The organism is Novosphingobium chloroacetimidivorans (assembly GCF_014204535.1).
In the GTDB taxonomy this organism is placed as follows: Bacteria; Pseudomonadota; Alphaproteobacteria; order Sphingomonadales; family Sphingomonadaceae; genus Novosphingobium; species Novosphingobium chloroacetimidivorans.
In genome coordinates this window covers 1-53,616 of the sequence record NZ_JACHLR010000019.1, presented here as the reverse complement: position 1 = coordinate 53,616, position 53,616 = coordinate 1, and the positions used below count along the sequence as shown (strand labels likewise).

At 61.8% G+C, this 53,616-nt stretch carries 44 protein-coding genes and 1 pseudogene; 25 read left to right on the top strand and 20 right to left on the bottom strand.

Translation table 11 applies throughout. The annotated features are described in order from the left end of the window. Window positions 1-191 precede the first annotated feature (191 nt). The 6 genes from mdlC to HNO88_RS17945 form a co-directional block, all read right to left on the bottom strand. Window positions 192-1,751: a benzoylformate decarboxylase gene (mdlC, locus tag HNO88_RS17970; protein WP_184248899.1), complete on the bottom strand. Its 1,560-nt coding sequence runs from the start codon at window positions 1,749-1,751 to the stop codon at window positions 192-194. Window positions 1,752-1,954: 203 nt separating this feature from the next. Further along, a complete protein-coding gene (locus HNO88_RS22885; RefSeq protein WP_184248896.1) occupies window positions 1,955-3,034 on the bottom strand; it encodes a Rieske 2Fe-2S domain-containing protein in 1,080 nt (359 codons plus the stop codon). Window positions 3,035-3,074: 40 nt separating this feature from the next. Further along, complete coding sequence (locus HNO88_RS17960) at window positions 3,075-4,169, bottom strand: NAD(P)-dependent alcohol dehydrogenase (protein WP_184248893.1); 1,095 nt, start codon at window positions 4,167-4,169, stop codon at window positions 3,075-3,077. A 45-nt stretch (window positions 4,170-4,214) separates the two neighbouring features. Continuing rightward, the gene (locus tag HNO88_RS17955) at window positions 4,215-5,051 is read right to left on the bottom strand and encodes a fumarylacetoacetate hydrolase family protein (protein ID WP_184248890.1); all 837 of its coding nucleotides are present in this window, start codon (window positions 5,049-5,051) and stop codon (window positions 4,215-4,217) included. Window positions 5,052-5,103: 52 nt separating this feature from the next. Then, the gene (locus HNO88_RS17950; protein WP_184248887.1) at window positions 5,104-5,994 is read right to left on the bottom strand and encodes a VOC family protein; all 891 of its coding nucleotides are present in this window, start codon (window positions 5,992-5,994) and stop codon (window positions 5,104-5,106) included. Beyond that, window positions 5,991-6,419 carry a GlcG/HbpS family heme-binding protein gene (locus HNO88_RS17945; protein WP_184248883.1) on the bottom strand — a complete coding sequence of 143 codons (429 nt, stop codon included), beginning with the start codon at window positions 6,417-6,419 and terminating at the stop codon, window positions 5,991-5,993. The genes HNO88_RS17950 and HNO88_RS17945 overlap by 4 nt, the downstream gene beginning before the upstream one ends. 194 nt (window positions 6,420-6,613) lie before the next feature. Here HNO88_RS17945 and HNO88_RS17940 point away from each other — a divergent pair, with 194 nt between their 5' ends. After that, the gene (locus tag HNO88_RS17940; RefSeq protein WP_184248880.1) at window positions 6,614-7,552 is read left to right on the top strand and encodes a LysR family transcriptional regulator; all 939 of its coding nucleotides are present in this window, start codon (window positions 6,614-6,616) and stop codon (window positions 7,550-7,552) included. Here the strand turns inward: HNO88_RS17940 and HNO88_RS17935 are convergent. Next, window positions 7,527-8,300 (bottom strand): TetR/AcrR family transcriptional regulator, encoded by a 774-nt coding sequence (locus tag HNO88_RS17935; protein WP_184248877.1) that lies wholly within the window; start codon window positions 8,298-8,300, stop codon window positions 7,527-7,529. The two genes, HNO88_RS17940 and HNO88_RS17935, sit on opposite strands and share 26 nt — an antisense overlap. Window positions 8,301-8,523: 223 nt before the next feature. Between HNO88_RS17935 and HNO88_RS17930 the strand changes: the two genes are divergently transcribed. From HNO88_RS17930 to HNO88_RS17895, 8 genes are all read left to right on the top strand, one after another. Continuing rightward, a complete protein-coding gene (locus HNO88_RS17930) occupies window positions 8,524-9,207 on the top strand; it encodes a dienelactone hydrolase family protein (protein WP_184248874.1) in 684 nt (227 codons plus the stop codon). A gap of 147 nt (window positions 9,208-9,354) precedes the next feature. Then, window positions 9,355-10,674 carry an aromatic ring-hydroxylating oxygenase subunit alpha gene (locus tag HNO88_RS17925; RefSeq protein ID WP_184248871.1) on the top strand — a complete coding sequence of 440 codons (1,320 nt, stop codon included), beginning with the start codon at window positions 9,355-9,357 and terminating at the stop codon, window positions 10,672-10,674. Then, window positions 10,671-11,210 carry an aromatic-ring-hydroxylating dioxygenase subunit beta gene (locus HNO88_RS17920; protein WP_184248868.1) on the top strand — a complete coding sequence of 180 codons (540 nt, stop codon included), beginning with the start codon at window positions 10,671-10,673 and terminating at the stop codon, window positions 11,208-11,210. The genes HNO88_RS17925 and HNO88_RS17920 overlap by 4 nt, the downstream gene beginning before the upstream one ends. Window positions 11,211-11,361: 151 nt before the next feature. Then, window positions 11,362-12,792 carry an MFS transporter gene (locus HNO88_RS17915; protein WP_184248865.1) on the top strand — a complete coding sequence of 477 codons (1,431 nt, stop codon included), beginning with the start codon at window positions 11,362-11,364 and terminating at the stop codon, window positions 12,790-12,792. A 14-nt stretch (window positions 12,793-12,806) separates the two neighbouring features. Next, entirely contained in the window at window positions 12,807-13,688 is an 882-nt protein-coding gene (locus tag HNO88_RS17910; RefSeq protein WP_184248862.1) for an alpha/beta hydrolase, read from the top strand. 65 nt (window positions 13,689-13,753) lie between these two features. Then, entirely contained in the window at window positions 13,754-14,512 is a 759-nt protein-coding gene (locus tag HNO88_RS17905) for an SDR family oxidoreductase (protein WP_184248859.1), read from the top strand. 281 nt (window positions 14,513-14,793) lie between these two features. Next, window positions 14,794-16,371: a bifunctional 3-(3-hydroxy-phenyl)propionate/3-hydroxycinnamic acid hydroxylase gene (locus tag HNO88_RS17900; RefSeq protein WP_184248856.1), complete on the top strand. Its 1,578-nt coding sequence runs from the start codon at window positions 14,794-14,796 to the stop codon at window positions 16,369-16,371. Between the two features lie 185 nt (window positions 16,372-16,556). Further along, window positions 16,557-17,654 (top strand): Rieske 2Fe-2S domain-containing protein, encoded by a 1,098-nt coding sequence (locus HNO88_RS17895; RefSeq protein WP_184248853.1) that lies wholly within the window; start codon window positions 16,557-16,559, stop codon window positions 17,652-17,654. 241 nt (window positions 17,655-17,895) lie between these two features. On the opposite strand, the gene HNO88_RS17890 is transcribed toward HNO88_RS17895, so the two are convergent. The 5 genes from HNO88_RS17890 to HNO88_RS17870 form a co-directional block, all read right to left on the bottom strand. Further along, window positions 17,896-18,120 (bottom strand): hypothetical protein, encoded by a 225-nt coding sequence (locus HNO88_RS17890; RefSeq protein ID WP_184248850.1) that lies wholly within the window; start codon window positions 18,118-18,120, stop codon window positions 17,896-17,898. Next, window positions 18,117-19,676, bottom strand: a complete 1,560-nt coding sequence (locus HNO88_RS17885) for a phytoene desaturase family protein (RefSeq protein ID WP_184248847.1) — start codon at window positions 19,674-19,676, stop codon at window positions 18,117-18,119. The genes HNO88_RS17890 and HNO88_RS17885 overlap by 4 nt, the downstream gene beginning before the upstream one ends. A gap of 146 nt (window positions 19,677-19,822) precedes the next feature. Beyond that, on the bottom strand, window positions 19,823-21,562 hold the full coding sequence (locus HNO88_RS17880) for an FAD-dependent oxidoreductase (RefSeq protein ID WP_184248844.1): 1,740 nt from the start codon (window positions 21,560-21,562) through the stop codon (window positions 19,823-19,825). Between the two features lie 256 nt (window positions 21,563-21,818). Beyond that, on the bottom strand, window positions 21,819-22,259 hold the full coding sequence (locus tag HNO88_RS17875; RefSeq protein WP_221420088.1) for a MarR family winged helix-turn-helix transcriptional regulator: 441 nt from the start codon (window positions 22,257-22,259) through the stop codon (window positions 21,819-21,821). Between the two features lie 237 nt (window positions 22,260-22,496). Then, entirely contained in the window at window positions 22,497-23,933 is a 1,437-nt protein-coding gene (locus HNO88_RS17870) for an aldehyde dehydrogenase (RefSeq protein ID WP_376768785.1), read from the bottom strand. Between the two features lie 1,006 nt (window positions 23,934-24,939). On the opposite strand from HNO88_RS17870, the gene HNO88_RS17865 reads away from it, so the two are divergent. The 8 genes from HNO88_RS17865 to HNO88_RS17830 all read left to right on the top strand — a co-directional run bounded on the left by HNO88_RS17865 (window position 24,940) and on the right by HNO88_RS17830 (window position 36,953). Next, complete coding sequence (locus HNO88_RS17865) at window positions 24,940-27,309, top strand: TonB-dependent receptor (RefSeq protein WP_184248836.1); 2,370 nt, start codon at window positions 24,940-24,942, stop codon at window positions 27,307-27,309. Between the two features lie 192 nt (window positions 27,310-27,501). Next, a complete protein-coding gene (locus HNO88_RS17860) occupies window positions 27,502-28,443 on the top strand; it encodes a LysR family transcriptional regulator (RefSeq protein WP_184248833.1) in 942 nt (313 codons plus the stop codon). A gap of 120 nt (window positions 28,444-28,563) precedes the next feature. Beyond that, window positions 28,564-29,661 carry an alpha/beta hydrolase gene (locus HNO88_RS17855; protein WP_184248830.1) on the top strand — a complete coding sequence of 366 codons (1,098 nt, stop codon included), beginning with the start codon at window positions 28,564-28,566 and terminating at the stop codon, window positions 29,659-29,661. A gap of 1 nt (window position 29,662) precedes the next feature. Beyond that, the gene (gene mhpA / locus HNO88_RS17850) at window positions 29,663-31,231 is read left to right on the top strand and encodes a bifunctional 3-(3-hydroxy-phenyl)propionate/3-hydroxycinnamic acid hydroxylase MhpA (RefSeq protein WP_184248827.1); all 1,569 of its coding nucleotides are present in this window, start codon (window positions 29,663-29,665) and stop codon (window positions 31,229-31,231) included. 94 nt (window positions 31,232-31,325) lie between these two features. Next, the gene (locus HNO88_RS17845) at window positions 31,326-32,153 is read left to right on the top strand and encodes an SDR family NAD(P)-dependent oxidoreductase (protein WP_184248824.1); all 828 of its coding nucleotides are present in this window, start codon (window positions 31,326-31,328) and stop codon (window positions 32,151-32,153) included. A gap of 8 nt (window positions 32,154-32,161) precedes the next feature. Then, window positions 32,162-33,310, top strand: coding sequence for an L-lactate dehydrogenase (locus HNO88_RS17840; protein ID WP_184248821.1), 1,149 nt, complete (start codon window positions 32,162-32,164; stop codon window positions 33,308-33,310). Between the two features lie 67 nt (window positions 33,311-33,377). Continuing rightward, window positions 33,378-35,672: a TonB-dependent receptor gene (locus HNO88_RS17835; protein WP_184248818.1), complete on the top strand. Its 2,295-nt coding sequence runs from the start codon at window positions 33,378-33,380 to the stop codon at window positions 35,670-35,672. 105 nt (window positions 35,673-35,777) lie between these two features. Further along, window positions 35,778-36,953, top strand: a complete 1,176-nt coding sequence (locus HNO88_RS17830; RefSeq protein ID WP_184248815.1) for an MFS transporter — start codon at window positions 35,778-35,780, stop codon at window positions 36,951-36,953. Between the two features lie 66 nt (window positions 36,954-37,019). On the opposite strand, the gene HNO88_RS17825 is transcribed toward HNO88_RS17830, so the two are convergent. The 4 genes from HNO88_RS17825 to HNO88_RS17810 are packed head-to-tail and all read right to left on the bottom strand — an operon-like array spanning window position 37,020 to window position 40,447. Beyond that, window positions 37,020-37,952: an intradiol ring-cleavage dioxygenase gene (locus HNO88_RS17825; protein WP_184248812.1), complete on the bottom strand. Its 933-nt coding sequence runs from the start codon at window positions 37,950-37,952 to the stop codon at window positions 37,020-37,022. A 38-nt stretch (window positions 37,953-37,990) separates the two neighbouring features. Then, on the bottom strand, window positions 37,991-39,055 hold the full coding sequence (locus tag HNO88_RS17820) for a maleylacetate reductase (protein WP_184248809.1): 1,065 nt from the start codon (window positions 39,053-39,055) through the stop codon (window positions 37,991-37,993). Between the two features lie 34 nt (window positions 39,056-39,089). Continuing rightward, entirely contained in the window at window positions 39,090-39,728 is a 639-nt protein-coding gene (locus HNO88_RS17815; RefSeq protein ID WP_184248807.1) for a 3-oxoacid CoA-transferase subunit B, read from the bottom strand. Beyond that, window positions 39,728-40,447, bottom strand: a complete 720-nt coding sequence (locus tag HNO88_RS17810; RefSeq protein ID WP_184248804.1) for a CoA transferase subunit A — start codon at window positions 40,445-40,447, stop codon at window positions 39,728-39,730. The genes HNO88_RS17815 and HNO88_RS17810 overlap by 1 nt, the downstream gene beginning before the upstream one ends. A 72-nt stretch (window positions 40,448-40,519) precedes the next feature. On the opposite strand from HNO88_RS17810, the gene HNO88_RS17805 reads away from it, so the two are divergent. Then, on the top strand, window positions 40,520-41,296 hold the full coding sequence (locus HNO88_RS17805; protein WP_184248801.1) for an IclR family transcriptional regulator domain-containing protein: 777 nt from the start codon (window positions 40,520-40,522) through the stop codon (window positions 41,294-41,296). A gap of 32 nt (window positions 41,297-41,328) precedes the next feature. Next, window positions 41,329-42,549, top strand: a complete 1,221-nt coding sequence (locus HNO88_RS17800; RefSeq protein WP_184248798.1) for an acetyl-CoA C-acetyltransferase — start codon at window positions 41,329-41,331, stop codon at window positions 42,547-42,549. 108 nt (window positions 42,550-42,657) lie between these two features. On the opposite strand, the gene HNO88_RS17795 is transcribed toward HNO88_RS17800, so the two are convergent. Further along, window positions 42,658-43,146 (bottom strand): MarR family winged helix-turn-helix transcriptional regulator, encoded by a 489-nt coding sequence (locus HNO88_RS17795; RefSeq protein ID WP_184248795.1) that lies wholly within the window; start codon window positions 43,144-43,146, stop codon window positions 42,658-42,660. Between the two features lie 324 nt (window positions 43,147-43,470). Between HNO88_RS17795 and HNO88_RS17790 the strand changes: the two genes are divergently transcribed. The 5 genes from HNO88_RS17790 to HNO88_RS17770 all read left to right on the top strand — a co-directional run bounded on the left by HNO88_RS17790 (window position 43,471) and on the right by HNO88_RS17770 (window position 50,285). Then, window positions 43,471-45,735, top strand: coding sequence for a TonB-dependent receptor (locus tag HNO88_RS17790; RefSeq protein WP_184248792.1), 2,265 nt, complete (start codon window positions 43,471-43,473; stop codon window positions 45,733-45,735). 9 nt (window positions 45,736-45,744) lie between these two features. Further along, the gene (locus HNO88_RS17785; RefSeq protein ID WP_184248789.1) at window positions 45,745-46,749 is read left to right on the top strand and encodes an aromatic ring-hydroxylating oxygenase subunit alpha; all 1,005 of its coding nucleotides are present in this window, start codon (window positions 45,745-45,747) and stop codon (window positions 46,747-46,749) included. A gap of 265 nt (window positions 46,750-47,014) precedes the next feature. Beyond that, the gene (locus tag HNO88_RS17780) at window positions 47,015-48,055 is read left to right on the top strand and encodes a Rieske 2Fe-2S domain-containing protein (RefSeq protein ID WP_184248786.1); all 1,041 of its coding nucleotides are present in this window, start codon (window positions 47,015-47,017) and stop codon (window positions 48,053-48,055) included. Then, complete coding sequence (locus HNO88_RS17775) at window positions 48,052-48,897, top strand: SDR family NAD(P)-dependent oxidoreductase (RefSeq protein WP_184248783.1); 846 nt, start codon at window positions 48,052-48,054, stop codon at window positions 48,895-48,897. Before HNO88_RS17780 ends, HNO88_RS17775 begins: the two co-directional genes overlap by 4 nt. A gap of 5 nt (window positions 48,898-48,902) precedes the next feature. Beyond that, window positions 48,903-50,285 (top strand): FAD-binding oxidoreductase, encoded by a 1,383-nt coding sequence (locus tag HNO88_RS17770; RefSeq protein WP_184248780.1) that lies wholly within the window; start codon window positions 48,903-48,905, stop codon window positions 50,283-50,285. Between the two features lie 236 nt (window positions 50,286-50,521). Here HNO88_RS17770 and HNO88_RS17765 read toward each other — a convergent pair. The 3 genes and pseudogenes from HNO88_RS17765 to HNO88_RS17755 form a co-directional block, all read right to left on the bottom strand. Then, window positions 50,522-50,749, bottom strand: a pseudogene (locus tag HNO88_RS17765) (IS66 family transposase); the annotation flags it as partial. Next, a complete protein-coding gene (locus HNO88_RS23050; protein WP_246381993.1) occupies window positions 50,746-50,985 on the bottom strand; it encodes a transposase in 240 nt (79 codons plus the stop codon). The gene HNO88_RS23050 and the pseudogene HNO88_RS17765, both read right to left, overlap by 4 nt. A gap of 213 nt (window positions 50,986-51,198) precedes the next feature. Then, on the bottom strand, window positions 51,199-52,506 hold the full coding sequence (locus HNO88_RS17755; RefSeq protein WP_184248902.1) for a family 1 glycosylhydrolase: 1,308 nt from the start codon (window positions 52,504-52,506) through the stop codon (window positions 51,199-51,201). A gap of 134 nt (window positions 52,507-52,640) precedes the next feature. On the opposite strand from HNO88_RS17755, the gene HNO88_RS17750 reads away from it, so the two are divergent. Then, complete coding sequence (locus HNO88_RS17750; RefSeq protein WP_184248774.1) at window positions 52,641-53,219, top strand: TetR/AcrR family transcriptional regulator; 579 nt, start codon at window positions 52,641-52,643, stop codon at window positions 53,217-53,219. Window positions 53,220-53,616 lie beyond the last annotated feature (397 nt).

Sequence of the window (53,616 nt, the reverse complement as noted above, 5' to 3'; positions counted from 1 at the left end):
TGGCGCGATACGGCCATCCTCCCGCCTTTCGCGACAAACCGCACCCTCATCTACAGCCGTCACGCCAGCGCCTGATCCATTCTCAAACGGACTCTAAGGAGATGCCCTGTTCGCGTCAGTTGGGTTCAATCATCGCCGCCTAACAATCGCTTCAAAGTTCCGGGTTAGTAACGATGGCGCGAGGCAATCTGTCAGGCGGCCTGCGTTCGCACCTCCAGTAGATATGGGCCGGCGAACGCGAACGCACGATGGAGTGCCGCGTCGAGCGCGGACGCCTCCGTTATGGCCTCACCCTTCATGGACATGCCTTCGGCGAGCTTCACGAAATCGAGGCCGTCGATAACGGTGCCGACCGGCACGCCCATCCCCAGCAGTCTGCCGAAGCCGACGAGCGCTTGATAGGCCTGGTTGTTGACGATCACGAAGACCACGGGCGTGCCCAGCTTCACGGCCGTCCACAGGGCCTGTATCGCATACATACTGGAACCATCGCCGATCAGAGCGATCACTCTGCGTCGTGGCTCTGCCATGGCGATGCCGATCGCACTCGCCAGGCCATAGCCGAGCCCGCCGCTGGCATGGGCGTAATAGCTTGCCGGTTCTTTCATCGGTAGATGCGCGCGCATCACATCGAGGCTGCTCGGCGCTTCGCACACGATGACCCGATCATCGGGACAGATCGCTTCGATGCGGCTCATCAGATAGGCGTCCGTCAACCTGTCCGGCGCCGGGGCAGGAAGGCGAACGCGCGGCGGCGGCGGTGTCCGCGAGGTGAGCGGGGCACTGTCCAGCAGATCGTTGATGGCCAGCTTCATGTTGCCGACGATCGCGTTGCCGACTGGACTCCAGGAGGCGATCGAGGGATCGTCGATGACCTGCCACAGGGTCGCGCCTTCCGGGATGAAGGGGCCGGTTCCCTCGACGTGATAGATGAATGCGGGCGCGCCCAGTACTACGATAAGATCATGCCCGGTCAGCGTCTTCACGAGCGGAGCGCGATCCCACAAAAGGTGTCCGGCGAACAACGGATGCGTTTCCGGGAAGCTGTTGCGCGCGGCGTGAGGTCCAGCATAGACCGGCGCCTGGTGTAGTTCCGCCAGGGCGATCGTCTCATCCCAGGCCCCGGCATTGGCATTGGCTTGCCCCACGACGAACACCGGATTGCTCGCTTCGGCGAGAGCGGTGCGTAGCTCCGCGATCATGGCGGGGTCGGGACGGACGAGGCGGCTGACTTGTCGCGGGGCAACAGGCTCGCCCGGCCGATCCCAATCGTCGGCGGGGACCGACACGAACGTCGGGCCGCGAGGCTCCTGCATTGCGATGTAATAGGCCCGCGCGATGGCGGCTGGCACATCTTCGGCGCGGGCCGGCTCGATGCTCCACTTGACGTAAGGGCGCGGAAGTTCGGTTGCCCGCTCCGAATAGAGGAACGGCTCGACCGGCAGGAGCGCACGGGATTGCTGGCCCGCGATGATGATGATCGGAGCCTGGTTCCTGAATGCAGTGAACACGCTGCCCATCGCATTGCCCACGCCAGCCGCAGAATGTAGGTTGACGACCGTCGCATTGTCGGATGCCACCGCATAGCCATCGGCCATGGCGACGACAGCGCCTTCGTGCAGGCCCAGAACGTACTCAAAGTCATCGGGAAAATCGCGGAACATCGCCAGTTCGGTCGAGCCCGGATTGCCGAATATCTTGTTGATTCCAACTGAGCGGAGGAAGGCATAAGTAGCTTCCCGCACGCTCATGCCGCTTGCAAGCGGCGCAGGATCCGGCGCTGGCGAATGTTCGGGATCGATGTTCCGATGCATGAGAATTCTACTCCGGTTCGCTATTATTTCGATCCGCTCGACCGCACTCCCGGCTAGGTTCCGTATCGCGGCGGTGGCGTTCGGCCAGATGGCTACGGCAGCCACCGTGCTTCATGGCGAGCAGATTGTGGACCGCTGTATCAACCAGGCATGAGCTCGGTCGTCTTGTCCGCGTCCAGCAGGCTCTTGAGATGTCTGGCATAACGGGCCGAGCCAATATCGATATCGAACATGGCTGGCCGCGACGTGGCGAGTGCAGGGTCGGATATCGCGGCCTGCTGCGCTTCCAAAGTGACCTTGTCCTGCGCGGTGAATGCGAAGTTGGCCAGTTCGCCCATCTGTTGTCCGATCCGCGCGTGATCTTCGGGCGAACGGTGCGGTGGATCCACCAGCACGCCGTCGACATGATAAAGCGTGGTCTCCTCGTCGATCGGGGTAAGGATGTTGATGCCCAGCAGGCCGGTGCCGCCGGAGCGACCCTTGCCCGCATCGTTCACGCCGATGTGATTGGCGAAGCATGTCGTCCCGATCAGTTCCATGTCGGTCCACGTATCGCCTTGTTCGAGCGCGCCTTTCGACATCAGGTGGAACAACGCGGGCAACTTGGTATCGACCGCCAGGCGGCGCACGATGAAGCCGCTGTTTGTATCTTCGATCCCGATTTCGGCATCCGCCATCTCGAGATTGCCGAGCAGTGTGTCGTGCAGGACGCAAGCATGACTGAGATCGAGCAGGTTATCGCCGATCAAAGCGTAATTCGCCTTCATCACGAGGGAGAACTGCGCGCCGGTCTGTACGTAGTGCGGCCCGCTGGCTGGTGGGCGTCCATCGCTCTCCAGCGGCGACAAGTCGGGGATAAGCGCGGGATCAGCCTCGCGCTCCCCCAGCCACACCCACACCATGCCGTGCCGCTCGATCGCGCGATAGCTCTTTACCTTGGCGGCTGGCGGAATACGGCCACTGGTATGCGGATTGTGCACGCAGGTGCCGGTCCCGTCGAACTCCAGCCCGTGATAGGCGCAGCGGACTCGATTGCCGTCGATCACCTTGCCCAGATGCAACGGTACGAACCGGTGCGGACAGAGATCGTCCATTACCGCCACGCCGCTTTCCGTGCGGAAAAGGAGGATGGGCTTGTCCAGGATGCGCAGACCTTTGGGCTCCGTGCCCAGATCCTTGGCCCAAACCGCCCCGTACCATTGGTTCTCGATAAACGGCACGCGCTCTCTCCTCTCGTCCTCGGGTCGAAGGGACGCTTTTCTACATTCGCAGCACGGGCTTGATGACCTGTCCGCTGCGATATTGCTCCCAGGCCTGATCGATCTGGTCGAAACGATATTCGGTGATGAGTCGCTCGAAGGGGAACATCCCCTTGCGCCAGTAATCGATGAGCAGCGGGATGCCCGTCTGGGGATTGGCAAAGCCGCCGATGATCCCCTGCAGCTTGCAACCGCCCGTCATCAATCGCTCGAGGTTCGGCACCCATGGCTCTCGCGGGAAGATGACATAGCCCGCCGTGCCTCCTACGCCCAGGCAGGCAGTGGCTGCGTCGAAGACCTGCGGCGCCGATGCCGTTATGAAGCTGAAGTCGAAACCGCGCGGCTCCAGCTGCCTCAGGGCACCACCGGTTTCCGCATCCGAATGGATGACGTCGCTGGCGCCCAGCGATTTCGCCAGTTCCAGCCTCTCTTTGTTCACATCGACAGCGACGATCCGCGATGCGCCCGCGATCTTCGCCGCCATCACGGCAGCCAGCCCGACGGAGCCGGTGCCGAATATCGCGATCGACTGGCCCGGGCGGACGCTTAGCGCCTCCAGGACGGATCCCGCGCCGGTCACCATGGCGCAACCTAGCGGACCGAGCAGGTGCAGCGGCACGTCCCGCGGCACTTTGACTGCCGATCGCTCCGGCGCGATCACGTGTGTGGCAAACGAAGATTGGCCAAAGAACACGCCCGATACCTGATGGCCGCATTGGCTGATCGGGGACGTCCCATCGGCCCGACCGCCGCTCCAGCACAGCTTGACCATATGATCGCAATAGACCGTGCGGCCTGAATGGCAGTTCGGGCAGTGGCCGCAGGAGTTTCCGCTTAGGACAACGTGATCGCCTGGCTCGAGTGCCGTGACACCGATGCCGACGGCCTCGACGATGCCGGACCCTTCATGGCCAAGAACGATTGGCTTGGGCGCGAACATCGCGCCGAACTGGCCATGAAACATCAGGTCCGAATGGCAGATCCCCGTCGCGACGACCCTGACCAATATTTCGCCCGCGCGCGGTCCGCCGAGTTCCACCGTTTCGAGGCGAGGTGAGGGCTGATCTTCGCGTGAGACCGCGGCAGTTATTTCCATTGGGATCTTCTCTGGTGGGGCGTGCTCGCCGGGTTCGTCACGGTGTCAGGCCGGTTCGTCCACGATCGGGTTGGTAAGGCTGCCGATCGTGTCGATGGTCACCACCACGGTGTCCCCTTCCTTCATGAAAAGCGGAGGCTTGCGCTTTGCGCCCACACCGCCGGGCGTGCCGGTCAGGATCACGTCGCCTGGGTCCAGATGCGTGAAGGTGGAACAGTAAGAGACCAGGAACGGAATATCCCAGATCAGGTCGCTGATTGGCTGGTCCTGGACGAGTTGCCCGTTGAGGCGCGTCTGCACCCGCAGCGCCGTAACGTCGTCCACCTCGTCGGGCGTGACCAGTTCCGGACCGAACCCGCCCGTGTCGGGGAAGTTCTTGCCGGGCGTGAACTGGATGTTGTGCTGCTGCCAATCGCGAACGGACCCGTCGTTGAAGACCGCATAGCCTGCGATGTGCGCCATGGCGTCATCGCGGGAAATCCGCCGTCCGGGCTTGCCGATCACCAGGGCAAGCTCTCCTTCATAGTCGAACTTCGTGCTTTCGCGGGGACGCACCAGTGGTTGCCCCGCCGCGACCAGCGTGTCCGCCCATCGCGTGAAGACCGCCGGATATTCCTTTTGCTCGCGCCCGGTTTCAGCGACATGGGTCGCGTAGTTCAGCCCGATGCACAGGATCTTGCCCGGATTGGGAATCACCGGGAGCAGTTCCACCGAAACGATGGGATACGACGCGATGGCCGGCAGAGCGGTCAGATCACCGTCCAGACAATCGGCCAGATTGTCGGCCTTATCCGCGCGGCCGAGATCGACGACAAGCTCGCCTTCCACTCGTCCGAAGCTCGCGGTACCATCCGGCCTGCGAAAACTCATGTAACGTGCCATTCTTCACTCTTCCCAAACCGCTGTTTTGATGACGAAGTCGCTAGTCCCCGCGTTACGTCTGGACCGGGTCCGCCACTTCGTCGCGCAGGAAACGGAAGCGCTCCTCGGCGGCGCGCAGGCTGTCGAAATCCTTGTCCGAAACGCCCCATTGATCGATGCGGTTGGACGGCCACGTCCAGTCCGATGGCGCACCGACCTTGTGGTCGTCGGCCACCTTGTCCACCGCGGTCGAAAACTCGATGACGGGTCCGAAAGGGGAGACGTAATAGGCGTAGACGTTCGCGCCGGGGCCGTGGCGTCCCGGGCCCCAGGCGGGAGGCTGCCCAGCGTCCCTCATGCGGCCGATCCCGCGCATGACCGCATCAATGTCCTTCATTTCGAAAGCGATGTGATTGAGCGAGGCGAATCCCGCGCGGGCGAACGCGACGGAATGGTGACTGTCGTTGCATCGCACGAAGACCATGCCCTTGGTGCGATCGGACACGCGAAAGTTCAGCAGATCTTCCACGGCATGGCCGGAGGCTTCCGCGTCGATCGAATTGAAGACGACATGGGTGAGCTTCACCGGCAGATCGCGCCCTTCGATGGGAGCGACTTCGGTGGCATCCACCAGGAAGCGCCATAGTTCGCCTTCGGGCAGTTCGACGATTACGCCGCGTCCGCCGCCGGGATCGCTCGATACGACGTCGCGTACCGGGCGCACTGCAGCCGTCGACCGCTTACGCACGGTGACAAGCTCCGCCTCATCGCAGACGAACGTCGTGGAGCGGACAAACTCACCGTCCGCCTTCTCCAGAGAGAGAAGGTAGGGGAAGCTGCCTGAGCCGCGCAGATAAAAGGTGTCGCCGCGTCGCTCGGCGAGCGCCGCGCCCCAGATGTCGACCATGAACTCTGTCGCTGCTTCCGGATCGGGCAGCCCAAGCTCAACGCTGCGTAACTTCATGCCACGTTCTCCCTGTCCAGCCCTGCCGCGCCTATTCCAGCGAACGCGCATGCCTCGTCGCAATCGCCCGTATCGCCGCTGATCCCGACCGCGCCGATGATCGTGGCGCCCGACCTCACAAGGACCCCGCCTGGCGAGAAGGCCATTGCTCCGCTTACAGTGACCGCAACGCTCTGGAAAAAACCTGGATTGCCTTTTGCGCGTTCAGCCAGGACACGAGAGTCCATCCCCATGCCGATCGCGCCCGAAGCCTTTGCTCGCGCTATGTCATGGCGGAAAGGCGATGCGCCATCTTCTCGTCCAGATGCAACCAGATGACCGCCGGCATCCAGGACTGCAACGGCTAGCGGCTGCGCGTCGCGAGAACGTCCGTGCTCCAGTGCGCCGGCGATGATCGCACGGGCCTCAGCGTAGTTCACGATCATCTCCTCGAGCGATTTTACCCGTGCACGACAGTCAGGTCCTGGACAGCCTCGGCCGGCTCTCCCTGTCCAGGATGCAGTGACTACACTGCAAGTCTGATATCGTGTCTAGTTCTTAAAGCTCGCATGGCAGTAACCTTTGGTTATATCGCCAGGTCGCGGCTACAGCTGACACCGGCAGCGCGAAAGGATGCAGAATGCTGATCGAACCACGCCACTTTCGTGTTCTCCTTGCGGTGATCGAGCATGGGACGTTCAATCGCGCGGCGGAAGCCCTGTCAGTGTCGCAGCCAGCGATATCAAAGGCGATCGCCCAACTCGAGCGTTCGTTGGGTGCACGGTTGTTCGAACGGGGGAAGCAGGGGAGCACGCCAACCGCGGCGGGGCTCATCGCGGCGCGCAGTGCCACCAACATCGATTGGGCAATGCGACATGCTCAGGAGGAAATCCGCGCAAGCGCCCACAATCTGGTCGGTCCGCTCGTGATTGGCACGACGCCGAGCATGCTGTTTGGTCTTCTGCCCCGCGCGTTGAGCTTTTTGGGGAAGGCCTGTCCGAACGCGTCTATCATCATCAGGGATGGTCTCGACGATCTCCTGCTCGAAGCGCTCGACAAAGGCGAGATCGAGCTGTTGGTCGGTCCGATCGATTCCCTTCGTCCAGCGAGCGACCGGATCGTGCAGAACACGGTGGCTCAGGAACCGCTGCTGCTTGCCGTTCCCCATGGTCATCGCCTCAGCGAGCGCGACGAGCTTCATGTCAGCGAATTGTCGGATGAGCCCTGGATATTGCCCATCAAGGGCAGCAGCTTCTATCGTATCGTCGAAGCCCTGTTCCGGACAGCGGACCAGAGGCTGCCGGCCAACGCATTCCACATGAATAGCCTTGTGCTGCAGGAGCAACTGGTCACTCGCACCGGTCGCCTATGTTTCGTTACACCTGCGCAGTTCATCGATCGAACGCCGCCGTTCAAGATCGTTCGGCTGGCCGATGCGCCAGTTCGGTCGATCGGCGTGCGCCACCGTGCCGATCTCAGCCTGTCTCCGATGGCCACGCAATTCATCGAGAGCGTTCGGGAAACGACGCAAGCTATCGAGCGGGAATTTCTCGCTATTGCGGCGACGGGTCAGGGTTAGATCGCCGACGGCGGGCTGGCGGGGTGGGTGCGGGGTCTGCCGACGGCACGTTTACCGGAAGTGCTTTGGCGGCGCGCCGACGCGGCTTGGACGGTGCCGGGCCTGTGATGCCGCTGAGGAAGAAGGCGATCATCTGCTCGATGATACGAGGGCCATCGTTGGTGTCGCAACGTCCGTCCGAAAGGCGTTCCAGACGCTGGGCACCTTGTGCGTCCGTGCAAACGAGAAGGAAGCCGCCAAGGACCATGTAATACCGCCAGCAGATATCTTCATACGAGACATGCGGGATTGCGCGAGCGAGCGCTTTTATGAAGCGTGTTGCCACCGCGTCGTTCTCAACCGCGACGTCATCGCCAATGGACTGGCGGGCGACGGCGTAAGTCTGGAACATCAGCCGCGGAAGATAGGGCGACAGTGCGTCCTTGCCGACAGAGCTGCGTATGGTCGGCTCTATGAGTGCCCGCAGTATTCGCTCCGGATCGGGAGATGCGTCGACCGCTTCAGCTTCGATCTGATCGAGAAGTGCTATCCGCTCGCGTTGCAACGGGCGAAGCAGCGTTTCGAAAATCTCGTGAAACAGCTGCTCTTTTGATTGGAAATAGTAGTTTACCGCCCCGATATTTACACCAGCCTCACTGGTGATGTCGCGAACTGATATCGCGTTGAACCCGTGTTCCGCGAACAAACGGGCGGATATCTCGAGGATACGGCTTTTGGCGTCCCCTTCCAGATTGCGCTTTCTACTCATCGTATGCTTTCCTGCCCTTTTGCCGACTAACCGCGTCGACGCGCCTTGACAAGCATGCACGCTGATGACACTTCAATCGAACGTTTGAAAATGAGCATGACCAGTCGGGCGGGCGAGCATCGCTGAGGGCGGCCGTAGAGCCGGTTAGGCGCTGATCCCCCGGAATACCGTCGAAAGGCCACAATGCCAGATACCGGGACAGGAGCGTAAATTGACTTCCACTATGATTCAGATCGCCACGAATTCCGGAGCCATGGGCGCGTATGTTGCCTCGCCCGCCGGGGACACGGCTCCGGCTGTGCTGCTGATCTCGACGATATTCGGGATCGATGATAATATGAAGGGCATGTGCGATGATTTGGCCGAGCGCGGCTACGTCGCAGTGGCGCCGAACATGTTCTGGCGTGACGAGGATCCTGACGCGATGGCGCTGCCGCAGGATATGGAACGTGCCGTGAAGCGCGTGATGCGTTACGACTTTGCTCAGGGGATGGGCGACCTTCGCTTCGCGATCGAAGCTGCACGCAGCCAGCCCGGCTGCAATGGCAAGGTTGCCTTGCTCGGCTTTTGCTTCGGCGGCCCATTCGCCTGGCGCGCTGCGTGCGACGGGCTTGGCATCGGCGCTGGTGTTTCGTTTCACGGTACGAACGTTTCCTCGGCTATGAAGCCCGGCGATCAGCCCTCCTGCCCGGTGTCCTTGCACTACGGTGACAAGGATGACTTTGCGCCGCCAGAGGAGCTGGCTGCAGTCAGGAAGGTTGCCGAGGATACCGGCAGCGAGTTCATCATCCACCCGGGCGCAGGGCACGGCTACATGGTGCCCACGGATCGGGGGCATTACGACCCGGACGCTGCCCGCGCGTCCTGGGACCGTGCGCTCAAGCTGGTCGACGCGCTGCGCGATTGAGCCTGCTGACGCATTCGGGCGCTTGTGACGGGCATCGGCGCGGTTTCGGTAAAATAGGTTCCTGGCTTCAGGGCGCTTGACACGATCACCTTCACGCGACCATAAGTCAAAACGAACGTTTGAATTAAAGATTCGGGAGAGTTTGTCATGACCGTCGCTACGTCAGCGAGAGATGCATCGGGTGCGGATCTGGACCCCGCCAGCCTTGTCGAAGCGGAGCGTGTGCATCGCCGCGCCTACGTCGACCCGGAGATATTCGAGCTGGAGATGGACCTGATCTTCGGTCGCTCCTGGATCTACGTCGGTCATGAGAGCCAGATCCCGCAAGCGGGCGATTATTTCACGACCCAGGTCGGACGCCAGCCGGTCATCATGACGCGCCATACCGATGGCCAGATCTACGTTCTCGAAAATCGCTGCCCGCATAAGGGTGCGCTTGTCTGCCCCGAGCGGGCTGGCCATTCGCGCCCGTTCGTCTGCATGTATCACGGCTGGAGCTTCGATGGTGACGGAGCGCTCAGGTCGGTGCCGGCGCGGTCGGGCTACGAGGGAACATCGTTCGATCCGAAGGACCCCGCCAACGGCCTGAAGCAGTTGCCGCGTGTCCAGAACCATCGTGGCTTCATCTTCGCATCGCTCGCGGCCGACGGACCGGACTTCAAGACATGGGCCGGCAAGGGGCTTCGCGGCCTCGACAACCTGGTCGATCGCGCGCCCGCCGGCGAGGTCGAAGTAATCGGCGACTGCTATCGCACCGTCCAGAACAACAACTGGAAGATCTTTCTCGATAACATGAGCGATGGGATGCACACCTCGTTCGTGCACAACCAGATGGCCAAGGCCGCGCAGAAGACCATCGCTCGTACCGCGGTGCGACGTCCCGGCGGGCTTGACGTGGCGGCCATGTTGGCCGGCGAACCCGAGCAAATGGCGCGAATGGACCTTGTCGCGCATCCTGGCGGTCATTTCGACATGGTCGCCTTCGCGCCGCCGCCGTCCGGCCCGGATGCGGACCAATACAAGGCATCGATGGAGGCTTTCCACGGAAAGGAACGGGCCGAGGCTATCCTGAAGGAAAGCTATCACAGCGTCCTGATGTTCCCGACATTGGTCATGCAGCAATCGCTGCAGCAGATGCGCGTCATCCGCCCCATCTCCGCCAACAAGACGCTGCTGGAAATCTGGGTGTTTTGTCTCAAAGGCGCGCCGGAAAGCTTCGTGCGCCGCGCGGTGACCGGCGGCAACGTCGGCAACTCGCCTTCCAACGTCGTCGCTGCGGACGACTTCGAGTCTTACTATCGGGTCCATGCCGGACTTGAGAGCCCGCAGACCGATTGGGTGCTGCTGCACCGTGGCGCGCGCCAGGATGTCCCCCAGGGATCGAGCATCAAGGGTGGCGATGGAAACTCGGAAGTCTGCATGCGCAACATGTTCCACGCTTGGCGAGACTACATGACGGCGCAGTGATCGGCATCACCGGCACCAAGCAAAGGAACCAGACAATGTCGACCATCGAGCAGACGCTAAAACTTACCCGCAGCGAGGCGGAAGATCTCCTCTTCCGTCAGGCGGAATATTTGGACAGTCGCGATTTCAACGCCTGGCTTGACCTGTTTACCGACGACGGCTCCTACTGGATACCGCATCGGCCTACCGATACTGATCCCGAGACGCAGATGTCCTTCATGTTCGATGACGTGCCGATGATGATGGCGCGTTGCGAACGGTTGCTCGATCCGCGGACCATGGGCCAACTGCCGCCGACCAGAAGCAGCCATGTCGTCAGTAACGTACAGGTCCTCGGCACAAACGGCGATGGCGAGCTGATCGTCCGCTCGCGGTTTCACGTCACGCAGTTTAGGCGCGATACCCTGAAATTCTATGCCGGTGCCTATACGCATCATCTGGTTGGTTCGCCGGATGCGGTGAGGATCCAGCGTCAGCGCGTGGACCTGATCGACTGCGATGGCATTCACGACACCATCCTGCAGGTCTACCTTTGAGCGACGTCGCCGCAGGCGCTTGGGCATCGGTGAGTTGCCCGAGCGATCTGCCGCAATCGAGCCGCTCGCCGAGGCACGTCGAAGCATAACGCAGCCCGGACGCTCGCCCGTCGCGAGGCATGGCGCCGAGCGTCCGGATTGGGGGAAGATCATGAACGGCAGCCAGAACGTGTCGGCCCTGCTGGACGGGATGCGGCCCAATCGCCGGCTCGTGGCTGTGTGGCTGATGTGCGCTGCGGTGCTGATGCTGGACGGCTACGATCTGACGGTCATCGCGCTGATGGCGCCGGAGTTGGTCAAGGAGTTCGGGTTTTCGGCTGCTTCTCTGGGTGCCGTGTTCTCGGCGAGTCTGGTCGGGATGGCGCTGGGTGCGCCCCTGGGCGGATGGATAGGCGATCGTTACGGCCGCAAGTTGCCGGCAGTGGTTAGCTGCTGCCTCTTCGGTTGCGCCACGCTTTTGATGCTTGCAGCCACGACCATCGTGCAACTGGCAGCCTGTCGGTTTGTCGTGGGTATTGGGCTTGGAGTTGCGCTGACTTCCGCCATCGCCCTCTGCGCGGAGTTCGCGCCGGGACAGATGCGGAGCCGCGTGATGGCACTTGTCGGTACGTCCGTGCCGGTGGGAGCGATCATCCCGGGCGTGCTGACCGCAACCCTTGTGCCGGATTACGGTTGGCGCGTACTGGCGATCGTCGGCGGAATTCTGCCAATCCTGCTCGCGATCATCCTCTTCTGGGCCCTGCCTGAATCGCTGAAGTACCTGGCCCTTCGACCGGCGTTTCAGGCCAGGCTCACGAAGCTGCTACGTTGGCTTGACCCCGATCGAAGCTGGCATGACGGCGCCGCTTTCGTGCCTCCCAGTTCGTCGGAACGGGGGGCGATCCGCGAATTGTTCCAAGAGGGGCTGAGGTCGATCACCCTGCTGATCTGGTCCCTGTTCTTCGTGAACGCGGTGGCGCTCTACCTGATCACAAGCTGGCTTCCGCTGACTCTGCGTGACCTCGGCATGAGCGCGAGTGAAGCCGGGCAGGTGGCCGCCGCCTTCTCGGGGGTGGGAATGATCGGCGGCCTGGTCGTGGCCGCGCTTATCTCGCGGGCAGGCGTCGTGCTGTTGCCGGCGCTTTTCGCCATCGCGGTGCCGTCGCTCCTGAGCTTCGCCGTGCTCGACCTGGGCCGTCCCGGCATCATCCTGTGCGTGCTGGTCGCAGGCCTGGCCTGCGGCGGTGTGCAAGTGGCGATGATGACTGTCGTCGGTACGCTCTACCCTACGCGGATCCGCGCCAGCGGCATCGGCTGGGGGGTCGCCGCGGGGCGCGTCGGCGCAATCGTCGGGCCGTTCTTCGGATCCCTCGTCTATTCCCTCGATCTGCCACGCCAGCGCTTGTTCACCGTCGCCGCGGTCCCGATGATCATCGGAACGTTCGCGGCGATCTTCCTCCTGATGCAATGCATCCGCCGCTTTGGCGGTGTGCAGGTTGATGGGATTCCCGCGGCGACGTCGGACATGGCCCACGGCGCGCATGGCGCTTACCGGCCGAGGCCGCGCGCAGGCGTGCCCGCAACAGTCTCACGGATTGACTAGAGAAAGCAGTCGACATGACAGAAAACAAGACAGCTGAAGCTGACACCGCAATCGGATCGATCGAGAGCGATATTGTCTACGCCGTCCACGACGGCATCGAGCTTCGTGGCGATTTCTATCGGCCCTCCGGCGCCGGCCCGTTCCCCGTCGTGGTGGCCGCCCCCGGCGGCGGCTGGTTCGTCTCCGATCCACGCGGGCTGAAATCCTGGGGCCTTCATCTCGCGCGGCAGGGCATCGCCGTCTTCGCGGTCCAGTACCGCGCCGCCCTTGCGGAGAAGACATTCCCCGGCGCGGTGTGCGACGTGCTTGCCGCGATACAGTTCGTTCGCGCTTCGGCGGCAAGGTTCGCGATCGATCCCGAGCGGATCGGGCTGATGGGTTCCTCCGCGGGGGCGCATGTCACGGCGCTCGCCGCGCTGGCAGGGGATTCACCGCGCTTCCAGGATAGACAGCCGGTAGGTGGCCATACCGGGATAGAGACCAGCGTGAAGGCTTTCGCCGGCATCTATGGCGTCTACGACATGTTTGCACATTGGCAGCATGAGATTACGGATTTTGGGAAGGCGGGCGAGCGTAGATCGGAATGCTTCATCGGGGTGCCGCCCTATGAAGACCGGCAGTTGTATTTCGACGCTTCTCCGATCAGTCATGTCCGTCGCGCCGCCAACAAGCTCGCGGTTTTCCTCGCTTATGGAACCGCGGACCACGTGGTTTCCCCGTCGACGCAATCCGAGGCGTTTCGTCGTGCGCTCAAGCAAGCCGGCTTTCCGGTGGCCGAGTGCCCGGTGGTGGGAGCAGGCCACTTCTGGTTCAGCGACGAGCCCATCGAGGAGCCTGGAAGCCATTCCGGCTTCATCGCGCCACGGCTGCTGCGGTTCTTCAAGCGGCATCTCTGAAACCGTCGCCATCCGAAGTCCTCGCCGCCACCATTCTCGATTTTCCAGTAGTGTAGGGAAGCAATATGACCGAAACTCGTCGTGCCATCATCGTGGGAGGCGCCGGCGGCATCGGCAGCGCGATCAGCAAGAGGCTGGCGGCCGATGGCTACCGCGTTGTCGTCGCCGATTATAATGTGGCTCGAGCGCGTGAGGTTTGCGATGCCCTCGATGGGAACGGTCACGAGGCTGTCGAACTGGACGTGACGCGCGGAGAGACCGTGGACGCCGCCTTCGACGCGATCGAGGCGACGGGTCCGGCGAGCATCCTCGTCGTGGCATCGGGCGGGCCGGTGGTCAGTCTCGTCCAGCGCGTCAATGTTGCGACGATGACGATGGACGACTGGAAACGCACAGTCGACTTCAACCTGAACGGCGTGTTCTGCTGCGTGCGCAAGTTCGCGCAGTTGCGCCTCGCCCATCCGTTGGAGCAGTCGCGCATCGTCATCATAGGTTCTTCGGTGGGGCAGGCGGCGGGTACCGGCACCGACATCGCCTATGTCTCGTCGAAGGCGGCGGTGTTCGGGCTGGTGCGGCAGGCTGCCTACGAACTGGCTGGCGCGAACATCACCGTCAACGTCGTATCGCCAGGCCCTGTCGGCACGCCGGAGTTCATACGGCAGACCAACGATCAGATCCGTGCCTCGATCGCATCGATCACCATTCTCAAGCGTCTCGGACTTCCCGAAGAGGTCAGCGGGAGTGTCGCATATCTCGTGTCGCCGGAGGCCGCCTACATCACGGGTGCGTCGCTGGATATCAATGGCGGTGCGGTCCTGCGCTGACGACCCGTTCGGGCGCTGTCATGGCGATGGTCGGTCCATCCTGTCTCGCGAGCGACGGGTGGAACTGGCTGCCGGTCATGATGATGGGAAAAGCATAACCTCCGGCTATCAGGTGGGCCAATCTTAGAACTAGACAGCCTACCCTCCGGATCGTCAGTGTCAGCTCGCGCCCCGGATTACAGGGAGCGGTCTCAGAAATGGATTGGGATGATGAGCCACAGCAGCGCTAGGGCAGAAGTGCGGGTCCGCCTGTCGGCGCCGTTCGCCAAGCGGTTTGCCGTATGACGTCGACTACGTTTGACGTTGCCGTCATCGGGTGCGGCCCGGTGGGCGCCATGGCGGCCAATTTGCTGGGACAGGCAGGGCTCAAGGTGCTCGTGATCGAGCGTGCGGTCGAGCCTTACCCGTTGCCGCGTGCCGTCCACCTCGATCACGAGATGATGCGCCTGTTCCAGTCGGCCGGACTGCTGGATCGACTGGCTGACGGCATGCGCGACACCGAAGGGCACCTTCATGTCGGCGCGGATCATGGGGTGATCCGCTTCATGGGCACCGTTGGCTTGCCACGTCCTTTCGGTTGGTCGAACGATTACTTCTTCTACCAACCGGAACTGGAAGCGGGGCTGAGGGATGCCCTGTCCGATCTGCCGTCCGTGGAACTGCGATTGGGCCGGGAATTGATGGCTATCCATCAGGACGTCGGCTCCGTGTCACTCACCCTGCGAGTGGATGAAGAGGAAGAAGTCGCTCATGCGCGTTGGGTGATTGCATGTGACGGCGCCCATAGTGCGACCCGCAAGGCACTCGGGATCAAGCTGGACGATCTCGACTTCGAGGAGCCATGGCTGGTGGTCGATGCGGAAGTAGACGGACCAGTGCGGTTTCCGACGCTCGCCGATGTTCCCCCCGAGGCCGATCTGCAAAAGCTTTCGGTGATGATGTGCGATCCGGCGCGCCCCGCCACCATCGTCCCGGGGCGTGGTTCGCACCGGCGTTGGGAATTCATGCTGCTTCCGGGCGAAAACGATGCGGACATGATGCAGCCCGACATGGTCGCCCAGCTGGTCAGCCCCTGGCTGGAGGGAGTACCACATCGTATTACACGCGCGGCGACTTACCGTTTCCACGGTCTGATCGCGGAGCAGTGGCGAAGCGGTCGCGTGTTCCTGGCCGGCGACGCGGCCCATCAGACGCCGCCGTTTTTCGGGCAGGGAATGTGCCACGGGCTGCGCGACGTCGCCAACCTTGCCTGGAAGCTGGCGCTGGTGGTCCGCGGCTCAGCCCCCGACAGCCTTCTCGACACTTACCAGGTAGAGCGCGATCCGCACGTCCGAGCGGTCATTGCGGCGGCAGTGGAGGTCGGGCGCTACATCTGCATCCTCGATCCTGCCGAAGCCGCAGCCCGTGATACGCGGATACGAGAGGCGGCGAAGAGCGCGAAGCACGTGACCGCCGCCGATCTGATCCCGCCGCTCGCTGATGGGGCCATCGCTCCCGGGACGCCGGGTGCGGGTGAGCGCTTCATCCAGCCCCGGCTGGGCGAGGCGGCGGGGGCGCCGTTGCTCGATGACCTGACCGGCACGGGGTGGCGGCTGTTCGTGGATGACACGCTGTTCGGCAGGGCCCAGGAGTTGCTCATGCAGGCCAGACTGCCGTTTCCGGTCGGATTGTTCGCGACCGGAAGCCTTGGGGACGGCGGCAGCGTGGGTGCCTGGCTGGCCACGCGAGGTGCTGGGGCTGTGCTGGTGCGGCCCGACTTCTATGTCTTCGGGACGTGCCGCGACGATCTTGGTGGGCTGATCGACGGGCTCGCCAGGGTGTTGGGGCACGCGTTCGAAGCCGAAGCGAGTGCGGGGTGAGGGCCACCGCCCATTCGAGCAGAGCCGGGGCACGCGCAGGGCGCCGGGTCTACTCCGAGCAGGTGAACCCATCCAATTCGTTTCGGCTGCGTGGCCGGAAAGTGTCGTCCGAATTTCTGTCGATGACGGCTTCCTGTGTGAGGGCGGCGATCACATCGCCTTGTTTTGCCGAGGTTAGATAGAGCATGACCAGTATTCGAACTCAGGCCGAGACACATCTTCCCGCGCAGCCGTCGGAAAAGCGACCTTTCCTGCGCGATGCCTGGTATGCGGCCGGCTTCGCGTCGGAGCTGTCCGGGGGGGCGCTGGTTGGCCGGCGTATTCTCGACGACCCTATCCTGTTATACCGCGACGAGGATGGCACAGCGGTAGCGATCGGGGATCGCTGCCCCCACCGTTTCGCGCCGCTGCACAAGGGGCGGCTGGAGAGCGGGATCGTGCGCTGCGGCTATCACGGTCTCGGGTTCGATCGCACGGGGCATTGCGTCCTCAACCCCCATGGCTCGCTCGCCGCGACCAGCACCTTGTCGGTGCCCACCTATCGGCTGGTCGAGCATGGCGAGCTGCTGTGGATATGGATGGGGACGCCCGATACCGCCGACGAGGCTTTGCTCCCACGCTATGATTCACTGGATCCTCAGCGCTTCTTCATGGGCACCGGCTATCTGCACGGCAACGCTCACTACGAGTTGATGAGCGACAATATCCTCGATCTCAGCCATATCGAATTCCTGCACCCGGCGCTCGGAACCGACGCGGTGAGCCGCGCCAAGGTCGAAGTCGCCAGCAATGGGGACAGCGTCGTGACGACGCGGCGCATGATCGGCGAAGTGTTGCCGCCTCGGCTTGCCCATGTGTACCAGAGCGGGGATACCGTCGTGAACCGCACCATGCAGGTCACCTGGCAGGCGCCCGCCAACATGCTGCTGACGGTCACGATCGAGCCGACCGACGGATCGGGCGAGTGGGTGCGGGGCAGCAGCACGCTGCACCTGTTCACGCCGGAAACGCAGCATAGCACTCACTATTTCTACGTTGCCTCGATGCTCCGCGACAGTGCAACGCAGGAATTGACGACCGCTTTCCTCGACGCGCTGGGCCGGGCTTTCGTCAGCGAGGACAAGGCTATGATCGACGCGCAACAGGCGATGCTGGGCGATGATGACATCATGGACCTTCGGCCCGGACTGCTGGCGATCGACAAGGCTGCAGTGCTGGCGCGGCGCACGCTCGACCGGCTCGTCGCGGCGCAGGCTGGCAAGGTGGGCGCCTCGACCGCTTGAATCTTCGGCATCGTAGGCGAACGCAAGGCGTAGAAAGCGCCTGTAGGCGGCGACTGAGCCGTAGGTCAGAAGCTCGGCAGTGTCTGTCACGAGCGGGCTGACACTATCGACAGGACCGCAGAGCGGAAACGTGCCGCACCGCTAGCGGCGTCGCACGGGTCTTCCCGCGTGGGAGCCATGGGCAGGCAAAATATGAGGACCGGCGGGGCGACCAAGTGTCAGCCCCGCTAGTCGCGCGCGGTCAGCCTTTCGTCTGCGACCCGCGGAATGGCATCGTCAGCAGGAACAACAGGATCCGCGGGCTCAACAGCTTGAGTAGATGGCGGACTTCCTCCGGGCGCAACCGAGCCGTCATCGGCATCGCGCCATAGATCTTGCCGCGAATGACGAGATCGTTGCCCTCACGCTCCAGCTCGGCGATTGCCATCAGCTCGCCCTTGTTGGAGTCGAATATCTTCGCCGTCATCGTGCGATCACCTTGTCGAAGTTAATGCCGAGATCGTCGAGAACCTTCACCGCCGTGGGCCGGCCGATCCCGAACACGCCGCCACCCGGATGCATGAACGGACCGCACAGATACAGCCGCTCGATGCCGGGCACCGCAAACTGGGCCAGCTCCGGCGTGGGCCGATAGCCACTGAGATGGAAGAACTGCGACCCGACCCCGCCGGCATCGCCGTTCAACATGCTGTTGGGAGACCAGCGGGTCATGTCCACCGGTGAATCGACGGTACGCTGGATGATGTTGTCCTGCACGCCGGGAATGAAATGATCGAGCCGCGCGATCAGCCGGTCGGCCACTCCTTCCTTGATCTCATCCCACCTTTCGGGACCGCCATCGGCCAGGTCGTAGGGTTGGAACGACAAGAGGTAGAGCAGCGCCTTGCCGGGCGGATGGCGGCCCGGCATCTCCATCACGCCGCCGCTGAGCAGTGGGTTGTCCAACGAGGTGCGGCCGTGGCGCAGGGGATCGAAGGATTCGAGATATTCGGTCAGCGTGTTGGCCGACACCATCTCGCCGAACCCATCGGTGCCTTCACTGCCGCCCGGTCCGCGCAACTTCAGCGGCCGATCGAGTGCGGCATCGATCTTGACGAGTGAGAAGGGGGCCGAAAGCGTGCGCTTGGCACGGGCCAGCGCGTTCGGCTCAACACCGTCCACGAAGCGATCCAGATGGCGTGGATGGATCGCCGCGATCACCGCGTCCTTTGCCAGATATTGTTCACCCGTCGCGGTTTCGACGCCAGCGGCGCGACCGCCCCGGGTAATGACCTTGGTCACCTCGACTTCGGTAAGCACGGTGCCGCCGTGATGTTCGATGCAGCGTGCAAGGGCGGTCGACAGCATGCCACTACCGCCGATCGGAATGCCGACGCCATATGTGTGTACGAACGCCGGTGTCATCACCAGTGCGATGCCGGTGCCCATGTCGTCCGGAAACTGCGGGAAGCCTTCGGACGTCAGGCGCAGCAGGTGAATCTTAAGCAGGTCGCTCTCGAACAACTCGTTCACGATCTGCAACGGGCTGCGCAGCATGAAGTCGATCAGCCGGCGCCCGTCCTCGCTCTGCTCCAAAATGCCGAGGAAAACGGACATCGGCAGAGGCACGTTGAACATGCCTGCCACGATCATCGGCAGAACGCGCATGCCCCACGTCACGAAGGCACGGTAGGCCTCCGCATCCTTGGCTGAGAACGCCGCGATCTGTCCGCACATCGCGTCAAGATCGAGGAGATGGTGAAGGGTGCGGTAATCGTCGAGCACCGTCGTCGCCATCGCGGGCGGCTTGAAATACTGCAGGCCGAACTTGGAAAGTAGGCCGAGTTCGTCATTGACGATCATCGGGTTGGCCTGCGCCATGGCATGAACGACCGAATGCTTGTCGTACGCGAAACCTGGCGCGTCGCGCTCGATCGTGACGGCGCCACCGCCGATCACATCGTTGCGTTCCAGAACGACGACTTTCTTGCCAGCCTTCGCCATGTAGGCCGCGGCGCCGAGCGTATTCTGCCCGCCGCCCATCACGACGATATCGTACTCTCCTGGCATTATCCTACCTTGTCCTTATCTGGAATTGACGGACACGAACTGATCGCCATTCGTTGCGGATGGCGGGCCAACCTGATCTACGCCACAGGCGTCGCTTGCTGATTTAGGCAGTGTGGCAGTCATCCCCGCAGCAGCGTCTCTGCATCATTTTGCCCGGACGACGCATGAGGCGTCTTGCCGGGGGCGGCTGCCGCATGCCCCATCAGTTCGCGCAACAGACCGAGAGGATCGATCTCGTTCGCCGTGCCGCGCCAGGCCACGATCTGATCGGGACGCACGAGGATCAATCCCGAGCCGTAGAGTTCGACCGCATCAGGACGGGCCAGTTCGACCACTATCAGCCCGAGACCCAACTCGGCCGCGGCGACGCGGAACCGAGCCGCCGAGTTGTTCGCCGGATCGGTGACGAGCAAGGACCAGTCCAGCCCGATTGCGTCGAAAAGGCTTTGCCCATCGTCCAGCCAGATATGGGGAAGCCGCCCACCGGGAGACGCGCTGGGAACATAGATGTTCATTGCATCGGGCGGCGGCGGCGTGCCGTCTGGTTTGATCATCGGCGAGCCATCATAGCGCCCGCCGAAAGTGATGCCCGGAATGGCAAACTCGCGCCGGGCATGGCCGTCGAGGTACTCACCGGCTTCCCGCCGGATCGCATCCGCGGCATCGCCATCGGCCTCGATCAGTGGATCAGGGACATAGTTGCCGATCGATTCCGCGAGTTGCCGGGCGTAGGCGGTGTTGCGAGTGGCAAGGTGCCGCCGCTCCCACGCGTAACTCGGCAAAAGTGCCGGGCCCGCGAGCCCCTTGACCGTTGCGGCGAGCTTCCATCCGAGGTTCACCGCATCCTCGACCGCGGTGTTGTAACCCAGACCGCCCGCCGGCGTGAACAGATGCGCCGCATCGCCGCCGATATAGACGCGTCCGCCGCCGAGGCTTTCGGCAACGAGCGCGTGGCCGGCGATCCAGGTGTCGACGGACAGAAGCTCTACTTCGAGCTTCGCGCCAAACGCCTGCGCCAGCATCTCCTTGGCACGTTCTGGACTGACGTCCTCACTCTCGTCCGGCTTCAATTGAGTATGGAAGGCGAACTCGTCACGGCCGTTGACGGCGGCGCACCAGGCCCGTCGATCGGGATTGAAAGCCCAATACATCCATGCGCGGCGGTGGGGTACCTTATCGTAGAACTCACTGGACCGAAAATAGATCGCAGCCATCTTGCCGCCGAAGAAATCGCGACTGACCCCGGTTTCGCCTGTGTAGGAAATACCAAGTGCCCGGCGCACGAAGCTTCGCGCTCCGTCGGCACCGACAAGATACCCGGCCTCGATCGTCTGGGTCTCACCGGTAGCGACATCCTCGACCGTGGCGATAACATCGGTGTCTCGTTCCTCGAAGCCTGTCAGGCGCACGCCGTAGTGGATCGACGTCAGCTCCTCCGCATCGGCATGGCGGCGCAAGACTTCCTCGACGAACTTCTGTGACACGCGGTGCGGCAGTTCCGCGGCATTCCAGCCGCCCAATTGATCGCGCGCCGTCGAGGCCGCCTCGGCCGACGTGGGAAGCTCGAACCTGGCAAGCTCGCGTTCGGTGTAGCGGGTGAAATAGGCGATGTCGGTCGGATAATCCGCCGGAAGCCCGAGCGCCCTGATCTCGTCGGCAAAACCCAGCCGCCGAAAATACTCCATCGTCCGCGCCTGGGTGGCGTTGGCTTGCGGGTTGATCGCGGTCCGCAGTTTGGCGTCGACCAGAACCGATGCGACTCCTCGGCGCGCCAGTTCCATTGAGAGCATCAGCCCGCACGGTCCTCCACCGACGATAAGAACTTGTGTTTTTGACGCGATCTGCACCGGCCCCTCCATCCCCAGACTCTTTACCTCGGGTCTAGAGATAGTCAATATAACTGTCCAAATATTCTGCTGGTTCGGAATACGCGTCCATGACGCTAGAGATAGGAGCTTGAAAAATCTCGCAAATGCGACCGCTCGACAGGCAGGGCGGTAAACCTCAATGTCGAGTTGCTGCGATAAGAACTAGGGAGCGCGTCGTTATACGGTCGCGGATAGGGGGGCTGCCGTGGGCTGAGCGCGGACGCTGATGGATTCAGCGGCGTTAACGCTAAAGCTCGTTGCGCGAGTTACCTTCGCCGAGCTCGTCGAAATCCTTGCCATAAGTTTGCAGCGCCGCGGCGACGGCATCGGTGCGTAGAAAACCAAGCTCGCTTCGCATTTCCTGCTCCGCGGTTTCGACCGCGCTTCTGAACGCGTCGAGCCATTCGAGGCCGGCGGGCGTAAACCGGACCACTTTTGCGCGACCGTCGCGCTTGTCCCGAACACGTTCAACCAAGCCGATCAATTCGCATTGCTCGACGATCTGGCCCATCGCCTGCTTGGTCATTCCCGCCCGTCGAGCCAGTTCGGTGGTTATTGTGCCGGCGCGATCAAGGTTGCGGGTAAGGTGAAAATGCGACTGGCGCGCTTCGCCGTGTCCGTGATCTTCGAGAATCTCGGCAACCCGCCGCTCGAAGCGATTCACCGCGTTATTGAGGATACGGCCCATGTTGGAGTGCCGCCACGCCTCCGTATCTTCGTTTTGCGAGGGGGTCCTGATCGGCGATTGCGAAGGGCTGATCGCTTCACCGCTCGGGCCGGCTTCTATCTTTCGTCGGGGCATCGTCTGACCTTAGCGGGGGCGCCGTCGTGCGAAAAGGGTCGTTTGGCTGATGAAGCCCGGCACCCTGTCATGCGCTCCAGACGTGCAGCGCGACACGCGTGCCGACTGCAGGGTGCCCGGCCTTTAGATCGGATAATGAGCGGGCTGGGTGTCGATCGTGATCCATCGCAGGTCAGTGAATTCGACGATGCCCGCGGCGCCGCCGAAACGGCCATATCCTGATGCCTTGACCCCGCCGAACGGCATGTGCGCCTCATCATGGACGGTCGGGCCGTTGATGTGACACATCCCGGTGTCCAACTGGTCCGCGACACGCAGGCCTCGCGCTATATTTTGAGTGAACACGGCGGCTGTCAGGCCAAACTCGGTATCGTTGGCGATCCGCACTGCCTCGGCCTCGCTCTTGAAGGTGACAACAGCCGTAATCGGTCCGAAGCTCTCCTCATGGTAGATCCGCATGTCGGCCGTCACGCCGGTCAGGAACCGCGCAGACATGACCGCGGCGTCGTGTGTTGCCGCACCGTGCAACTGAGCTCCGCGTTGCACGGCATCGGCAATCAGACCCCCTACATTTGCCGCCGCCTCGACATCGACTAAAGGGCCAAGCGGGGCGGGCGGCTCGTCTCGCGGATCGCCGGCATGTAGCTGCTTCGCTTTCCGGGCAAGCTTATCGACAAAGGTGGCGGCGACCGATTCGTGGACGATCAGGCGCTCCGTCGACATGCAGATCTGGCCCGAGTTCATGAAAGCGCCGAACGCTGCCGCCGCCACAGCCTCGTCGAGGTCGGCATCCTCGAATACGATCATCGGTGCCTTGCCGCCCAGCTCGAGCACCACCGGTTTCAGATGCTCAGCGCACAATCGGGCGATGATACGACCGGTATGGGTCGAACCGGTGAAGTTTATCCTTCGCACAGCGGGGTGAGCGATCATCTTGGCCACCAGATCGGGTGCATCGCCCGGTGCGTTCAATACGACATTGACCACGCCAGGTGGAAAGCCGGCATCGCGGAACACCTCACCGATGAGATGATGCGTACCCGGCGAGATCTCGGACCCCTTCAGTATGACGGTATTGCCGCAAGCGAGGGGCGTCGCGATGGCGCGAACCCCCAAGATCAACGGCCCGTTCCAGGGCGCGATCCCAAGCACGACCCCGACGGGCTTGCGGACGGACATGGCAAAGCAGCCCGGTCGATCCGAGGGCATCGTCTCACCGCAGACTTGCGTCGTCAGCGCCGCGGCTTCGCGCAGCATGCCTATCGCCAGACGTACGTTGAAGCCAGCCCAGGCGCGGGTCGCGCCGATCTCCGCCATCATCGTGGCAATGAATTCGTCCGTGCGTTCCGCCATCGCGGCGGCGGCATCAAGCAGCAGCAGCCGACGATCTCCGGGCCCCAATGCCGCCCAGCCGGGGAAGGCGGCGCTGGCGGTGTCGCAGGCACGTTGGATGTCCGCGTCATCGGTTGCTTGCGCGCGTGTCGCAATATCGCCCGTCATGACATCGATCCGGTCGAAGAAACGGTCACCTGATCGCGGTTCCGCCTCAGCGCCGATTATCGAACTGACAACTTTCAAACCACTCTCCGTTCCACGCCGCAGCGCACTAACAAGCCGCCACCGCGGAGCGCACGAATGGCTTCGAAGCGACTTCGCGACTTTGGGCGGGCATATAAACGTGTCGTCATCCTACGAACTGGCATCCGAGAATGTCAAGTAAGCTTCCTTTACCTTGGCAACCTGCACGGGCGGCTTTGACATAGGACACGCCTCACCAAAACAGAATGTGTTCGAATGATCATGGTTCATCAGCATGAGCGGCTGTCGATATCATCGCTCGGCTCGATAGCCGGCGGGACGTCAGGGCCGCGACGTCGGCTCAGTTGGCGGGCGGCGCCGCGCAGGCGACGCGGCTAAGCGGGATGGCGACATGCGTCACGGCCTGTTTAGATCGTCGTCAAACGCCGGCGACTTCAGGACCAGCCATCGGAATTCAGTATAGGAAGGTAGAATGTCTGATTCCATCTTCACATGGTCGAAACACGCGTTATACCGGAAAGGGTACCTTACGACCATAAGGTCGGGGAGTGCCAAGCCGACACGGCACGAACGTGCGGCTCGATCGTCTAATAAGGCGAAGAGGATGGGGATTGGGGATGCAAAACGAACATACCGGGTTGGGCTTACTGACATCCGCGATCAGCAAGTTGTATTGCCTTCTGACGCTAGGGTTCCGGGTGATGGTGAGGTGATTTCGCCTGGTTGGATGCACAGCCATTATCTGTTCGCGGTGTGCTGCTGATGTCGGAACGCTTCTCCCTATTGGAGATCGCGTTCGCGCGCGGCGAACGTGGCGGCGATCTCTCAGATGCTTGGTTACCCGGCATCACGAACGTTCCGCCGATCGCCTCGGATTTGTAGTCCCGGTTCGTGCCGGGGCTTGAATAGAGCACGGAAATCGATTGATCCGAACCCGCTGCAAACGGCAAGTACCTGTAAAAGTCGGCAAAAGAAATGAATAATATATCGAACAAATAATAACAACTCGAAGTTTGGGGATGATAGCATGCACAAGTATCTAATGACATCTGTTTGCCTGAGTGCCATGTGGATTTCGACAGCATCGGCCCAAGATGCAGGTGCCAGGAATGCGGCGGCTTCGTCGGAGCAATCGAGCCAGTCGGACGAACAGGCAGCAGATACGGCCAGCAGTCCGCCGCCCAGCGCCGGTATCCACGATATCATCGTGACGGCCTCGCGCCGCGCAGAGAACGTGCAGAAGGCAGCGCTCTCGATCCAGGCGCTTTCTTCCGAGGTGCTCGCTCGGGCTAACGTCGCGCGACCGGAAGATTTGACCGCGATCGCACCGGGCGTGCAGATCGGTTCCGCTGGCCCGACCGCGCAAGTCTATGTTCGTGGCGTCGGCAGCTTCGGGACGAACGTTTTCGCGGAAAGTCCGGTCGCGTTCAATCTGGATGGGGTTTATATTTCACGTGGCTGGGCTACACGCGGCATGTTCTTCGATCTCGATCGTGTCGAGGTGCTCAAGGGGCCGCAGGGAACACTTTACGGCCGCAACGCATCCGGCGGCGCCATCAACGTGATTACCGCCAAGCCCCAGCTTGGCCATTACGGCGGATTTGTCGAACTGCAGGGTGGAAACTACGACCTTGTTCAAGCCACCGCGGCAGCCAACATCCCGATCGGGGACAAGGTTGCGATACGGGCCTCCGGCCAGATCATCAGTCGCAACGGATATCTGTCGGACGGGTATGATGACGACAAGACGGAATCCGCACGCCTTCAAGTGCTATGGGAGCCGACACCAGACTTCACGCTTCGTGTGAGCGGCAATTATCAGCACGCTCACGGCAAAGGCGTGGGGGGCGGCGTCCTGACAAAGCCATCGTCCGGCAAGAAGTTCTATGGCGCGACGGACAATCCTTTGGTGGAAGGCATCCTGCGCGCGCAGCCGGGGCTGGGTCCGCTGAACGTCGTACCGCAGAAGGACGGGTTCTTCGACGTCTCTGTTCGATCGCTTGCCGCCGAGGCGAACTGGAACCTGGGCTTCGCCACCTTGACGCTATTACCTGCATATCGTCACTCGACGCAGGAGGGCCTGCAATATTCACCAGGCTTTTCCGTGCGAAACAACGAGGACAACAGGCAATCGAGCTTGGAAGCACGATTGGGCAATGACACAGGCTCGCTAAAATGGGTCATCGGCGGGTATTACTTCGATGAAAAAACAAAAAATCGCAATCGCGATCCGATCCTGGAAATTCTGCAAGGTGTAAATGCTCAGATTACTACGCGCCAGCGTGTCGATACACGCAGCTATGCAGCATTCGGCCAAGCAACCTACAGTGTGTCGGACCGGGTCCGCTTAACGGGAGGTATACGCTACACCTACGAGCGGAAAACCGACGACGAAACTCTCGTGACTTATACGCTCCCGAACCGGACCCCGCCGCCTCTTTGCAACGTGGGTGCTTTCACTCCCGTGACCGTCGCGTTGCCACTGTTTTGCCAGCTTACCCTTCCGCTCAAGACGCGGCTGTCGTTCAATAGCGTTACCTGGAAGGGCGGCATCGAATATGATGCCGGGCCGCAATCGATGGCGTTCGCGACGGTGAGCACCGGCTTCAAGTCGGGCGGCTTTTTCGCCGCGGCGCCGCCGAACACGTACCGACCAGAAAAGCTGACGGCCTATGAGGCGGGCATCAAGAACCGGTTCCTAGACAATCGGCTGCAAGTCAATCTCGAGGCATTTTACTGGAACTACAAGGATCACCAAGAATCGTTCATTGGCCCCACGTCCATACCCGGTATCTACGCCTTCCTGACGACCAATGCCGGCCGCGCGAAAAGCTATGGCGCGGATGCCGATATTATCTTCCATCCGACGGCTTCGGACGAACTCAGCCTGAAGGTCCAGTACAACAAGTCGAAGTACGACACCTTCAGCTTCCAGAATCTGACTGCCGTCTTCGGGCCGCCCGTAACGGGCTGCGCGGTGGGGCCGCTGCAGAATGGAAACCAGACGGTCGATTGCAGTGGCAAATCGCTGGTCCGGGCACCGCTATGGTCGGGTACGGCGGGTTATAACCATACGTTCGATCTTGGTGAGAGCGGATCCGTTACCGCCGGCGTCGATGTGCAATTCGCGAGTTCGGCGTTTTTGTCGGTAGACTTTCTCGATGCCGGACGGCAGAAATCCTACGCCGTCGGCAATTTCGACCTGACCTATCGCACGAGGGACCGCTTTTCGGTCTCCGCCTTCATGCGAAATATCTGGAATGAGCAGGTTTATAGCCAGGCCTTCCGTTCGCCTTATGTAAGTCCGGCGAACCCGCTGGCCGATCCCGACGGGTTGATCCTTGCGACGACACGGCCACCGCGGACCTATGGCGTGCGCCTGCGCGCCGACTTTTAGGGGATATGAGCAGCCGTCCCGCATCGAACGTGTCGGGACGGCAGCTTCGCTTGGCATCAGAATACCACGAAGATCCACACTGGTCCTTCAAATATAGCTTTTGGTGGCTGGCATTTGGCGATCCGCACCGCGGCGCCATAGTTCGTTCAAAATCAGATAGAGCTTTGAGATAATCGAAGTAGATGTCGCAAGATGCCGATAAAGCCCAATCTGCTCAATATCGATCTGAACCTGCTCGTCGCCTTCGACGCCATGATGGTGGAAAACCACGTCTCGAGAGCGGCGGCCCGTATCGGCATCAGCCAGCCGACCATGAGCCGGTCCTTGCAAAGCCTGCGTGAGATATTCGGCGACGTTCTGTTCGAACGTACCAAGGAAGGCATACGCCCCACACCGCGCGCGCGTGATCTCGATCGACTGATCAGGCCGGGGCTGGAAGTCATCGAACGGGCGATCGGTCAGAAAAGCGCGTTCGATCCGGCTTTCGTGAAACGGCGCTTCGTATTCGCGATGACCGACATGGCTTCCTATCTGGTCGTGCCTCCGGTCATGCGGGCGCTGCGTCGACTGGCGCCTTCCATAGATATCGAGGTTCGCAACGCGTCGCCCCAAAAGGCGCTGGAGATGGCCGAAAGCGGAACGGTGGAATTCGCGGTTGGCACCTTCGATTATGTGCCTTCGACCATCAAGACACTGAACCTCCAGCCCTTGCAGGAAATCTGCATCGCGGATGAGGCGAACCCCTTTTTACAGTCGTGCGTGCTTGATCTGGATCTGTTTCTAAGCCTGCCGCATGTCGCGGTTTCGATGGAGGGCCAGCATGGCACCCCCATCGACATCGCTATCGAAACACTGGGGTATCAGCGGCGCATCGCGCTCACCGTGCCGCACTTCCTGGCGGTTCCAAGCGCCGTGGTCGGCACCGACATGCTGGCGGTGGTCGTGGAGTCGCTCCTCGATCGCCTTCCGGAACGTTCGCTGGTGAAACGCTGCAAGCTGCCTTTGCCGTTCGAGCCGGTGATGGGGCGGATCGCGTGGCACCGCCGGTTCGATTTCGACGCGGGCCATCAATGGATGCGTGACCTGATCGAACGCACGATCCACGAAGTGCTTTTCGGCGCGCCCGGCGGATAGAGCTTCATTCATTCTTGAATAACATCCTTATCATTTATTCATTAGAGAGCATTTCCGAGTTTTGTTATTCCCTCTTTCAAGAGCCAGCATCTGTGAGATGCCGGCCTGGAGGGATCTGGGATGGCGGACGACGTCGACGTCGGCAACAAAGCCGATGCGCAATTTTCTGAGCGACTGATAATAGCGCAGCGATCAATTCCGCGAGCGCGGATGATCGATTATGGTCTTCCGGCGCGGGATGCGGATTTTCTGCAATCGCTATCCGTCGATAGCGAAAAAGAGTGGTGGGACGCAGCCGAGGACTTGGGCGAGCGCCATTTGTTCGACGCCGATCGCCAAGCCGCCTCGGGCAACCATGCGATGGCAGTCCTCGAGCGCGAGTACGCTTCGGCTGCCTTCAACATCGGCCAGTTGGCAATCAATTCCGACAACGAGACGAAGCGACGGCTGTATGGCCGGGCTACGGCCTGTCTCGAGGAGAACGCCGGGCGTCCGGGTTGCGACTATCGGCGGATAAACGTGCCTCTGGGAACCGAGGGCAGTCTGTTCGGATGGCATTTCCGGGTGCCCGATGCCTTCGGTCACGTGATCATGTTCGGCGGCCTCAACGGATGGGGCGCCAGCTTTATCCGGCTCGCGCGGGCACTGGGCCGGCAGCGCATCGCGACGGTGCTTGCCGAGGCTCCGGGGCAAGGCGAGACGCGGCTCATTTCCGGCTTGCATTTGTCTCGCGAGACGATCGGGCATGCCTCGCGGCTGATCGAATTCATCGCTGACGATGGCAAGCCTGTCGGCCTCGTGGGGTTCAGCTTCGGGGGGCTCATTGCCGCACATGTCGCTGCCGCCGTGCCGACGATCGCGGCGCTATGCACCAATGGTTCTCCCGTCGCGATTGAGGCACTGAACCACCCCGTCGAGCGAGAGTTGTTCGGCGCGGCCTTCGGTGGCGAGGGCGACGCGCTGCTCGAACGCGTCAAGGATTTCAACTTCGATAGTGACACCGAAATCATCCGCTGTCCGGTCCTGTCGCTGGAGGGCGGCGCTGATCCGCTGGTTGCGGCAGGCACCTGGCGCGGCTTCGTGGGGGACGGACACCCGGCTGCGGACCCCCGGTTTTGGGAGGACGGTCTTCACACGCTCTACAACCACTCCGCCGAACGCGACGCTCTGATTGCATCATGGATGTCCGACTGCTTCCGCCGGAAAATGGAATACTGAGATGCAGAACTTCGATGTCGTCATCGTCGGCTATGGGCCTACCGGCGAAGTCTTGGCTGCGGTACTTGGCAAGGCCGGGCACCGTGTGGCCGTAATTGAACGTTGGCCGAGCTTGTTCGGATTGCCGCGCCTGACCCATATCGACGACGAGGGAGCCCGGATCGTCCAGTCTGTCGGCGATGTCGATCACGCCCTTCGCGATGCCGATCCCATCAACGGCTACACGTTCTACAATGGCGACAACGAAGTGCTCGTGCGCATCGGCTCGTCTTCGATGAGCACTTGCGGGTTCGTCCGCGATATCTCGATCTACCAGCCGGATATCGATGCCGAAATCGACAAGACCGTGCGCAGCTGTCCCAACGTCACCCGCTTCATGGGGTACGAGGCGGTCGGCCTGGAGCAGGACGATGAGGGCGCGACCGTTCAGATCATTCGCCGCGACGAAGCCGGGGATGGTCCGTCCAACCTGGTCTTGCGCGGGCGGTATCTGGTCGGCTGTGATGGCTCGCGCAGTTTTATCCGGGACGCCGTGGGCATTGGTCGCAAGGACTACGGCTTCAACGAAAGCTGGTGCACGATCGACGTCGAAAAGCTGCGCCCGCTGCCGGCAAAGTTCGACGCCACCGTGCAATATTGCGATCCTGCGCGCGGGCACATGCACATGGCGATCGGTACGAGGCGTACCCGCTTCGAACTTGCCTTGCTTCCCGGAGAGGAGCCCGAGCAGTTCCTGACGGGCGAGTTCGCCTGGAAATGGATCGGTGAGCGCTACGGCGTCGGGCCGTCCGACGTGAAGATCATCCGGCACATCGTCTACACCTTCGAAGCGCGGATCGCCGAGAACTGGCGGCACGGACGCGTGTTCCTGGGCGGCGACGCGGCGCACACCATGCCGCCCTACCTAGGGCAAGGCGCTTGCTCCGGGATGCGTGACGGGCTCAACCTGGGCTGGAAACTCGACCTTGTGTTGCGCGGAGAGGCGGACGAGCGATTGCTCGATACGTATGAGGTGGAGCGCAAGCCCCACGTCACGACGATTACTCTCAACGCCATCATGCTGGGCGAAATCGCGAATGAGCACGATCCGGTGAAGGCCCGTGCGCGGGACGAAATGTTGCGCAACACGCCCCCCGAGCAGCCACAAACTCCGGACTTGCTCGATGGCTTGCTGGCAGAGCAGCGTACGCCGCTTGCCGGCAAGCTCTGGCCGCAAGCCGAGGTAACGTATCGCGGGGCTTCGGGCCGCTTCGACACGGTGATCGGGAACGGCTTCGTGCTTATGTCGACCAGCGCGCTGGGCGCGGTTCTGGGGCCGGAGCGATTGCGGCGTCTGGCTGCGATCGGCTGCCATCTGGTCGCGCTGGACGATCCCGAATTCGAAGACCACGACGGTGTCTATGGCGCCTATTTCGAGAAGAACGGGTTGGCGGCTCTCCTCGCTCGCCCGGACTTCTACCTGTTCGGAACGGTAGGCGAGCTGGGCGCAGCGGCACAGCTTGTCGACGACTTGATCGCCGGCCTGGAAGGGCGCGTGCAGGCGCACTCTCAGAATGCGGAAGTGGCCTGACTTCGAGGCGGACCGCTTCGGACGCCCGTGTGGTCGGCGTGAGCGAAGCATCGACGACGATAGCGATAAAGCTGAAATCAAGGATTCCGAGTTGATGGAAGATGTTCTGAAGATCGACAAGCTGTTCAGCGTCGAGGGCAAGGTCGCGGCGATCACCGGAGGCGCTTCGGGCATCGGACTGATTATCGCGAAGGCTCTTGTCGCGAATGGCGCGCGGGTCCGCCTGATCGATCTGAATCCGTCCGCGATTGACGCCGCCGTGGCTCAACTGGGCACACAGGCATCCGGCGTGGTCGCGAACGTGGTCGATCGCGCTTCCCTCGACGAAGCCTTTGCCGCCATCGATGAGGAATGCGGCGGGATCGACATCGTCTTCGCAAACGCCGGAGTCGGCGGAAACCCCGGTTTCGGCGCGGCGCCGGAAGGCCAGAACGCCGCCGGTACGATCGACGGGGGATCGGACGCGGAGTGGAAACAAGTCCTCGATGTGAATGTCATGGGAGTCCGCAATACGCTGGCCTCGGCGGCACGGGCGATGAAGCGGCACGGGCGGGGCGGCAAGATCGTTATCACGTCGTCGTGCGCGGCCCTGATGAACGTGCCTTTCGTGTCGACGGTCTATCACGCGTCAAAGGCGGCGGTTTCGCACATGGGGCGTCAGGTGGCGATCGAGCTCGCGCCCTTCGGCATCCACGTCAACATGATCTCGCCTGCGAATTTCGTGACCGGCATTGGCGATGGCTCGATGCAGGATGGCAACGTCCAGAATATCTTCGCGCGCACATCGTTGCTCGGGCGCATGGCGCGGTTGGACGAGGTCGTCGGCGTCGCGCTTCTGTTTGCATCCGATGCTTCCAGCTATCTGACGGGCCTCGAGATTCCGGTCGATGGCGGGTCGCTGATCGCAGGCCGGCAGGGATGATGGACGCGATGGACCGTGGGGGCGCGAGACGGCTTAGCCGGGCCGCCACGGTGGACGACTATCGCCAGCTCGCACGCAAGCGGCTGCCGTCGTTCCTTTTCCATTATGTCGATGGCGCCGCTGGCGACGAACGGACGGCGCGGGCCAACCTCTCCGACCTCGCTAATGTCGAACTGCGGCAGCGCACGATGATCAACGTCGGTTCGGTTTCGACCGAGACGACCGTTCTGGGGCAGGCCATGAAAATGCCGGTGGGCCTTGGGCCGGTCGGCCTGGCCGGGTTGATGGCCCGTCGCGGCGAAGTGCAGGCTTTCGCGGCGGCGCGAGAGGCCGGGATCCCCTTCTGTCTCTCGACACTGGGCGTCTGCTCGCTGGAGGAAGTGTCCGAGGCTGCCGGAGAGGCGCCCTGGTTTCAGCTTTATCATTTCCGCGACAAGCATGTGATGGCCGAGCTGCTCTCGCGCACCAGGGAAGCGGGTGTGCGGGTGCTGGTTCTGACGGTCGATGTCCCGGTATCGGGCATCCGGCATCGGGACCGGAGGCACGGTCTGACAGGCACGATCTGGGACCATGCGCCGCAAGTCCTGAGCCGACCGCGCTGGTGCTGGGACGTGGCGATGAACGGGCGGCCGCTGGTATTCGGAAGCATCGCCAGGTCGGTGCCGAGCGCAACCAAGCTGGGCGATTTCTGGGGCTGGTTGTCCCGCAACTTCGACCCCACTCTCGATCTCGAGGCAGTCGCTGCGGTTTGCGAAAGCTGGCAGGGGCCGGTGATCGTCAAGGGCATCATGTCTCGTCACGATGCCCGCAAAGCGCTCGATGCGGGGGCCAGCGGCATCGTCGTCTCGAACCATGGCGGCAGGCAGCTTGATGGCGTGTCGTCCAGCATCACCGTGCTGCAGAACATCGTGAGCGAGGTCGACGGGAAAGTGCCCGTCCTGTTCGACGGGGGCATCCGCTCGGGGCTCGATGTGGTTCGCGCGCTGACCGTGGGCGCGGACATGTGCCTGTTGGGCAGGGCCTGGACCTTCGCCCTGGCAGCGGGCGGCAAGGCAGGTCTGTCGCAGTTTCTGACCGATCTTCAGGCGCAAATCGCCAATGCCATGGCGCTCACCGGGGCTGTGCGCGTCGGCGATCTAAAGATCGCACCGCCCTGATGCCAGCAAAACCGATGGCGGTCGGTCGAACCCACCGCCGAAAACTCATAAAAAAGGGAGAGGGATCATGAGAATACAAAATTGGACGTCGATTGGCGCCATCGTTTCGGCACTGTGCGCTTCGTCGGTCGCCATGGCGGCGCAGCCGGCACCAGGTGACGCATCAAGCGAGGCCGTGCCCCAGCAGGCCACGCGATCCGACAATCAGGTCGAGGAAATCGTCGTCACCGCGCAACGCCGTGAGACGAACCTTCAGGACACCCCGATCGCGATCACTGCGCTTTCCAGCGCGGCGCTTGATGCGCGCGGCGTCAAGAACATCGGCAATCTGGAGAACTTCGTCCCCAATCTCCAGATCAACCAGGGACGGCCGGATGGCGGCGGTTCGACGGCTGCCATAACCATCCGCGGCGTCGGACAGAACGACGCGCAGTTCCCCAACGACCCCGGCGTGGGGCTCTATGTCGACGGCGTCTACTCGGCGCGGTCCTATGGCGGACTGATCGGCCTTCTCGACATCGAACGCATCGAAGTCCTACGTGGTCCGCAGGGCACGCTGTTCGGGCGCAACACGATCGGCGGCGCTGTCAATATCGTCACCACTCCGCCTTCGCAGGACTTCGGCGGTCACGTAAGCTTGCTATATGGCTCGTACAACCGGTTCGAGGCCAAGGCTTCGATCAATGCGCCCTTGATCGAGGACAAACTGGCGCTGCGCGTGTCGGCGGGCTTCACGCGTGCGGACGGGCTGGGCGAACAGCTGACGACCGGGCGCTCGCTGAGCAATGAAAACCGCAAGAGCATCCGCCTTGCCTTGCGAGCCACGCCGTCCGATGACGTGACCATAGATCTTGTCGCCGACTACACCCGGCAGCGCCAGAACCCGGCATCGGGGACGATCATCACAACGGTGCCTTCGACCACCGGGCTGATCGAAGGCCTGTTCAACCCCGTCATCGCCGGCATCGAGAACCCGGCCGCGGGCCTTCCCGCCGGTTCCAGGTTCGACAACCGCTTTGTCACCAGAGGGCGGTACGACAATTTCGGCACCGCCCCGCTAGCAGACAACCTCAACGCGGGTGGCGCGGCGCTGACCGTGACTTGGAAGGCGTCGGACGCGCTGACGATCAAGTCGATCACCGCAGGACGTGCCTACAAGGCGCATATCGCGTTGGACCAAGACTACTCGCCCTATTCGATCATCAGCACTGATGATCGCCAGCATCAGGAACAGTACAGCCAGGAGCTTCAGGCGTTCGGAACCGCGATAGATGGCAAGCTGCACTATCTGGCGGGACTTTATTATTTCAAGGAGATCGCCCGCGATTACAACAGGGTCGCGATCGTTCCGAACACCTTGCCGGTGGCCGGGTTCGAGATTGCCCAGATCGGCGATCTTGGCCTGAACGCGACGAACTACGCCGCGTTCGGACAGATCGACTACGATCTGCTCGATAACCTCACGGTCACCGTGGGCGTCCGCCAGAACCACGAAGAAAAGCGCTTCACTCGCCAGTTCACGCACTTGCAGGGCGGAGACGTCTTCATCCCGTATCAGGTCCTGCAGAAAGGCTGGAATTCGTTTACGCCGCGCCTGGGTGTCAATTGGAAAGCCACTCCCGATGTGATGCTTTATGCCAATTACGCAGCGGGCTTCAAAGGCGGCGGCTGGACGCCAAGGCCGACGTCGGCCGCCTCCGGCGTGAAGCCCTTCGAACCCGAAAAGATCAAGACGTTCGAGATTGGCGCCAAGACACAGTGGTTCGACCGGCGCCTGACGTTCAACGTGGCCGGCTTCTACAGCCGCTACAAGAACATACAGTTCCCGGTCGCCTATGGTCTGCCGGACGGCACGCTGGTGATCGAAACGCAGAATGCGGGCGAATCGGAAATCAAGGGCATCGAAGCGGAACTGGTGGCGCGGCCGATCCCGAATTCGAGCATCCAGATCGGCTATGGGTACTTCCACAACAAGTACGTCTCCATCGTACCGGGAGCATCGATCACAGCGTCCGATCGCTTGCCTGACGCGCCCACCCACACGCTCAACCTCGGCGCGGATTATCGCTTCGATCTTGGCCAGGCCGGCAACCTGACCATGCGCGCCGATGCCGCTTATCGCTCACGCGTGTTCAAGGACGCGGTGAACACGCCGCTGATCAGCCAGCCGGGCTTCTGGCTGGTTTCGGGACGCGTAACGTGGACATCGCCAAGCGACACGTTTTCGGTCCAGGTCTACGGCAACAACCTGTTCGACAAGAAGTATCTCGCATCGGGATTCGATGCATCATCCCTTGGCCTTATCGTCGGCTATTATGGGCGCCCGCGCGAATTCGGTGTGCAGGGCACTTACAAGTTCTGACACCCCGGAATGGTGAAGCTGGTTTCCTCGTGTGAAGCCGGCTTCACAAGATAATGTGCCAAACGCCGATCCCAAGAACCAGAAACGAACAGAATGGAGCGGACGATGACCGGCAGCCGGCAATCCTTTGCGATGCTTTATATCCTGGGCGTCATCGCCAACATGTGCGCGAGTTTCCAAGCGCCTCTGGTGCTGCCGCTCGGGCAGAAGTTCGGCGTCGGACCGAACGTGGTGGGCATGATCATGTCGGCCCAGTTCATCGCCTATCTCCTTGGTGGCAGCGCGGTTGGTAAACTGGTCGCGCGCTTTGGCGTGCGGCGCGCTTCGCAAGTCGGCCTGCTCATCATTGCCTTGACCTCGGTGGCGAACTGGGGCGCTCCCTCGCTCGGGGTCTTCGTGCTGAGCAACATCGTGCAGGGTCTCGGGATGCTGATCACGGTCGTGGCTGGCCAGATCGGCGCGGCGGCCATTGCCACGGATGAGAGCCGCTCACGTTTGATCGCGACATGGGCGACGGCGCCGCTGATCGGGCTCGCCTTCGGTCTTTTGCTTGCGTCGCAGTTCGCGGATACCGCCGGTTGGCCCACAGCGTTTCTGGCGCTGGGCGGGCTTGCTGCAGCGCTGCTGCTGCCGAGCGTGGTCCTCCCTGCAAATCCTCTCGCTCCCGCGGTTATGGAGGGAGCCGGCGGTGGTGGCCTCGGGGACGAGATCGGGGCGTTTCGCGTAAGCCTTGCGGTGGGCTTCGCGGTGACCGCGATCAATGGCTCCGTCAGTTCATGGCCGACCTATCTGGCGTTGGTTCATGACACCACACCTGGTCGGATCGGCTCTCTCTCGTCGCTCGCTTTGCTTGCCGGTGTCGTTGGCAGCTTGGCGGTGGGCGCGGCCCTGGGCCGGGGCTGGAGCGCGACCCGTTTGCTGGGCTTCATCGTTCCCACCGCGCTGGCCAGCGCACTGATCGTCTTCGGCGCGATCACCGGGCTGACCATTGCGATTGTCGGGATGGTCTTCTGGCAAGTGGCGGCAGGTGCGATCACCGGCTTGCTGTTCGCCATGTTGCCGACCGTCTTGCGCAATCCCGACAATCTGCCTGCCGCGACCGGACTGCTCTACCAGTTCGCCGCCGTTGGAACGATGCTCGGAGCCCCGATCTATCTGTCCCTGGCCGGTCTACAACACGCGTCGCTCATGCTGACGTTGGTGACCTTCGGTGCGATGATCGCCGTGACCCTTGCCGTTCCGCGAACCCGCGCACGGGTGGCGGCTTTCTCCGTGCAATAGGAAGACGCGTCGCCATCGAGACCGAGAGGCCGCAATAGCTTTTCGTACCCGGCGCGTGAGTGCGGCTCAGCTTGTCTTTTCCGCCCGCTTGCGCTCGACTTCGTCCTTGCTGGCCAGCACGAAGTTCCATTCGACGGTCCAGAAGGGATTGGCCACGCCCGCAGCTTCGGCCTGCGCAAGATCGTCGACATGCTGGAAATCGGCGATCAGCGAAGTCTTGACCCCGAAGACCGCGTCTTCGCCAAGATACCGGCAATCCGGCGTGAAGATATGAGTGACGACCGTGTCGAAGCCGGGGGCGGCGACGATGAAGTGCAGATGGGCAGCCCGGTTCGGATGCCGGCCCAGGGCGGCGAGCATCTTGCCCACGGTGCCGTCGTCCGGGATGGGATAGAAGCGCGGCTTCACTGTGCGAAACCAGTAGCGACCGTCATGATCCGTGGTGAAGACGCCGCGCAGATTGTTCTCAGGCTGAAGGTCGCGCTGCTGCACGTCATAGAAGCCGTCATCGTTGGTCGACCAGACATCGAGGGTCGCACCCGCGACGGGCTTGCCGTCGTTATCGGTCACGCGTCCCCGTACGATCAAGGGTTCGCCCTTGCCGTCGAGGCAGATGTTCGTGCCGTTCTCGAAATGCGGAGCACCGGGCACATAGAATGGGCCCAGCACCGTGTTCTCCGTCGATCCGGCAGGTCGATCATGGTTGAGAGCGTCGACGAGCATCGACACGCCGAGCACGTCGGACAGCAAGATGAATTCCTGTCGCCAGTCCGAACACATCTGACCGGTCCTGGTCAGGAACTCGATCCCCGCCATCCATTCCTCGGACGTGAGGCGGGCTTCCTTGACCGCCGCATGCAGATGCTCGACCAGGATCGTCATGATCTCGCGAAAGCGAGGCGAGATGTCGGCGCCCATGCGTGCGTTGACGACATCGGCGGAACGAGACGCGTCGAAGAAGGCAAGGTCGCGGGTGTCGGGCTCGTCGATGGCGGTCATCATTCACTCTCCATGGCGCGGTACGGGTCGCGCTCTGTTCACAGACTTGCGGGTGGCTCGCCTGCCCATGCCGCAGCGATCAGGGCGCGTATCGCCTCGCGTTCCAGAGGGCGCGGGTTCCAGTATGGATTGGCCAGCGCCAGGTCGGTCGCGCGGTCGATGCCCGCTTCCGGCATCCCCAGATCCCATAGCGCCCGCGGCGCGCCAAGCGTCCCGGCAAGGTCGAACAGGGCGATGGCGGGATCGGGATGACCAAGGGCGTCGGCAAGTGCCGCCATGGCTTCGGGCGCCGCCGATGCGTTGTAACGCAGCGCATGCGGCAGGACGACGGTGTGCGTCTCGGCATGGGGTAGGTCGAAGGTTCCGCCCAGCGTGTGGCAAAGCTTGTGGTGCAATGCCATGCCGACCGCGCCCAGGCATGTGCCACAAAGCCAGGCTCCGTATTGCACATCGGATCGCGCCTCGATGTCGCCCGGGTCGCGGGCGATGGCCGGCAGGCCACGGGCGATCGATCGCACCCCGTCGATGGCCATCATCGACACGATGGGGTTGCGGTCCTTCGCGTAAAGCGCTTCGACCGCATGGGCGATCGCGTTCATGCCGCTGGTGGCCGACAAGCCGACCGGCAAGGTCAGCGTCAGCTCGACATCGTAGATCACGACCTCGGGCAACACCTTGGCGGTCGTCTGGGTCTTCTTAATGCCGTCCTGGGTTTCACCGATGATCGGGGTGACTTCTGAGCCGGCGTACGTGGTCGGGATTACGATCTGCGGCAAGTCTGTCCGCAGCGCGAGGGCTTTGCCAAGGCCGATGGTAGAACCGCCACCGATGGCGATCACGCCGTCGACCCGGCGCTCCGCTACGACGGTGAGCGCCGTATCCGTGACCGAAACCGGTGTGTGCATCGTCGCGCCGGAAAAGATGCCCGCACTCAACGGACCCAGGATATCCGCTACGGCCTCGGCAGATCCCGCTTGCTGCGGCGTCGAGAGCACAAGGGCGCGCTTCATTCCGAGCCTCTGCGCTTCTTCCTGTACGCTCGACAGGGCTCCGGGGCGGAAGACGATACGCGCCGGATTGGCCGTATAGATGAAGTCGCGCATCGAACGTCTTTCCCTCAAAACTCTGGCCCTTGCGTTAGGCCATCACGACCGGAATGCCAGTGCGTTCCCGCACCGTTTCAGGCGTGACTCCAGCGGCGAGGTCTATCGCGATCAGTTGCTCGTTTTCCTGATCGAGGTCGAAGCGCCCCAGTTCGGTGACGATCGCATCGACCACACCGGCTCCGGTCAGCGGAAGGCTGCAACGCGCCACGATCTTGGGGCTGCCCGCCTTGTCGGTGTGGGTCATCACGACGACGACGCGGCGCACGCCCGCGACCAGATCCATGGCGCCGCCCATGCCCTTGATCATCTTTCCCGGTACCGTCCAGTTAGCCAGATCGCCGTTTCCGGCGACTTCCATCGCGCCCAGGATCGCCAAGTCGATATGGCCGCCCCGGATCATCGCGAAGCTGTCCGCCGAACTGAAGAAGCTCGATGTCGGCAGGGCGGTGACGGTCTGCTTGCCGGCATTGATCAGGTCGGGGTCGACCTCGTCGTCGAACGGGAAGGGGCCGATGCCCAGCATGCCGTTCTCGGATTGCAGGACGACCTCGATGCCATCGGGAACGTAGTTGGCGACCAGCGTCGGGATGCCGATCCCCAGATTGACGTAGTAGCCGTCTCGAAGCTCCTGAGCGGCTTGTGCGGCGATTTCCTCGCGGGTCCAGACCATCAGCCTTGCGCCTCCCCACGCACTCGTGTCGTGCGGAACTCGATGCGCTTCTCGTACGCAGAGCCCTGGATGACCCGGTCGACATAGATACCGGGCGTGTGCACATGATCGGGATCGAGTGCGCCCGCCGGGACGATCTCCTCGACTTCGGCGATCGTGATCCTGCCGGCCGTCGCCATGTTCGGGTTGAAATTGCGTGCCGTGCGTCGGTAGACGAGGTTACCTTCCGGATCCGCTTTCCATGCCTTGACGATGGACAGGTCCGCGCGAAGCCAGGTCTCCCGGACGTAGGATTCGCCGTCGAACTGCTCCACCGGCTTGCCTTCCGCCACCACCGTGCCGACACCGGTCTTCGTGTAGAACGCCGGGATCCCGGCACCGCCCGCGCGGATGCGTTCGGCAAGCGTACCTTGGGGATTGAGCTCAAGTTCCAGCTTGCCGGCGAGATACAGGTCAGCAAACAGCTTGTTCTCGCCGATATAGGATGAGATCATCTTCCGGATCTGACCGTTGTTCAGCAGCGTCCACAGACCGAAACCGTCCGCCCCGCAGTTATTCGAGATCACCGTCAGGTCTTTGACGCCGATGGCGAGCAGCCCCGCGATCAGTTTCTCGGGATTTCCGGACAAGCCGAACCCGCCGGACATGATCGTCATTCCATCGAACACGACATCGGCCAGTGCGCTTTGCGTATCCGAATGAACCTTGTGCTTGGGCATGAAAACTCATATTGTCCGATTATCGGTCATATTGACCGGATAAGTTTTAGGCGCGTAGAGACGGGAGTCAAGATGTCGGCTGAAAGCAAAACCCCTGATCCCGATTTCATGCTGTCGCTCGCGCGCGGGCTGGGGGTTCTTCGTGCGTTCGAAGGACGGGGCACGCTGACGGTCGGCGAAGCGGCGAGGATCAGCAATGTCAGCCGGCCCAGCGCAGGGCGATGCCTCTACACGCTAGCTCGCCTGGGCTACGTCATCGAAAAGGAAGGTCGCTATGCTCTGACCCCCGGATTATTGCCGCTCGCCTGTGGCTATCTGACGTCCACTCCGCTTGCCAGCGCGAGCCAGGCCATCGTGAACGCCCTGCGCGATCGACTGCACGAGACGGTGTCCGTGGGAACGCTGGACCCGGCGGACATGGGACGCATCATCTACATCGCCCGTGCCGAGCGGCACCAGATCATCGCCGCGCCGCTCATGGTGGGAAGTACCTTGCCCAGCCACTGCACGTCGATGGGCCGCGTCTTGCTGGCGCAAACCGACCCGGACCAACTCGATGGGTGGTTGTCCGGCACCCAGCTTGAGGCCCGCACCGCTCGCACCATCATCGATCATGATGCCCTTCGCACGGAATTGGCGCTGGTGTTGCAGCAGCGGTGGAGCCTCGTCGAAGAGGAACTCGAACCGCAGTTGCGTTCGCTCGCGGTTCCGGTGCGCAACGGCGACGGCGCCGTGGTCGCGGCGCTCAACGTGGCGACGTTTTCCGATGCGCACGATCGCCAGGAACTCATCGACACCTACCTGCCCGAACTGCGCGCTGCGGCGCGGCAGTTGGAGCGCGCCATTTGAACCATTCCTTCGACAGACCGGGAGCCTGACCCATGACCCTTCGCCGCGTGGCGATCGTATCGCCCCTTCGTACCGCCGTCGGCAAGTTCGGCGGCGGCCTTTCGTCCTTCACCGCCGGTGAATTGGGCGCGATCATCATCAAGGCTCTGATCGAGCGCAGCAAGATCGATCCAGCGCGTGTGGACGATGTCGTATTCGGTCAGGGCTATCCCAGCGGGGAGGCCCCCGGCATCGGGCGCTGGTCGTGGCTGGCGGCAGGAATGCCGGAAAGCGTGCCCGGGTTTCAGCTCGATCGGCGATGCGGTTCGGGCCTCCAGGCTATCATCGAAGCGGCCATGATGGTCCAGACCGGCGCTGCCGACGTGGTGGTCGCCGGCGGTGCCGAGAGCATGTCCAATGTCGAGCACTATTCGACCGCGCTGCGGGGCGGCGTGCGGATGGGCGGTATCGAACTGCATGATCGGCTCACCCGCGCGCGCCTGATGTCACAACCGATCGCCCGGTACGGCGTGATCTCCGGCATGATCGAGACGGCAGAGAACCTTGCGCGCGACTATGGCATTACTCGCGAGCAATCGGACATCTATGCGGCGCGCTCGCATCAGCGCGCAGCTATGGCCTGGCGGGAGGGTCGCTTCGACGATGAAGTCGTTCCCGTAACCGTTCCGCAGAAGCGAGGTGATCCGGTCATCTTCGCGCACGACGAGGGGTACCGCGCCGATGCCACTGCCGCGTCGCTCGGCGCGCTGAAGCCGTTGGAAGGCGGCGTCGTCACGGCGGGCAACGCCAGTCAGCAGAACGATGCGGCGGCGGCGTGCCTGGTCGTGGCGGAAGACCATCTGGAGCGGCTTGGCCTTGAGCCGTTGGCATGGTTCGGCGGGTGGGCGGCCGTGGGCTGCGACCCATCGCGCATGGGCATCGGCCCGGTTCCCGCAGTGAAGCGCCTGTTCGATCGTACGGGTTTGTCATGGCACGATATCGACCTGATCGAACTGAACGAAGCGTTCGCACCGCAAGTCCTTGCAGTCCTGAAGGCATGGGGTTGGAGCCAGGATGATCCTCGGCTGGAGCAGCTGAACGTCAACGGATCGGGCATTTCGCTCGGCCACCCGATAGGCGTCACCGGCGTTCGGATCGCGACATCGATGATCCACGAACTGCGCCGCCGTGACGCGCGCTACGGTCTCGAAACCATGTGCATAGGGGGAGGGCAGGGGTTGGCTGCGATTTTCGAGAGCGCCCGCTTTGGTTGACGGAGATCGACCGCGGCTCCGGCGTGAATATGCATATGCAATCTAGCGCCGGGGGCGAGTGCGTGCCTGCCCGGCCGCGCTTGGGCCTTCGCACCGGCGGCGGGTGGACTAAAATTCTTCGAGAGCGCGCGCGGCTTTCTGAAGCTGGATCAACTGTTCGCGCAAGGACAACGGATCGCTGATATTCGCAGTGCTGACAAGCAGCTGCTCGATTTCCAACGCCAGTGTCGCGCCCTCGCGGTAAATCGTGCGACCCGTCGGCGTCAATTCGAGCAATCTGAAGCGCTTGTCGCTGCGCCCAAACTCCATGGTAACGAACCCGCGCGCTCGCAGCGCGGCGGCAGCGCGGCTGACGGCAATCTTGTCCAGCGCCGAATGTTCGACGATCTGAAGCTGGGCCATCGGGCCGCGACTACCCAGATTGATGATCAGGCGCCACTGCGGCAAGGTCAGACCGAAGCGGTCTGAATAAATCCGGGCAATCTGTTGCGAGATCGCCGATGCCGACACGACCATGTTGTACGGCAGGTAATCGTTCAGGAACAGCTTCGAGCTGGGCGGGCTGGCGACGGCATCCGGCCGGGTTTTGGGAGGCATCAACGAGCCCTGACGCGTCGCACGGGCAGCTCGGCGACATCCGATTGGCGATCAATGCTGGAACTGGCGACCATATTGTTTTCATACGCATCCAAACTGTGGTGTCCAGTGCTGTGCGAATTCGACAAAACTCGTCTTACGCCGCTCGTGGCGCGCAAAATGCACGCGATCGCGACGCTCAGCAAAGGAAATTGACACTGGCACTTGACACCTCGGCCTCATAAAGTAAGTTTCACGTGAAACTAAAAATAACTGGTGAGGAGGACGACGCGCGGTATGACGCGTCGCTGAAGGGGAGAAATTACGATGCACGCAATTCCCACGATGCTGGCAAGTGCCATGACTCTTTTGGGGGTGTCACTTCCGGCAATGGTGAGTGCGCAGGTTGTGCCGCCGGAGAAGGCGGCAGGGGCAGGGCCGGCGAATGTCGGTGTCGAAGACATCGTGGTTACCGCCGAGCGGCGCGAAAGTCGGCTTCAGGACGTTCCGATCTCGGTTACCGCGATTTCGGCTGCCGGCCTCGAATCGCGCGGCATCCGCAACTTCGCCAGTCTGGACGCGACGGTTCCAAACTTGCAACTGAACAATGGCCGCCCAGATGGCGGCGGATCGGCTGCGGCTGCCACGATCCGCGGCGTTGGCCAGAATGACTTCCAGTTTCCCAACGATCCCGGCGTAGGCACCTACATCGATGGCGTATACCTGGCGCGAAGCCTGGGCGGTTTGTTGAGCGTGCTGGACATCGATCGGATCGAGGTGTTGCGCGGCCCACAGGGCACCCTGTTCGGCCGCAACACGATCGGCGGCGCGATCAACATTACCAGCAAGGCGCCGACAAACGAAGCGGAGGGCGTCGCCAGCCTTACTTACGGCTCCTACAATCGTGTCGAGGCCAAGCTTGCTGCCAATGTGCCGCTGATCGACGGCAAACTCGCGGCGCGGATGAGCGCGGGCTATATCCGGGCCGATGGTATCGGCGAGCAAATTCCGACCGGCCTGGAACTGGGCATCGAGAACCGCAAGATCGTGAGGCTGGCATTGCGTGGAACGCCGTCCAACGACGTGACCATCGACTTTTCGATCGACTACACCAACCAGCGCCAGAACGGCGGGGCGTTGTTCTTCATTCCCGATTTCCCGTCTTCTGCGGGGCTGATCGAGAACCTGTTCAATCCGGTGCTGGCTCCCGTCCAGAACGCGCAGCTGGGTCTGCCTGCGGCTTCGCGGTTCGATGGCCGGTGGGCGAGCCCGAGCCGGTACGATAATTACGGCACCGCGCCGATGCGAGATAACCTCGATGCGGGTGGGGCCTCATTGACGCTGACCTGGAATGTCACCGACAACGTTACTTTCAAGACGATTACCGCCGCACGTGCGCTGGAGGCGCGCATCTCCAATGATCTGGATCTTTCACCGTACAGCGTAATCCAGACCGATGATACGCAGCATCAGGAGCAGTACAGCCAGGAAGTGCAAATCTACGGGACATTACTGGATGGAAAATTGGATTTTCTGCTCGGCGGATACTATTTCAAGGAAATCGGGCGTAGTCGCAACTTCGTGCCAATTTTGCCGGGAACGCTTGACGTGTTCGGATTCGAGATCAGCCAGCGGGCGGATCTTGGCTTGAACGTCAACAACTATGCCGGGTTCGGTCAATTCAGCTACAAGCTGACCGATCGGCTGAAGCTGACTGCCGGCTTCCGTCAGAACTACGAAAGCAAGCGGTTCTCTCGCAAGTTTACGCATATCGAGGGCGGTGACGTCTTCATTCCGCAGCAGGATCTGTACAAGTCATGGAACGCATTCACTCCCAAGTTCGGCATCGACTGGAAAGCTAGCGAGGACATCCTCATCTATGGCAGTTATGCCAAGGGCTTCAAAAGCGGCGGTTGGAACCCACGCCCGATCGGCGCGAACACGGGAACCACGCCGTTCGGTCCGGAGAAGATCCAGACCTACGAATTGGGTGCGAAAACGCAGTGGTTCGATCGTCGCCTGACGCTGAATGTCGCCGCCTTCCACAGCATCTATTCCGACATCCAGCTTCAGGCTCTCACCACGGATGCAAGTGGCGCACTAATCAGCGACACGCGCAACGCCGGCCGCTCGCGGCTGTGGGGTGCGGAAGTGGAGCTTGTGGCGCGCCCGGTCCCCGAAGCCAGTATCCAGATCAGCGGTGGCTATCTGACCAACAAGTATACCGAACTCAACTTCGGCACGGACGTGCAATTGTCGGACAAGCTGCCCGATGCGCCGCGTTGGAGCTTCGCCGCCGGGGGCGACTACCATGTCGAGTTACTTGGCTTCGGCACCGTCACGCCGCGTGTCGATGTTGCCTACCGATCCAAGACCTATCGCGACGGGCTCAACAGTCCGGCGATTACGCAACCCGGATACTGGCTTACCAACGTGCGTCTCAGTATCGTGCCGGACGCGATCAAGGGGGTCGACTTCCAGCTTTTCGCGACCAACCTCTTCGATCGTCACTACATCAGCTATGGGCAGAACGTGAAGGTTCAGGGCTATTCGGTGGCGGGCTATGGCCGGCCTCGGGAACTTGGCGTCACTGCCCGTTACCGCTTCTGAGGGCGCGGCATGTGGCACCTAGCGGGTTGGAGCGATGAGTTTGCACAGCAGCCGGTCGGACGGGTAATCGACGGTCATCCGATTGTCTTCTGGCGGCTGGATGACGGCACGCTTGCGGCGATCGAAGACCGGTGTGCCCACCGCCACATGCCATTGTCTATGGGACAGTGCGACGGAAATGCCGTACGCTGCCCATATCACGGCCTTGCTTTCTCAAGCGCTGGCCTCTGCATCAACGTGCCGGGCCAAGACCGCATTCCCGATTTGCTGCGCGTCCGTGCCTATGCGGTTCACGAGGAGCAGGGCTGGTCCTGGGTCAGCACGGCATCGCAATCCGAAGACGGGCCGGGCATGGTGGCGGCCCGGATATTCGCGGCTGGCGAACAACGCTGGATATCCGCGCGCCGCAGGTTTGAAGTCGCCGCCCCTGCCGAATTGATCGTCGAGAACCTGCTAGACACGTCGCACTTCGGCTATGTCCACGGCGGGGGCTTCAAGCCGGATTGGTGGCTGGCGCATCGTCCGTTTGTCACGCGGGGGGAAAGGGCCATCGAAATAGATTGGTGGGCGGAGGATCTGGCGGCGGGGGATCTTGTGGATCAGCATGCCGTAACCCACGTCTACCCACCCGGCATCGTAGTGATAGCGCTTGACGATCATCCGCCGGGCGGCGCTTCCGCGGCGCGCAGCGGCGAAGAGCCACTTGCACCCGTAGCGAAAAGTCGCGCGGTCATTGCCGCCGTACCGGTTGCGCCGGACAGTGCCCTGATCCTGCTACAATGGTCGATCCCGGCGGACGAAGGTGCCTCGGCGCGTTTAGCGACGATCATGGACGGGCTGGAAATGGGGTTCGATCAAGATCGGCGGATCGTCGAGGCGCAACATGCCAATCGGGCGCGGTTCTCTTTCCCTCGCGCCTTGGCGGTGCGATCCGATGCGGCGTTGCTGCTGTACAAGCGGTTGGCGGCCACGTCCAAGTCGGCGGATCCGGCAACGGCATCATCAACCGATTGACATCTCTCAAAACAAGGCGATAAATGGTTTCATAAGAAACCAATATTTGGCGCGAAAGGCGGAAGAAGTTGAAACTCGATGCGATCGGCTGCGGGCCTGCGATCCTGGGCGTCTCCGTCCGAGACGACGACAGTACCTATCAAGACGTTTTTGAACGGAATGGTCGTGCCCGCCTGAACGCAAGCCCGGATTTTACCCTCGTCCGAACTCGCGGTCGAAACGGCCTTAGTATGACTTGGTCGCGTGAGGGAGGCGAGGGAAGCCGATGACGTATCTGCGTAACTGCTGGTATCTGGTGGGTTGGGTCAAAGAGCTTGATGAAGTGGGCTGGTTCGCACGGACGATCGCCGAGGTGCCGCTATTGATCATGCGCACCGTCGAGGGGGGCGTCTCGGCATTGCTCGATCGCTGTCCGCACCGCTTTGCGCCACTGTCATGCGGCAAAATCACCGACGGGCAGATCACGTGCGGCTATCACGCGATCACCTTCGCGGCCGATGGCCGCTGCCTCGATAACCCGCACGGAGCGGCGATCTCGGCACTGACAGTACCCAGTTTCGCCGCGGCTGTCGGCCACACCGGTATCTGGGTCTGGATTGGCGAACAGGCTCTGGCCGATCCGGCAACGATCCCGCCGCTGGACTTGATAACGCGCACGCCAGCCTCCGCAGGGCTTCACGGTTACGAGCAGATAGCCGCGAACTATCAGCTTTGTACTGATAATATCCTAGATCTCAGTCATGCAGATAGTCTGCATCCCACAAGCCTTGGCGGCGGGGCGACGACGCGGGCGCAATTCACGGTGAAAGAGCATCCCGACCGTATCGAACTCAACTGGTTCGCACCGTCCGATGTGGCCCCTCCCGCGCTGGACGCGTTGCTGCCTGAGCCGAACAACCCCGCCGACGTCTACCTGCGCGCGATCTGGTACGCGCCGTCGGTCATGGCGGTCACGCTGGGCGGATACCCGGCGGGGCACCGCGAACGCGGCAATCCGGAGACTTGGGGCATCCACGTGATGACGCCGAGTGACGCCGGCAAGACGCATTATTTCTACTGGGCGGGTCGCAACTGTCTGGTCGAGGACGCCGATCTTACAGCGATGGTGGCGGTCATGCTGCAGGCCGCCTTTGCAGGTGAGGACAAGCCAATGCTGGAGGCGCAGCAAAGTCGCGTGGGAAGCACGGACTTCAACGCGCTGGGGCCGGCGCTGCTTCGGACCGACGAAGGATCGGTGCGGGTTCGTCGGCGCCTCTCAAAACTCATTGCCGCCGAAGCGGCTTGTGCTGAAAGGGAACCCGCATGACTGGCGAGACGGCGGACGACATGTCGTCCCTGGACGTGGCGCATATCTTCAGCGTAGCGGGAAAGTCCGTCGTCGTTACCGGCGGGGCCTCGGGACTGGGGCTGGCGATCGCACGCGGTTACGCTGCGAACGGCGCAATCGTCACGATCGTGGACCGTGACCAAAGCGCGATCGACAACGCCATCGGCGCGCTGGGCAAACAGGCTCAGGGGCTGGTCGCCGACATCACCGATCGCGCCGCGCTCGACGCGGCATTCGATCGAATCGATGGCGATCGCGGCGGCATCGATGTGATCTTCGCGAACGCGGGCATCGGCGGCGGGCCGGGCTTCGCACGCCCTGATGGCAATCCCAACCCGCAAGGCGCGATCGACGATCCATCGACAGGCGACTGGGATGCTGTCGTCGCGGTCAACCTCATGGGAGTGCGTAACACACTGGGCGCGGCGGCACGGATCATGAAACGGCGGGGTCGCGGCGGCCGGATCATCGTCACTTCATCCGCAGCGGCTCTCGTCAACGTCGTGTTCGTATCGACCGCGTACCATGCCACGAAGGCGGCGGTGGCGCATCTATCGCGACAAGTCGCTCTCGAACTTGCGCCGTACGGTATCCTGGTGAACGCGATCGCGCCTGCCAACTTCGTGACCAACATCGGAGACGGTGGCATGAGCGACGATGCGGTGAAAGCGCTTTTCGCGAGCACCTCGGCGCTGGGCCGCACGGCGATGCCCGACGAGATCGTCGGACTGGCTCTGTTTTATGGGTCGAGCGCGTCCTCCTATGTCACTGGAACCCACATGCTGATCGATGGCGGTTCGGCCCTCTGCAAGGTGCCCTGACAACCATGCCAAGTCGCGAAGCCCTGGTCGCCATCGTCGGCGAGGCGAACGTGCTCGAGCCCCCCGCTGCCGCGATGCGCGAGGTGCGCTGGGGAACGGGCGAATCCTGCCGCTGCCGGCTTCTTGTAACTCCTACCGACACACAGCAGGTCGCGGCCATCGTGCTTGCCTGCAATGCCTCCGGCCAGAAGATCGTCGTACACGGCGGACGCACCGGCATGGCGGGGGCCACCGTGTCGCGGGATAACGATTTGGTCCTATCGTTGGAAAAGCTGAACCGCATCGAAGCGCTCGACCCGGTGGGCCGGACGATGCTGGCCGGTGCCGGCGCGACCATCCATGAGGTTCAGGAAGCGGCGCGGGCGAAGGGATCCTTGTTCGCGGTCGATTTCGGTGCGCGCGGCTCTGCGATGCTAGGCGGGGCGATCGCTACGAACGCGGGCGGTCACCGCGTATTTCGATATGGTATGATGCGCGATCACATCCTGGGCATCGAGGTCGTGCTGGCTGACGGCACGATCGTGGACAGCCTGAAAGAAATTATCAAGGATAACAGTGGTTACGATCTCAAACAGCTGTTCGTGGGATCGGAAGGTACCCTAGGTATCGTGACCCGCGCGGTCCTGCGGCTGCGCCCGATCACGACCTCCCGCAACACCGCGCTGCTAGCATTCGACAGCTTCGAGCAGGTCATCGTTTTCTTCCGCTGGATCGAAGCGCGCCTGGCAGGGACGTTGAGCGCCTTCGAAGTGATGTGGCGCCCGTTCTTCAAGGCGATGACGGCGCACCGCGGCGCGGTAACGGGCATCGATACCGAGGCGACCCTCTACGTACTTGCGGAAGCGGAGGGCAGCGATTCCGAAAGGGACGGACCGGCATTTCTGGAAGTGCTCGAGGACGCGTTCGAGCAAGGGCTCGTCGCAAGCGGCGTGATCGCTAAGTCCGAGGCGGAGAGAAACGCGCTCTGGGCGATCCGCGAGGATGTGGACGTTCTCATGCGGCTCGGCGATCGGCTCGATTTCGACGTCAGCGTTCCGCTTCGAACGATGCCTACCTATCTTGAGAAGGTGGAGGGGGAATTACAGGCAGCGATCAACGAATGTTCCCTGTTTATCTTCGGGCATGTGGCCGATAACAACCTTCACCTCATGACCGTCCGCGCCGGATCGTTCACCCCAGAAGAGAGGCAGCGGATCAAGGATATCATCTATCTGCCGCTCGGTGCGATCGGCGGCTCGATTTCGGCCGAGCACGGTATCGGCCTCGACAAGAAAGCGTCGCTGTCGCTGACTCGCAATCCGAGCGAACTGGCCTTGATGCAGCGTCTGAAGTTTTGCCTGGATCCGCAAAACTTACTGAACCCAGGTCGGATCCTCGACATGGACTGACCGGACGAAATTCCGTGTCCGGCCGGTGTTTGATCTGATCCCGGAAAACTGGATCGTTTTGAGCTAGGGTTTTTCGCGGTAATCTCCCTGGCTGGGAGGAGCGAAGGACGATTAAGGCATCGAAGTTTTCCGACGCCCAGAAGGCGTTCATTCTTAAGCAGGGCGCCGACTGCGGAGCCGTTGGCGGCGTGGATGTCGAAGAACTTGCGCCGGACGTGCGCCATGCAGGCGACCTCGGCAATGCGGTTCCCGTACAGCTTGTTGAACCCGGCATAGCCATCGGCATGGACATGACCGACAAAGCTGCTGAGATGCGCGACCGGGCGCTCGCCCTTTCGATCGGGCGCATAACGGAACAGCGCGGCAGGTGGGGTGGTACCGCCGTGACCGCGCTCGTCGCGGACATAGATGTCAATCGGCGCGCAAAAGGGGCTCTGACTCAAATTCCGTGCAGATTGGGTCATGCCGGCATCATAATCCTTGCCTTCAGCAGATTGAGCTTGGCGCGGCCGTACATCTGGCGCTTGATGGATTTGAGGCGGCAGATGGTGCCCTCGGCCTGACCACTTGACCATGGCGTCGAGATGGCTGCGGCCACGGCATCCCGGTCCGCATCGACGCCGGCGGCGAATGCAGCAAGCTTAGTCTTGGCAGCTGTAGCAAGCCATGGATCGAGGCGAGTTTCATCCTTCGAGCGCATCATTGCGTGGTATCGGCCCCAAACAGGCGGTGCGATCACGCACGACGTCGTCATGGATCTCAATGAGACGGCTATTGCAGACGGTGGACCTCCGAGACCAACGTGCGGCCTCAGTTGTAAAAGCTGGCGGTTAGTACAACCCTAGCAGCAGAATCTACTAAGCGCCTTTTACATGAATGTTTTTACTTTGCTAAAGCTTTATACTTCGAGAGACTATAACATATTTCGCTGGGCAATTGATCGGTAGGCCGCTGCGCTTGGCTTCAGTGATCGCTTGAACGTGGTGCGATCGACTGATGCCAGACCATAACGATGACTATATCCAAGCGACCACTCGAAATTGTCCATCAACGACCAATGATAATAGCCGAGGACCGGTACACCGTCGCCTATCGCTTGGGAAAGCTCCTTCAGCGCTGCGGGAATGAGCCAAGCACGGATTGAATCGTCGGGCGTATCAACACCGTGTTCCGATACGATGATCGGACACCGTGTCTGCTGATGAGCATACCGTACCGCGTTCGCGAGCGATGGTGCATAAACCTCCGTCCCATCGATGTTGCGTGGTCCATCCTTGGGGGCAGGCATCTTGCCACGTGCATTCCACAAGGTCCGGTGATAATTCTGTACGCCAACGAAGTCGTCGCCGGTCACGGCCTCGAGCCAAGCGCCGTAGTAGTCTTTCCGCTTGTTGTCGCGAAGACTATCGGCGCCCACCGCCTGATCATCGGCCATGGACAAGCATGCGCCCACAGGCAGTTCCGGCCGAACTGCCTTGATTGCCGCTCGGCCACCCTTGTGCGCGGCAATGAGGTTGGCAATCGCTGTAGGAACATCGTCGGGCAGGATAATTTGCGACAAGGTAAACTTGCTGGAACCAAGCGCATCGCCTGCTGCTCGGTAGATCGCGCGAATGCCGGCACTTGCGCTCGCGGGAAGCAAATCCTTTATCAAAAGCGGCATGTTTGGCTCGTTCAGCGTCGCTGCATGACCAATGCCGCCGGCCAAATGACGTGCCGCCTTTTCGCAGTAGCGCGCAAATAGCCCTGGTGCCTGCGTATTGGTCCATCCGCCCTGTGCAGCGAACCACCGCGGAGCCGAGTAATGATTGAAGGTGACAAAAGGATGGATGTCGCGCGCCCGACAACCGTCAATAATCGTTTTGTAATGATCAAGCATGGCGACTGAGAACTGACCCTGCTCGGGCTCGATGCGGGCCCACTCGAGGCTGAAGCGATATGAGTTGAGCCCAATATGCTTCACTAGGTCTAGATCAGTGGGCCACAGATCAAAGCTGTTGCATGCATCACCGGACCGTTCGGGATAAAATGTTGGTTTGAGGTTTTCTACGAACCACATATCGGAAGCAACATTGTTGCCTTCGATCTGATGACCGGCCGTCGCCGCACCCCACAGAAAACCTTTTGGAAAAGGAGAGCTTGGACGTTGAACGGCCGCATTTGCAGCTCCGGCCACGGCGGAAGCGGCACCTGCGATCATCACATCTCGCCTACTAATCATCATCCTATGCCCAAACTGTTGTTCGTTCGGTCAACAACCATTTCAGCAATTCGAGGTCAAGGTTTTTCAGTCACTGCTCGTATGTTATGGCCGCTAAACGAACTAGAACGATAGAAAGACGAACCATATTGGCGATGAACGACGCGGCCTCGCGGCCTCGCGGCAAGCGGTTGCCCCCTGCCGAACGGCATGCACAAATCATTGCGACGGCAGAGCGCCTGATCGCCGAGAACGGTTTTAATGCAGTCTCGGTAGCAGATATCGCAAGCGCATGTGGGGTCGCGAAGTCTTTAGTGCTCCACTACTTCCCCTCGGTCTCAAACCTTCTGGCGGAAATTCTCGCGGCACTCGACCAGAGGGCTTACACGCAAATCGGGATGAGCGCAGTCTCGATGGTAGACGCTCAGACGTCCCGAACCTCCTTGTCACGGATTATGGAGCACAGCTTCAGCGAGCGTCAGCTCGTCCGCCTCTTTCACGTACTAGAGGCGGAATCACTGTCCCCTTCGCACGGGGCATACGAATTCTTTCAACAACGTGCGAGGACCATCCGCAAGTTTCACGAGACTGCATTGTGCTGGAAACCCTGCCCCCAAACTGCGGCAGTAGAACTAGATGCATTCTGGAACGGCCTGCAGCGGCTTTGGCTTCGTGATGAAGCCCTTGATTTCAGGAGAGTATGGGAGGAATTCTGCGACCGTTTCTTTGTATAAAATCATCGGACGATTGATACAGATGCTGATATTCTCTCAGTTCTGCTGATCAACTGTGTCGCAATGGTTGATCTCCGTTAGCTTCGTCGGTCATCGGAGTCTCCGTTGGTTGGATTTCGCAAACCGAACCTGTCCGAAGATCTCCGATGGCCACCCTCAACTACACCATAACCGGAGACACGACCCTTTTAGCGAAAGAGCAAGAGCGCCTAAAAGACCTGAACGGGTGGACTGCGTGCTTTCGGCGTAGGCTCAGATTGGTCGTCGCATGATGTAATCTTGGTCGATGCGCGTCCCAACCGGGTGACGTGCTCCCCTGAAATGTGACCGATTTTGAGTAGAGTCCGATGCGAAGGAGTCGGACGGAATGAAGCGCAGCAGGTTCAGCGAAGAGCAG

Bases quoted from the DNA above. Each gene is read 5' to 3' on its own strand.
- mdlC (WP_184248899.1), bottom strand. From the start codon at position 1,751: ATGAGCGTGCGGGAAGCTACTTATGCCTTCCTCCGCTCAGTTGGAATC.
- HNO88_RS17960 (WP_184248893.1), bottom strand. From the start codon at position 4,169: ATGGAAATAACTGCCGCGGTCTCACGCGAAGATCAGCCCTCACCTCGC.
- HNO88_RS17955 (WP_184248890.1), bottom strand. From the start codon at position 5,051: ATGGCACGTTACATGAGTTTTCGCAGGCCGGATGGTACCGCGAGCTTC.
- HNO88_RS17950 (WP_184248887.1), bottom strand. From the start codon at position 5,994: ATGAAGTTACGCAGCGTTGAGCTTGGGCTGCCCGATCCGGAAGCAGCG.
- HNO88_RS17945 (WP_184248883.1), bottom strand. From the start codon at position 6,419: ATGATCGTGAACTACGCTGAGGCCCGTGCGATCATCGCCGGCGCACTG.
- HNO88_RS17940 (WP_184248880.1), top strand. From the start codon at position 6,614: ATGCTGATCGAACCACGCCACTTTCGTGTTCTCCTTGCGGTGATCGAG.
- HNO88_RS17935 (WP_184248877.1), bottom strand. From the start codon at position 8,300: ATGAGTAGAAAGCGCAATCTGGAAGGGGACGCCAAAAGCCGTATCCTC.
- HNO88_RS17930 (WP_184248874.1), top strand. From the start codon at position 8,524: ATGATTCAGATCGCCACGAATTCCGGAGCCATGGGCGCGTATGTTGCC.
- HNO88_RS17925 (WP_184248871.1), top strand. From the start codon at position 9,355: ATGACCGTCGCTACGTCAGCGAGAGATGCATCGGGTGCGGATCTGGAC.
- HNO88_RS17915 (WP_184248865.1), top strand. From the start codon at position 11,362: ATGAACGGCAGCCAGAACGTGTCGGCCCTGCTGGACGGGATGCGGCCC.
- HNO88_RS17910 (WP_184248862.1), top strand. From the start codon at position 12,807: ATGACAGAAAACAAGACAGCTGAAGCTGACACCGCAATCGGATCGATC.
- HNO88_RS17905 (WP_184248859.1), top strand. From the start codon at position 13,754: ATGACCGAAACTCGTCGTGCCATCATCGTGGGAGGCGCCGGCGGCATC.
- HNO88_RS17900 (WP_184248856.1), top strand. From the start codon at position 14,794: ATGACGTCGACTACGTTTGACGTTGCCGTCATCGGGTGCGGCCCGGTG.
- HNO88_RS17895 (WP_184248853.1), top strand. From the start codon at position 16,557: ATGACCAGTATTCGAACTCAGGCCGAGACACATCTTCCCGCGCAGCCG.
- HNO88_RS17890 (WP_184248850.1), bottom strand. From the start codon at position 18,120: ATGACGGCGAAGATATTCGACTCCAACAAGGGCGAGCTGATGGCAATC.
- HNO88_RS17885 (WP_184248847.1), bottom strand. From the start codon at position 19,676: ATGGGCGGCGGGCAGAATACGCTCGGCGCCGCGGCCTACATGGCGAAG.
- HNO88_RS17880 (WP_184248844.1), bottom strand. From the start codon at position 21,562: ATGGAGGGGCCGGTGCAGATCGCGTCAAAAACACAAGTTCTTATCGTC.
- HNO88_RS17875 (WP_221420088.1), bottom strand. From the start codon at position 22,259: ATGGGCCGTATCCTCAATAACGCGGTGAATCGCTTCGAGCGGCGGGTT.
- HNO88_RS17865 (WP_184248836.1), top strand. From the start codon at position 24,940: ATGCACAAGTATCTAATGACATCTGTTTGCCTGAGTGCCATGTGGATT.
- HNO88_RS17860 (WP_184248833.1), top strand. From the start codon at position 27,502: ATGCCGATAAAGCCCAATCTGCTCAATATCGATCTGAACCTGCTCGTC.
- HNO88_RS17855 (WP_184248830.1), top strand. From the start codon at position 28,564: ATGGCGGACGACGTCGACGTCGGCAACAAAGCCGATGCGCAATTTTCT.
- mhpA (WP_184248827.1), top strand. From the start codon at position 29,663: ATGCAGAACTTCGATGTCGTCATCGTCGGCTATGGGCCTACCGGCGAA.
- HNO88_RS17845 (WP_184248824.1), top strand. From the start codon at position 31,326: ATGGAAGATGTTCTGAAGATCGACAAGCTGTTCAGCGTCGAGGGCAAG.
- HNO88_RS17840 (WP_184248821.1), top strand. From the start codon at position 32,162: ATGGACCGTGGGGGCGCGAGACGGCTTAGCCGGGCCGCCACGGTGGAC.
- HNO88_RS17835 (WP_184248818.1), top strand. From the start codon at position 33,378: ATGAGAATACAAAATTGGACGTCGATTGGCGCCATCGTTTCGGCACTG.
- HNO88_RS17830 (WP_184248815.1), top strand. From the start codon at position 35,778: ATGACCGGCAGCCGGCAATCCTTTGCGATGCTTTATATCCTGGGCGTC.
- HNO88_RS17825 (WP_184248812.1), bottom strand. From the start codon at position 37,952: ATGACCGCCATCGACGAGCCCGACACCCGCGACCTTGCCTTCTTCGAC.
- HNO88_RS17820 (WP_184248809.1), bottom strand. From the start codon at position 39,055: ATGCGCGACTTCATCTATACGGCCAATCCGGCGCGTATCGTCTTCCGC.
- HNO88_RS17815 (WP_184248807.1), bottom strand. From the start codon at position 39,728: ATGGTCTGGACCCGCGAGGAAATCGCCGCACAAGCCGCTCAGGAGCTT.
- HNO88_RS17810 (WP_184248804.1), bottom strand. From the start codon at position 40,447: ATGCCCAAGCACAAGGTTCATTCGGATACGCAAAGCGCACTGGCCGAT.
- HNO88_RS17805 (WP_184248801.1), top strand. From the start codon at position 40,520: ATGTCGGCTGAAAGCAAAACCCCTGATCCCGATTTCATGCTGTCGCTC.
- HNO88_RS17800 (WP_184248798.1), top strand. From the start codon at position 41,329: ATGACCCTTCGCCGCGTGGCGATCGTATCGCCCCTTCGTACCGCCGTC.
- HNO88_RS17795 (WP_184248795.1), bottom strand. From the start codon at position 43,146: ATGCCTCCCAAAACCCGGCCGGATGCCGTCGCCAGCCCGCCCAGCTCG.
- HNO88_RS17790 (WP_184248792.1), top strand. From the start codon at position 43,471: ATGCTGGCAAGTGCCATGACTCTTTTGGGGGTGTCACTTCCGGCAATG.
- HNO88_RS17785 (WP_184248789.1), top strand. From the start codon at position 45,745: ATGTGGCACCTAGCGGGTTGGAGCGATGAGTTTGCACAGCAGCCGGTC.
- HNO88_RS17780 (WP_184248786.1), top strand. From the start codon at position 47,015: ATGACGTATCTGCGTAACTGCTGGTATCTGGTGGGTTGGGTCAAAGAG.
- HNO88_RS17775 (WP_184248783.1), top strand. From the start codon at position 48,052: ATGACTGGCGAGACGGCGGACGACATGTCGTCCCTGGACGTGGCGCAT.
- HNO88_RS17770 (WP_184248780.1), top strand. From the start codon at position 48,903: ATGCCAAGTCGCGAAGCCCTGGTCGCCATCGTCGGCGAGGCGAACGTG.
- HNO88_RS23050 (WP_246381993.1), bottom strand. From the start codon at position 50,985: ATGCGCTCGAAGGATGAAACTCGCCTCGATCCATGGCTTGCTACAGCT.
- HNO88_RS17755 (WP_184248902.1), bottom strand. From the start codon at position 52,506: ATGATTAGTAGGCGAGATGTGATGATCGCAGGTGCCGCTTCCGCCGTG.
- HNO88_RS17750 (WP_184248774.1), top strand. From the start codon at position 52,641: ATGAACGACGCGGCCTCGCGGCCTCGCGGCAAGCGGTTGCCCCCTGCC.